Here is a 56,102-nt window from a genome sequence, read left to right on the forward strand (position 1 = left end):
GTGACATGTGGAGCTGACGAATACTAATAGATCGAGGACTTAACCATATAATATGTAGCAATGTTATCTAGTTTTGAAGGAATATGCCTTCATAGTTTGGTGATGATGGCAGAGAGGTCACACCCGTTCCCATACCGAACACGGAAGTTAAGCTCTCTAGCGCCGATGGTAGTTGGGACCTTGTCCCTGTGAGAGTAGGACGTCGCCAAGCAACTAAAACACGAGTCAAATGACTCGTGTTTTTTCGTGTTTTATTTTATAATCCATAGTAATAAAAAATGTGTTTAAAGTATTTATATTTTGATTAAATACAGGGGAATGTGGCTAGGATAGTGAATAAGCAAAAGAGTTGCAAATTTTATTAATACGTATATAATTAAAGTCAAAGATAGTCAAAGTCAATAAAGGTGGCGGATAAATGAGAAATATATCTGATATCATTGAGCAATATCTAAAGCAAGTTATTGACTTAAGTAATAATAATGTGATTGAAATCAAGAGAAATGAGATTGCGGATCGATTCGAGTGCGTACCATCTCAAATCAATTATGTAATCAATACCCGTTTTACGTTAGAAAGAGGATTTGTAGTAGAAAGTAAACGTGGTGGAGGAGGTTACATTCGCATTATAAAAGTCAAGCTGCATGATGATATAGACATTATTGATCAAATGCTTCATATGATTGATCATAGCGTTGCGCAAGGGAATGCAGAAAGTATGATTATACGTTTAATAGAAGAGGGAATCATAACAAATCGTGAAGCGAAACTGATGTTAAGTGTAATAGACCGTTCTGTATTATCAATGGATGTTCCTTCTCGAGATGAACTTAGGGCTCGAATATTATGCGCAATGTTAAGAACACTGAAATATAAATAAATATAACTTTTGTAAAAGATTGATAACTAAGATAAAGCAGTTAAATATTGTAGAAGTTTTGAAAAAGAACATGCACTTTTATTTAAACGGATTCAGGAAAGCGAACAATCTAGTAATGTATGAAAAGTACCATGAGATAGAGCGTTTCTGTTGTAAAGGTGGGGATAGTGATGACTTGTCAAAACTGTAACATAAGACCAGCAACTTTACATTATACAAAAGTAATTAACGAGAAGAAGGCGGAAGTTCATCTTTGCGAGCAATGTGCAGAGCAAAGTGGCTATACGTCTTTCTTTCAATCATCGCAGTCTAACTTTTCATTTCATGATTTATTTGCTGGTTTATTACACGGTGAATCAACAATGTTTGAAGAAGGAAAAAATGGATTTTCAAATGCAGATATAGTAAGGTGTCCAGATTGTAAGATGACATATGAACAATTTACAAAAGTTGGACGTTTTGGCTGTTCTTCTTGTTACGATACATTTAAGGAGCATTTAAAGCCATTATTAAAACGCCTTCACGGTGGGCATACAGATCATTGTGGAAAAATTCCGGAGCGTATAGAAGGAAATATCCACTTAAAGAAAGAATTAGATGAACTAAAACTCATTCTGAAACAATACGTACAGAAAGAGGAATTTGAGAAAGCTGCAGAGGTAAGAGATAAGATTCGAGGTCTTGAAATACAGCTTAGTGAGCATAGAGAGGGGGAATAGTTCTATGTCACTGGACAAAATTATGAACGAAGCAATTAGTCCATGGATGAAGGGGGATGGCCCTGATTCTGATATTGTTTTAAGTAGTCGAATTCGTTTGGCTCGTAATTTTAAACAATATCAATTTTCCACTATGCAAAACGAAGAAGAAGCTAAACAGATTCATGAATTATTTAAAAAGAAATTTATAAATAAAGCGGTAGGATCCTTTGGGGAGTTTGGACTATTAAAGATGAATGAATTAACCCCTCTTCAAAGGAGAGTTTTAGTCGAAAAGCATTTAATTAGTCCAAATCTTGCAGGGACAGAATATGGAGCATGTCTACTATCAGAAAGTGAGCATATTAGTGTTATGCTTAATGAAGAAGACCATATTCGGATTCAGTGCCTATTTTCAGGATTACAGTTATCGGAGGCGCTTCAAAGTGCCAATCAAATAGATAATTGGATTGAGAAAGAAGTTGAATACGCCTTTGATGAATCACTTGGATATATTACGAGTTGTCCTACTAATGTTGGCACAGGGTTGAGAGCTTCTGTGATGATTCATTTACCGGGACTGGTTTTAACAAAAAGAATTAGCCGTATTATACAAGTAATTCAAAAATTAGGGTTAGTAGTAAGAGGAATATACGGTGAAGGTAGCGAAGCGTTAGGTAATATATTTCAAGTTTCAAATCAAATGACGCTAGGAAAGTCTGAAGAAGATATTATTGCAGATTTAAAGAGTGTCATTCAACAGATTATACAGCAAGAAAAAATGGCTAGAGAATTAATTGTACAAAATTCAAGTATTGAACTTGAAGATAAGGTTTATCGTTCTTACGGCATACTAGCAAACAGTCGTTTAATTCAATCTGCAGAAGCAGCTAATTGCTTATCGGATGTACGACTTGGTATTGATCTAGGATATATAAAAGGTATATCGAGAAATATTTTGACGGAGCTAATGGTTCTTACGCAACCAGGTATTTTACAACAATACGCAGGTGGACCTTTAGGGCCAGAAGAAAGAGATTATCGAAGAGCAACCTTAATCCGTGAGCGATTACGTATTGAAAAAAACTAAGCGCAAGTAGGAGGCGATTTCTATGATGTTTGGAAGATTTACAGAAAGAGCACAGAAAGTATTAGCTTTATCTCAAGAGGAAGCAATTCGTATTGGGCATAATAATATTGGAACAGAACATATTTTACTTGGGCTTGTACGCGAAGGTGAAGGAATTGCAGCAAAAGCATTAATTGCTCTTGGATTAAGTCCAGAGAAAGTTCAAAAAGAAGTAGAAGCGTTAATTGGGCGTGGAACAGAAGCTTCTCAAACTGTACATTATACACCTCGTGCTAAAAAGGTTATTGAATTATCTATGGATGAAGCGCGTAAGCTAGGCCATTCTTACGTTGGAACAGAACACATTTTACTCGGTTTAATCCGTGAAGGTGAAGGTGTAGCCGCACGTGTTTTAAATAATTTAGGTGTAAGTCTAAATAAAGCAAGACAGCAAGTTTTACAACTTCTTGGAAGTAATGAAGCTAGTTCAGGTCATCAAGGTGGTTCAGCAGCAAATGCAAATACACCGACACTTGACAGTTTAGCAAGGGACTTAACAGTTGTTGCGCGTGAAAATCGCTTAGACCCTGTTATTGGACGTGGTAAAGAAATTCAACGTGTAATTGAGGTATTAAGCCGTAGAACGAAAAACAACCCAGTATTAATTGGTGAGCCTGGTGTAGGTAAAACGGCAATTGCAGAAGGATTAGCACAGCAAATTGTAAATAATGAAGTTCCTGAAACTTTAAGAGATAAGCGTGTTATGACACTAGATATGGGTACAGTGGTAGCTGGAACGAAATATCGCGGTGAATTTGAAGATCGTTTAAAGAAAGTGATGGATGAAATTCGCCAAGCAGGTAATATTATTCTATTTATTGATGAGCTTCATACATTAATTGGTGCAGGTGGAGCAGAAGGTGCAATCGATGCATCGAATATTTTGAAACCATCTTTAGCACGAGGAGAGTTACAATGTATTGGGGCAACAACTTTAGATGAGTATCGTAAATATATTGAAAAAGACGCGGCTTTAGAAAGACGTTTTCAACCAATTCATGTTGATGAGCCAAGTTTAGAAGAATCGATTCAAATCTTGAAAGGTTTACGTGATCGTTATGAGGCGCATCACCGTGTATCTATTACAGATGACGCTATTGATGCAGCTGTAAAACTTTCAGATCGTTATATTACAGATCGCTTTTTACCGGATAAAGCAATTGATTTAATTGATGAAGCTGCTTCAAAAGTTCGCTTACGTTCTTATACAACACCACCAAACTTAAAAGAGCTTGAAGTGAAGCTTGAGGAGATTCGAAAAGAAAAAGATGCAGCTGTACAAAGTCAAGAATTTGAAAAGGCTGCATCCTTACGTGATATGGAGCAACGCTTACGTGAGAAGTTAGAAGATACAAAACGTCAATGGAAAGAGCAACAAGGAAAAGAAAATTCAGAGGTTACGGTAGAAGATATTGCAAATGTCGTTTCTACATGGACGCGTATCCCAGTTTCTAAACTTGCACAAACAGAGACTGATAAATTATTAAATTTAGAATCCATTCTTCATGATCGTTTGATTGGTCAAGATGAAGCAGTAGTAGCTGTAGCAAAAGCTGTTCGTCGTGCAAGAGCAGGATTAAAAGATCCGAAGCGCCCAATTGGTTCATTTATATTCTTAGGGCCAACAGGTGTAGGTAAAACAGAACTTGCAAGAGCACTGGCAGAATCTATGTTCGGTGATGAAGATGCAATGATTCGCATCGATATGTCAGAGTACATGGAGAAGCATTCTACTTCCCGTTTAGTTGGTTCTCCTCCAGGATACGTTGGATATGAAGAAGGTGGACAATTAACAGAGAAAGTTCGTCGCAAGCCATATTCAGTTGTCTTATTAGATGAGGTAGAGAAAGCTCATCCGGATGTGTTTAATATTTTACTACAAGTATTAGAAGATGGTCGTTTAACAGATTCTAAAGGACGTACAGTTGATTTCCGTAATACGATTGTTATTATGACGTCTAACGTTGGTGCTGAGGCGTTAAAACGTAACAAACATCTTGGATTTAATGTACAAGATGAAAGCCGTGATTATTCGGATATGAAAGGTAAAGTAATGGATGAGCTGAAAAAGGCATTTCGTCCAGAATTCTTAAACCGTATTGATGAAATTATCGTATTCCATATGCTTGAGAAAAAACATATTCAAGAGATTGTAACTCTTATGGTAAATCAGTTAGTGAATCGCTTAAAAGAACAAGAAATCGAGTTGCACTTAACAGAAGGGGCAATTTCAGCTATTGCTGATAAAGGATTTGATCGTGAGTACGGTGCTCGTCCGCTTCGTAGAGCAATTCAGAAACATGTAGAAGATAGACTATCAGAAGAACTTTTAAAAGGTGCTATTGAGAAAGGACAAAAAGTTATCTTTGATGTAGAAGGAGAATCATTTGTCATTCATAGTGCAGAAAAGGTAAAATAAGTATAGACAAACAAAGAGGGCTACGCGATAGCCCTCTTTCTTGTACGAGAAGGATAAACGTTTATAGACGAAAGTGAAGTGAACTATAAAAAGGTATGGCTAAAAAGAAAACGAAATTTATATGTCAAGAATGTGGTTATCAGTCACCAAAATATATGGGTAAATGTCCTGGATGTGGTCAATGGAATACACTTGTTGAAGAAATGGAGCCAGTTGTATCATCCAGGCGCCTTAATTACGCGAATGCAATTCAAACGGAAGTAACAAAACCAAGACGTCTTACCGAAGTAGAAACAAAGTCTGAGGCACGTATTGAAACGGAATTTCAAGAGTTTAACCGTGTGCTTGGTGGCGGAATTGTAGATGGGTCCTTAGTACTTATTGGTGGAGACCCTGGGATTGGAAAATCAACATTACTATTACAGATTTCATCGCAATTAGCAGATTCTTCATATGATGTATTATACATATCAGGTGAGGAGTCGGCAAAGCAGATTAAACTTCGTGCAGATCGTTTGCATGTAAAGGGTAGCAATCTATTTGTTGTAGCAGAGACAGACCTGCAGCGTATTGCAGCACATATTGAAGAGATGAATCCAGCTTTTGTTGTTATTGATTCTATTCAAACGATACATTTACCTGAAGTGACGTCGGCCCCAGGAAGTGTGGCACAAGTACGTGAATGCACAGCAGAATTAATGAAACTTGCAAAAACAAAAGGAATCCCTATTTTCATTGTTGGGCATGTGACAAAAGAAGGAGCAATTGCAGGACCTCGTATGTTAGAACATATGGTCGATGCAGTTCTTTATTTTGAAGGAGACCGACACCATACGTATCGTATTTTACGAGCTGTGAAGAACCGTTTTGGTTCCACGAATGAAATGGGTATCTTTGAAATGAAAGAGCTTGGTCTTGCGGAAGTTTTAAATCCTTCTGAAATCTTCCTTGAGGAAAGGCCGGTTGGTGTTGCAGGATCAACAGTAGTTGCTTCAATGGAAGGAACAAGACCGGTTTTAGTAGAAATACAAGCATTAATCTCCCCTACTAGTTTTGGAAATCCTCGAAGAATGGCGACAGGAATTGATCATAACCGTGTTTCGCTTATTATGGCAGTATTAGAAAAAAGAACAGGTTTACTATTGCAAAATCAAGATGCATATTTAAAAGTAGCTGGTGGTTTGAAATTAGACGAACCGGCAATTGATTTAGCGGTGGCTTTAAGTATAGCCTCAAGTTTTAGGGATAAATCTACGGCACCAGCTGATGCAGTAATAGGAGAAGTAGGATTAACTGGAGAAATAAGAAGAGTATCAAGAATTGAACAACGTGTACAAGAAGCAGCTAAATTAGGATTTCAACGTGTAATTATTCCTAGAAAAAACTTAGGAGGATGGACAATTCCGGATGGGATTGAGGTTGTAGGTGTTTCTAATTTAGGGGAAGCGCTTCGTTTGACATTAGGAGGCTAGGCTATGGAAGAAAATAAGCAACGTGTCAAAAGTATGATTAATATTTTACAGCTCGTGGCCCCAGGAACACCATTGCGCGAAGGGATAGATAATGTACTTCGCGCGCAAACAGGGGGACTAATTGTTCTTGGATATAATGAGCAGATTAAAAGTATTGTTGATGGTGGTTTTCACATTAATTGTGCATTCTCTCCTGCTAGTTTATATGAATTAGCAAAAATGGACGGGGCACTTATTTTAAATGAAACGGGAAGTAAAATTTTAATAGCGAATGCACAGTTAGTTCCAGAGGCATCTATTGATTCTATTGAAACAGGTATGCGTCACCGAACAGCAGAACGTGTAGCGAAGCAGACTGGAAGCCTTGTTGTGGCCATTTCACAAAGACGTAACGTAATTACGCTATATCAAGGGAACTTACGTTATACACTAAAAGATATAGGTGTTATTTTAACAAAGGCAAATCAAGCTATTCAAACGTTAGAAAAATATAAGGCTGTATGGAATGATGGTATTACGAATTTGGGCATTCTAGAATTTGAAGAGGTCGTTACAATGTCCGAGGTAGTTCACGTTTTACATAGTGTTGAAATGGTACTGCGTATTAAAAATGAAATATTGAGCTATATTCATGAGCTAGGAACAGAAGGTAGGTTAATCCGTTTACAACTTACAGAATTACTAGCTGATTTAGAGGCAGAGGCAGCATTGTTAATTAAAGATTACCATCAGGAGAAAACACAAGACCATCATCAAATTTTGAAAAGGTTACAGGACCTTGCAAATACACAACTTTTAGAGGATAGTGATTTAGTTAAATTACTTGGCTACCCAGGGCAAACCAGTTTAGAAGAAAGTGTGACGCCAAGGGGATATCGAATTACAAGCAAAATCTCTCGTGTTCCGCCACTTATCATTGAAAATTTAATTAATCGATTCAAAACGTTGCAAGGAGTTTGTCGTGCGACTATTCATGAATTGGATGATGTGGAAGGAATTGGAGAAGTAAGGGCGAAGAAAATACGAGAAGGCCTAAAAAGAATTCAAGAGCATCTCTATATGAGTAGACACAATTAAGAATATTACATTGATTCTATAATATAACGACACTAGAACATTTTTGGTATATGATATGATATATTGGTAAATAAAACTATTTATAAAAAAACACGTCCGCTTTTGCATTCGGCGTTTTGATTAGCGAAACAATGGTTAATAATGAGTAGGAGGTGGTTGGATGTTAAAACGGATCGTACAGCTCTTCTTTCTAGTAATCGGGGGAGCGTTAGGGATTTACTTAATCCCAAAAGTTATTAATGTATTAGACATCGGTGCGGTTCCTTTATTGGAAGGATCGTATGTTCGTGCAATTATTGGTGCAATTATTTTATTTTTAACAACATTTTGGCTTGTAGATTATATTGTTCAACTTATTAAGCATATTGAAGAGGCTCTTGTAAAGGCGCCTGTAGCAGATGTTTTATTTGGTACATTAGGGTTGATCTCTGGTCTTATTGTTGCATATTTAATTTTAATACCAATTCGTGAATTTACAATTCCAGTTATTAGCACGGTGTTGCAAGTGTTCTTTACTCTTTTACTTGGATATTTAGGATTCCAAGTAGGATTTAAAAAGAGGAATGAATTGCTAGGATTATTTACATTACCCCAACGTGGAGGTAAGAAGAAAAACAATAGTGAGAACGAAGAGATAGAGGTAGAAAAATCTACGGCTCATTGGAAAATTCTCGATACGAGTGTAATTATTGATGGACGTATTGCTGATATTTGCCAAACGAAGTTTTTAGAAGGAACAATTGTGATTCCACAATTCGTATTAGAAGAGCTTCAGCATATTGCCGATTCTTCCGATGCTTTAAAGCGTAATCGTGGTCGCAGAGGGCTAGATATTTTAAATCGTATTCAAAAAGAGATGCCGATTCCGGTAGAAATTTATGAAGGCGATTTCGAGGATATCCAAGAGGTGGATAGCAAACTTGTAAAGTTAGCAAAAATCACCGGTGGAACTGTAGTAACGAATGATTTCAACTTAAATAAAGTTTCTGAATTACAAGGAGTAACGGTGTTAAACATTAATGATTTAGCTAATGCAATTAAACCAGTTGTACTCCCTGGCGAAGAATTAAATGTTTATGTTGTGAAAGATGGTAAAGAGCAAAACCAAGGTGTTGCGTACTTAGATGATGGTACGATGATTGTAGTAGAAGATGGTAGAGAGTATGTAGGTTCGCAACTTAATGTGCTGGTTACTAGCGTATTACAAACATCGGCTGGTCGTATGATTTTCGCGAAACGTAAATTATTAGAAAAAGCATTATAGGTAGAGGATTATTAATATGTATACATTAATTATTCCGGCAGCCGGTCAAGGAAAGCGGATGGGTGCTGGCAAAAATAAGTTGTTCTTACTTATAAATGAAGTACCGATTATCGTGCATACATTACGTGCTTTTGAAGGAGATAAAGCGTGCAAAAGTATTGTTATGGCAATTAACGAAGAGGAACGCCCGTATTTTGAAGAATTAATGCAGAAGTATCCAATTGAAAAACAGGTACAATTTATTCAGGGTGGAGCCGAAAGACAAGATAGTGTATATAATGCGATTCAGCATGCGAGTGATGTTGAATATGTTCTTGTGCATGACGGAGCGCGCCCATTCGTAACGGATAAAGTGATTCAAAATGTATTAACAGCAGCAGAAAAATATGGAGCTTCCATTTGTGCAGTGCCAGTAAAGGATACAGTTAAGAAAGTAGAGCAAGGTGTTGTTGTCGAAACGGTAGAACGATCTCAGCTTAAGGCTGTACAAACACCGCAAGGGTTCTCTGTTTCTCTTTTGCTAGAAGCTCATAGAAGTGCAAAACAGAGCTGTTTTCTTGGTACAGATGATGCAAGTCTCGTGGAACGCATTGGTAAGCAAGTAGGTGTGGTAGAGGGGAGTTACTATAATATTAAAGTGACGACTCCAGAGGATTTACTAATTGCTGAAAGTTTCCTTCATGTTCAGAAAAAATAGCCGTGATGGTGTATAACAAAGGAAAGCTCGGCAATGGCCGGGCTTTTCTTTGTAAGGATATCAATATAATATAGAGTCATAAAGCTCAGTGGTTTAGCTCAAGGAGGATGTAAAGAATGTTTCGAATTGGACAAGGTTTTGATGTGCATGAATTTGCGGAAGGTAGACCGTTAATTATTGGCGGAATTACAATTCCACACGAGAAAGGATTAATCGGTCATTCAGATGCAGATGTATTGTTACATACGATTGCTGATGCATGTTTAGGTGCTATTGCAGCAGGAGATATCGGAAAGCATTTTCCAGATACAGACCCAGCTTTTAAAGATGCAGATTCAGCTGTATTGTTACAAAAAGTTTGGGCATTTGTGCGGGAACAAGGTTACGAGTTAGGGAATTTAGATTGTACAATTATTGCTCAAAAGCCGAAAATGGCACCGCATATTGAAAGTATGCGTAAACGTATTAGTGAACTGTTAGAAACGTCTATAGATAACATTAATGTAAAGGCAACAACAACAGAAAAATTAGGATTTACAGGTAGGGAAGAAGGAATTGCTTCTCAAGCAGTGGTATTATTACAGAAAAAATAATGGTTTTTAATTCGTAAGATGGATAATCACATTTTTTTGTTGTACAATTATAGAATGTGTAGACATTAAGAATGGAAGGTGTACCAATTATGGAAAAGCAAGTGAGAGTGCGCTATGCGCCAAGTCCAACAGGACACTTACATATCGGAAATGCGCGTACGGCATTATTTAATTATTTATTTGCTCGTCATTTAGATGGCAAGTTTATTATTCGTATTGAAGATACTGATGTGAAACGTAACGTGGCTGGTGGAGAAGAAAGCCAATTAAAATACTTAAAATGGCTCGGTATGGACTGGGATGAAGGTGTTGATGTTGGTGGTGAATTTGGACCATATCGTCAAACAGAGCGTTTAGATATTTATAAAAAATTATATCTAGATTTATTAGAGCGTGGTTTAGCTTACAAATGTTATATGACAGAAGAAGAGCTAGAAGCAGAGCGTGAAGGTCAAATTTCGCGTGGTGAAACACCTCGTTATGCAGGTAACCACCGTGATTTAACTGAAGAACAAATGAAAGAATTTGAAGCTGAGGGACGTATTCCGAGTATTCGTTTCCGTGTACCAGCTGATCGTGATTACACATTCAAAGACATCGTAAAAGACGAAGTTGCATTCCATTCAAATGATTTTGGTGATTTTGTTATCGTGAAAAAAGATGGAATCCCAACTTATAACTTTGCGGTAGCAGTAGATGATCACTTAATGGAGATTACACATGTACTTCGTGGTGATGATCATATTTCAAACACGCCAAAACAAATGATGATTTATGAAGCTTTCGGTTGGGATATCCCACAATTCGGTCATATGACTTTAATTGTAAATGAAAGTCGCAAAAAATTAAGCAAGCGTGATGAATCTATTATTCAATTTATTGAGCAATATAAAGAGCTTGGATATCTTCCAGAAGCAATCTTTAACTTTATTGCGCTATTAGGTTGGTCACCAGTAGGTGAAGAAGAAATCTTCTCTCAAGATGAGTTTATCAAAATGTTTGATGCAGCTCGTTTATCAAAATCACCTGCATTATTTGATTCCCAAAAACTAAAATGGATGAACAACCAGTATATGAAAAAGCAAGATTTAGATACGGTTGTAGAGTTAAGTTTACCGCATTTAGTGAAAGCTGGACGTGTGGGAGAAACTTTAAGTGAACAAGACCAAGCTTGGATCCGTGGCGTGATTGCTTTATACCATGAACAAATGAGTTTTGGGGCTGAAATTGTAGAGCTTTCTGAAATGTTCTTTAAAGATCATGTTGATTATGAAGAAGAAGGACAAGAAGTATTAAATGGTGAACAAGTACCTGAAGTACTTCGTGCATTTGCTGGTCAAATAGAAGCTTTAGAAGAAATGGAGCCAGCGGCAATTAAGGCGGCAATTAAAGCAGTTCAAAAGGAAACAGGACATAAAGGTAAAAATTTATTTATGCCAATCCGTGTTGCAACTACAGGACAAACGCATGGTCCAGAGCTTCCGAATGCTATTGCACTTCTTGGAAAAGAAAAAGTTTTAAATCGTCTTCAAAAAGTAATTGGTTAACATTTTCTAGGTTTAGAAATATAATAAGTATACCTAAAACCTAATAAGGAAAAGCGACGAGAAGGAGAAGTAGAAAATCAGGCTTTTTACAGAGAGAACCACCTTTAGGCTGGGAGTGGTTTATAAGCAGATTTTTGAAATGCCCCTTCGAGTCTTCTGCTGAACAGCGAATTGTTTCGTGGGACGTCTTAGGATGCAAAGTAAGCAGAAGCGGTGTACACCGTTATCATGGATGAGTTTGAGGCTTTTTTAAGCCTAAACAGAGTGGAACCGCGCTTAAAAGGCGTCTCTGTCAATATGACAGAGACGCCTTTTTTTTATACCGTGTAAATAGGTATGAATATAGAATTTATCTCCCTATATAAGGAATTAGGGGATAAGTGATGAGTTAGGGGAGTTAGTTCGCTCGACAAAAAGCAGCCCATAAAGGGGAGGGAACACCGATGTTTAAGAGGCTTCGGGAAGATATTGAAGTCGTTTTTGAACAGGATCCAGCGGCAAGAGGTTATTTCGAAGTCATTTTAACTTACTCTGGATTACATGCAGTTTGGGCTCATCGAATTGCACATGCTTTTTATAAAAGAGATTTTTTCTTTCTTGCACGTTTTGTTTCACAAGTTAGTCGCTTTTTTACTGGCATTGAGATTCATCCAGGCGCAACTATTGGTCGACGCTTTTTCATAGACCATGGAATGGGAGTTGTAATTGGAGAAACTTGTGAAATTGGTGATAATGTAACAATTTATCAAGGGGTTACATTAGGTGGTACAGGAAAAGAAAAAGGAAAGAGGCATCCGACAATTCAGGATAATGTATTAATTGCGACGGGTGCTAAAGTCCTTGGTTCTATTACTGTGGGAGAGAATTCTAAAATCGGGGCAGGGTCTGTCGTATTAAAAGAAGTTCCTGCACATTCTACAGTTGTAGGTATACCTGGCAGAGTCGTTATTCAAAATGGAGTAAAGATTGGTCAAGAATTAAATCACTCTGACCTTCCGGATCCAATTTTTGATAAATTAAAGGCTATGGAAGTAGAACTTGATAAATTGAAGAAACAACTGGAAGTAAAGGTAGAAAGGAAGGATAAAAATGACTATTCACATTTATAATACGTTAACACGCCAAAAAGAAGAGTTTGTTCCATTAGAAGAAAATAAGGTAAAGATGTATGTATGCGGACCTACAGTTTATAACTACATTCATATTGGGAATGCAAGACCTCCTATGGTATTCGATACAGTACGTCGTTATTTAGAATATAAAGGATACGATGTGCAATACGTATCTAACTTTACGGACGTAGATGATAAATTAATTAAAGCGGCAAATGAATTAGGTGAAGATGTACCGACAATTGCTGATCGTTTTGTTGAAGCGTACTTTGAAGATGTAACAGCGCTAGGTTGCAAACACGCAACAGTTCATCCTCGTGTAACAGAAAATATGGACATCATTATTGAATTTATTCAAGAGCTTGTGAATAAAGGGTATGCATATGAATCAGAGGGTGATGTGTACTTTAAAACGAAGGAATTCGAAGGTTACGGTAAATTATCACATCAACCAATCGCGGATTTACGTCACGGTGCTCGTATTGAGGTAGGAGAAAAGAAACAAGATCCTCTTGATTTTGCTTTATGGAAAGCTGCGAAAGAAGGAGAAATCTTCTGGGAAAGCCCTTGGGGGAAAGGACGTCCAGGGTGGCATATTGAATGCTCAGCTATGGCACGTAAGTACTTAGGGGATACAATCGATATTCATGCTGGTGGTCAAGACTTGGCGTTCCCACATCATGAAAATGAAATTGCGCAGTCGGAGGCATTGACTGGGAAAACGTTTGCACGTTACTGGATGCATAATGGATATATTAATATTAACAATGAGAAGATGTCTAAATCGCTTGGTAACTTTATTTTAGTTCACGATATTATTAAGCAATACGACCCGCAGTTAATTAGATTCTTTATGTTATCAGTACACTATCGTCATCCGATTAACTTTAGTGAAGAGTTATTACAAAGTACGAATAATGGACTGGAAAGAATTAAAACAGCTTATGGAAACTTAAAGCATCGTATGGAAAGCAGTACGGATTTAACAGACCATAATGAGAAATGGTTAGCTGAAATAGAGAAATTCCAGACTGCATTTGAAGAGGCGATGAATGATGACTTTAACACCGCGAATGCAATTACCGAATTATACAATGTAGCCAATCATGCAAATCAATATTTACTTGAAGAGCATACATCTAAAGTTGTGATCGAAGCATACGTAAAACAACTGGAAACGTTATTTGATATTTTAGGATTAGAATTAACACAAGAAGGATTGCTGGATGAAGAAATTGAAGAACTTATCCAAAAGCGCATTGAGGCGCGTAAAAATCGCGATTTCGCATTGTCTGATCAAATTCGCGACGATTTAAAAGAACGTAATATTATTTTAGAAGATACCGCTCAAGGTACAAGATGGAAAAGAGGATAAGAATGATTGATGCAAAGCAATTAAACAGCTTGGCGTTAGCGTATATGGGTGATGCGGTATATGAACAATATATCCGCTATCACCTCCTTCAAAAAGGAAAGGTTCGCCCTAATCAATTACATCGCTTAGGGACGAGCTTTGTTTCAGCAAAAGCACAGGCAAAAGTTGTTTATCATTTATTAGAGACGGCATTTTTGACAGAGGAAGAAGAGGCGGTATTAAGAAGAGGGCGTAATGCAAATTCGGGTACAGTGCCGAAAAATACGGATGTACAAACATATCGACATAGTACAGCCTTTGAAGCGCTAATTGGTTATCATCATTTATTAAATAACCGTGAAAGATTAGACGAAATTGTATATAAGGCAATTGCAGTTTTAGAAGAAAAGGAAGGGGGCACATCATCATGAGCAGTGAATATATTATCGGACGTAACCCTGTAATTGAAGCGTTACGATCAGGGAGAGATATTAATAAAATTTGGATCGCAGAAGGTGCTGCCAAAGGACAGGTACAGATTGTACTAGCGTTAGCGAAAGAAAATAAGGTTATTTTACAACACGCACCAAAGAAAAAGTTAGATCAATTAGTTGAGGGGAATCATCAAGGTGTAATTGCTCAAGTAGCTGCATATCAGTATGCGGAGTTAGAAGATTTATTCAAAGTGGCAGAAAAACGTAATGAAGATCCATTCTTCTTAATTTTAGATGAGATTGAAGATCCGCATAACCTAGGTTCTATTATGCGTACCGCTGATGCGACAGGAGCTCATGGAATTATTATTCCAAAGAGAAGGGCTGTGGGGCTTACAGCGTCAGTTGCGAAAGCATCAACAGGAGCAATTGAATACATTCCTGTTGCGCGCGTAACGAATTTATCCCGTACAATTGATGAATTAAAAGAACGTGGACTTTGGATTGCTGGTACAGATGCCAAAGGGAAAACGGATTACCGTAATTTAGATGGTAAAATGCCAATTGGGTTAGTAATTGGTAGTGAAGGAAAAGGTATGAGTCGTATTATTGGTGAAAAGTGTGATTTCCTAATCACTCTACCGATGGTTGGTAAAGTTACATCCTTAAATGCTTCCGTAGCCGCAAGTTTGTTAATGTATGAGGTATATCGTAAACGTCACGAAATTGGTAAATAAAAGATGAACGATATTTTAATCGTTGACGGTTACAACATTATCGGAGCTTGGGGAGATTTGAAGAAACTGCGGGATGTAGATTTACAATCATCAAGAGATGCGCTTATTGATAAGATGGCGGATTATCAAGGTTATACAGGCACAAAAGTGATGATAGTCTTTGATGCCTATACAGTACATGGTATTGAAAAAAAGATGAAACAATCTCGTGTGGAAGTAATATTCACACGAAAGAATCAAACTGCAGACGAAAAGATAGAGCAACTTGCGATAGAGCTTAGAAATATAAATACACGAATATATGTTGCGACTTCTGATTACACGGAACAATGGGTTATATTTGCGCAAGGTGCCCTTCGGAAATCTGCGCGTGAATTAGAGTTGGAAGTACAGGCAATGGAGCAACAAGTAAGAAGGCGTACAAAAGACACGAAAGAACAGCAACCCGCCATGCGAAAGATATTTAGTAAAGATATTACAGAAAAATTAGAAAAATTAAGAAGAGGAGAGCGTTGAAGCATTGACGCTCTTTGTCTTTTTACTGTATAATATTGCTAAATAAATAGCGGTCGGAGGGATCAAGGTGGAAGCAGGCTTCGTAAGTGTAGGCGACGTTACATTTCGTGATTTAGAAGATGAGGCAATCGTTGAGTTAGTTCGAAAAGGTAATACTGACGCTCTAGAATATTTAATTCACAAATATAAGAACTTTGTTCGCGCGAAATCAAGATCTTACTTTTTAGTGGGTGCCGATCGAGAAGACATTGTTCAAGAAGGTATGATAGGGTTGTTTAAAGCAATTCGTGATTATAAAGAGGACAAGCTGTCTTCATTCAAAGCATTTGCTGAACTGTGTATCACTCGACAAATTATTACCGCTATTAAAACGGCGACAAGACAAAAACATATTCCCTTAAATTCGTATGTGTCTTTAGATAAGCCGATTTACGATGAGGAATCTGATCGAACATTATTGGATGTTATTTCTGAAGCGAAGGTAACTGATCCTGAAGAAATGATTATTAGCCAAGAAGAATATACAGACATAGAATCAAAAATATCTGAATTATTAAGCGATTTAGAAAGAAAAGTACTTTCTTTATATCTAGATGGGCGTTCTTATCAAGAGATTTCAGAACAGTTAAACAGACATGTGAAATCTATTGATAACGCTTTACAGCGGGTGAAGAGGAAATTGGAGCGATATATGGAAATGCGAGAAAGTACAAGTTTAAATTCATAACAAATAACAAGTGCAACAGGTGTAAAATAAATCACCTGTTTTCTTTTGTAGAGAGTACAAAATGCATGTCATTGACATTGTCTTTTATTGTATGATACATTTTTAGGGACATAATGTTACAAGGTTGGTGTAACTAATGAGGAAAAAAGTTGTACTCTCATGTGAAGAGTGTAAAAATCGAAACTACTCTACTATGAAAGATACGAGCTCAATAGAGCGACTTGAAATAAAAAAGTTTTGTAAAACATGCAATCAGCATACAGTTCACAAGGAAACAAAATAAATAATTGAAATAATACACTGGAGGTCCCGCAGATGCGTTTAACGAACTTTTTCGGCGATGTAGGTCGCGAAATGAAAAAAGTAAGTTGGCCTAAAAAAGATGAATTACTCCGCTCAACAGCGACTGTTGTTGCTACAGTTGTGTTCTTTGCGATTTTCTTCGCAGTAGTTGATATGGGCATTTCTTCTTTAATTCGGTTAATTCTTGGTTAATTCTTGAATAAGAAGCACTTATCCATGATATAATGTTATTTATAAGAACTGTGTAAAAGCCCGGTGAACGGGTTTTTTCATTTGCGCAAAAAAATGTACGTCAGGGAGGGAAGGACGCTCGTCCTAAATGAATGGAAAAAAGTTGGTATGTTGTCCATACTTATTCTGGATATGAAAATAAAGTAAAAGCAAACCTAGAGAAGCGTGTAGAATCAATGGGTATGCAAGATAAAATTTTCCGTGTTGTTGTCCCGGAAGAAGTAGAAGTAGAAATGAAAAACGGAAAAGAAAAATTAATGAAAAGAAAAGTGTTCCCAGGTTATGTATTAGTAGAATTAATCATGACTGATGATTCTTGGTATGTTGTACGTAACACGCCGGGTGTAACTGGGTTCGTTGGTTCTTCTGGTTCTGGATCTAAACCATCACCTCTATTAGAAGAGGAAGTTGTTACCATTATGAAACATATGGGAATGGACAACGAAGTGGTTGATTTCGACTTTGAACTTCATGAGACAGTACGTGTAAATGAGGGGCCATTCGCAGATTATACAGGTGCTATTGAAGAAATTGATGTGGAGAAGAAAAAGGTTAGCGTACTTGTGGACATGTTTGGTCGCGAGACTCCAGTTGAACTTGACTTCCATCAAATTGAAAAATTATAAAATGAAACTTGAAATGAATTGTAAAAAGTGATAATATCTTTTAAGTCAGTACGTCTTCGTTATCGGAGACGTTTTTTGAAAGATTTTATCCTTACAGATAAAATATGACGTGGGAGGGCAAATCACTGTCCAATTGACCACATCACGGACTTAAGGAGGTGTGTCTCGTGGCTAAAAAGGTAATTAAAATGGTAAAGCTTCAAATTCCTGCAGGTAAAGCTAACCCAGCTCCACCAGTTGGTCCAGCATTAGGACAAGCAGGTGTTAACATCATGGGCTTCTGTAAAGAGTTTAACGCTCGTACAGCAGATCAAGCTGGTCTTATCATCCCTGTTGAAATTACGGTATTTGAGGACCGTTCATTCACTTTCATTACTAAAACTCCTCCTGCTGCTGTTCTTCTTAAGAAAGTAGCTGGTATTGAGTCTGGTTCTGGTGAACCAAACCGTAATAAAGTGGCAACTGTTAAGCGTGATAAAGTACGCGAAATCGCTGAAACTAAAATGCCTGACCTAAACGCTGCTAGCGTAGAAGCTGCAATGCGTATGGTTGAAGGTACTGCACGCAGTATGGGCATCGTTATCGAAGACTAATTCGATTTGTTTTTAAAAAAGGTTGCGGGTCTGGAATTCCAATTCGCAACCTTTATTATCGTAAATGATTATTGTTTTTAAATAAATGGATGGCGCTCATCCTCAGGTTATACCTGAAAACAGGCGTAAACGTGGGAGGTTATTCCGCTAAAACCACATTCGAGGAGGAAATAAAAATGGCTAAAAGAGGTAAAAAGTACGTAGAAGCTGCAAAGCTTGTTGATCGTGCATCTGCTTACTCTGCAACAGAAGCAGTAGAATTAGTAAAGAAAACAAACACAGCTAAATTTGATGCAACTGTAGAAGCTGCATTCCGTTTAGGTGTTGACCCTAAGAAAGCTGACCAACAAATCCGTGGTGCAGTTGTTCTTCCACACGGTACTGGTAAAGTACAACGTGTATTAGTGTTCGCTAAAGGTGAAAAAGCTAAAGAAGCTGAAGCTGCTGGAGCTGACTTCGTAGGCGATACTGATTACATCGGTAAAATCCAACAAGGTTGGTTCGATTTCGATGTAGTGGTAGCAACTCCTGACATGATGGGTGAAGTTGGTAAACTTGGTCGCGTATTAGGACCTAAAGGTTTAATGCCAAACCCTAAAACTGGAACAGTTACTTTCGATGTAACTAAAGCTGTTAACGAAATCAAAGCTGGTAAAGTTGAATACCGCGTTGATAAAGCTGGTAACATCCACGTTCCAATCGGTAAAGTATCTTTCGAAGATGCTAAATTAGTAGAAAACTTCAAAACAATCGCTGACACTTTATTAAAAGTTAAGCCATCTGCTGCAAAAGGTACTTACATGAAGAACGTAACAGTTGCTTCTACAATGGGACCTGGCGTACGTGTAGACGTTTCTACATTAGCGTAAAAATTGGAAGTTGACTTCATAAAGAAGATTTAATATAATCATTTATGTTGTGAATTTAAATAGTGTACCGTAGACAGTAGGTGTCAATAGACTTAATTTCCTACCTAGGTGTTAATATACGAAACGGAATTTTTTTCTGTGACTATATGCCTCCATGTCTACAAGTTGGGCATGGAGGTTTTTAGTGCACTTTCGGTACATCTTCTATATAATCTACAGGAGGTGTAATAACATGAGCAAAGTAATCGAAACTAAACAACAAGTTGTAACTGAAATCGCGGACAAACTTCGTGCTAGTAAATCTACAATCGTTGTTGACTACCGTGGTTTAACAGTTTCTGAAGCAACAGAATTACGTAAGCAATTACGTGAAGCTGGCGTTGAGTTCAAAGTTTACAAAAACTCTCTAACTCGTCGTGCTGCAGAATCTGCTGAAATGGCTGAGTTAAACGAATTCTTAACAGGACCAAACGCAATCGCGTTCAGTAACGAGGATGTAGTTGCTCCTGCGAAAGTATTAAACGACTTCGCTACAAAACATGAAGCTTTAGAAATTAAAGCGGGCGTAATCGAAGGTAAACTTGTAACACTTGATGAGGTTAAAGCAATCGCTACTCTTCCATCACGTGAAGGCTTACTTTCTATGCTTCTTAGCGTTCTTCAAGCTCCAATCCGTAACCTTGCACTTGCTACTAAAGCAGTTGCAGAACAAAAGGAAGAGCAAGGCGCTTAATTTTTTAAAAGATAATTACTTGTTATCTATAAAACAATACAAACCTATTTAAGGGAGGATATTTACAATGACTAAAGAACAAATCATTGAAGCAGTTAAATCTATGACTGTATTAGAACTTAACGGCTTAGTAAAAGCTATCGAGGAAGAATTCGGCGTAACTGCTGCTGCTCCTGTAGCTGTAGCTGGTGGCGCTGGTGAAGCTGCTGCTGAAAAAACTGAGTTTGACGTAGTACTTGCAAGTGCTGGCGCTCAAAAAATCAAAGTTATCAAAGCTGTACGTGAAATCACTGGTCTTGGCTTAAAAGAAGCTAAAGAATTAGTTGACAACACTCCAAAAGCAATCAAAGAAGGCGTTTCTAAAGAGGAAGCTGAAGAAATGAAAGCTAAACTTGAAGAAGTTGGCGCTGCTGTAGAAGTTAAGTAATTAACTTTTGATGCTTTAAAAAAAGCTCGCTCTCATGCGAGCTTTTTTTTAACTGTAAAGAAAAGAGGTGGCCATATGGCAGACCATTATTTTTCTAACGACCCTTCTAGTAAAAGTGATCGTAAACGATGGGAATTTCCACTTCGTGGATCTCAATTTACTTTTTTATCTGACCATGGGGTGTTTTCGAAAAACGAGGTGGACTTTGGTTCCCGTCTTTTAATTGAAGCGTTTCAAATGCCGGATATTAAAGGTGATATATTAGACGTAGGTTGTGGATACGGTCCTATTGGTTTGTCGTTAGCGAAAGAGTTTCAAGGTTGTGAAGTTCACATGGTGGATGTGAATGAAAGGGCGCTTGGGCTTGCGAAAGAAAATGCCGCTAATAACAGAATCGAGAATATACGTATTTTTCAAAGTAGCGTCTATGAAAATGTAGATGGCAAGTATGCTGCTATTCTATCTAACCCTCCAATTCGTGCGGGTAAAGATATCGTACATGAGATTTTAGAAAAAGCTGTGGAGTATTTAGTTCCAGGTGGAGAACTTTGGATTGTTATTCAAAAGAAGCAAGGTGCACCATCTGCGCTGAAAAAACTAGAAGAAGTATTTTCTGAAGTTGAGGTTGTAGAAAAGAAAAAAGGATATTATATCATAAAATCAAAAAAACGTTGACGGTTATTTTTGGCTATGTTAACATTATACAATGCCAATATATGATTTTCTGCGTTGAGAAAGATGTATATTTTTGTTTCTCTTGGAAAAGATAGTAAAATCAGCAGATTATGAAACAGAATGATGGTTTTCTTATAGAAGCCATTTTTCTTTTTTGAGCAGGTAGAAAGACTCAACGTATTTATCTTTAAGAGAAAAAGACTACGCTAATAGCAGTAGTTGTATTTATTTGTGATTTTGCACAAATTTTTTTGTGCATTTATAATACTCATGATTTGAGGGGTGAAGCAGTTGACAGGTCAACTAGTTCAATACGGACGCCACCGCCAACGAAGAAGTTATGCCCGTATTAGTGAAGTATTAGAGTTACCAAATCTTATCGAAATTCAAACCTCTTCTTATCAGTGGTTTCTTGATGAGGGTTTGCGAGAAATGTTCCAAGACATTTCTCCGATTGAAGACTTTACGGGAAATCTATCGCTTGAATTTATCGACTACAGCTTAGGTGAACCTAAATACTCTGTAGACGAATGCAAAGAGCGTGATGTGACGTATGCAGCACCACTTCGTGTAAAAGTGCGTCTAATCAACAAGGAAACTGGTGAAGTAAAAGAACAAGATGTGTTCATGGGAGATTTCCCACTCATGACAGAGACTGGAACATTCGTAATTAACGGTGCAGAACGTGTTATCGTTTCCCAGTTAGTTCGCTCTCCAAGCGTATACTATAGTGGCAAAGTGGATAAAAACGGAAAACGTGGTTTTACTGCTACTGTAATTCCAAACCGCGGAGCTTGGTTAGAGTATGAGACAGATGCTAAGGATGTTGTATATGTGCGTATTGACCGTACGCGTAAACTTCCTGTAACTGTTTTGTTACGCGCATTAGGGTTTGGCTCTGATCAAGAAATCACCGAGCTTTTAGGTGATAACGAATACTTAAGCAACACATTAGAAAAAGACAACACAGATAGCACAGAAAAAGCATTGCTTGAAATTTATGAGCGTCTACGTCCTGGTGAACCACCAACAGTAGAAAATGCTAAGAGCTTACTTGTGTCTCGTTTCTTCGATCCAAAGCGCTACGATTTAGCAAATGTAGGTCGCTATAAGATCAACAAGAAGTTACACATTAAAAACAGATTGTTTAATCAACGTTTAGCTGAAACGTTAGTGGATCCAGAAACTGGTGAAATTTTAGCGACAGAAGGAACAATCTTAGATCGTCGTACACTTGATCGCATTTTACCTTACTTAGAGAAAAACATTGGATTCAAAACAGCGAAACCAATGGGTGGAGTGGTAGAAGGCGATGTTGAGCTGCAATCTATTAAGATTTATGCTCCTGAGTCGGAAGGCGAACGCGTAATTAATGTAATTGGTAATGCAAATATTACTCGTGATGTGAAACACATCACACCAGGTGATATCCTTGCTTCTATCAGTTACTTCTTCAACCTACTATACAAAGTAGGGGATACAGATGATATTGACCATTTAGGAAACCGTCGTCTGCGTTCTGTTGGAGAACTATTACAAAATCAATTCCGTATCGGTCTTTCTCGTATGGAACGTGTTGTTCGTGAGAGAATGTCGATCCAAGATACGAATGCAATTACACCACAGGCACTAATTAATATTCGTCCTGTTATTGCATCTATTAAAGAGTTCTTCGGAAGTTCTCAGTTATCTCAGTTCATGGACCAAACAAATCCATTAGCAGAGTTAACTCACAAACGAAGACTATCTGCATTAGGACCTGGTGGTTTAACGCGTGAGCGCGCAGGCTTTGAAGTACGTGACGTTCATTACTCCCACTACGGTCGTATGTGTCCGATTGAAACACCAGAGGGACCAAACATCGGTTTAATTAACTCATTATCTTCGTTCGCGAAAGTAAATGAGTTTGGTTTCATTGAAACACCATACCGTCGTGTTGACCCAGAAACTGGTCTTGTAACAGGGCATGTTGATTATTTAACAGCAGATGAAGAAGATAACTATGTTGTAGCCCAAGCGAATATGAAATTATCTGATGAAGGTGAATTCCTAAGTGAAGATATCGTAGCTCGTTTCCGTGGTGAAAATATTGTAACAAATAGAGAACGCATCGACTACATGGATGTATCTCCAAAACAAGTAGTGTCGGCAGCGACAGCTTGTATTCCGTTCTTAGAAAACGATGACTCTAACCGCGCACTTATGGGAGCGAACATGCAACGTCAGGCGGTTCCGTTAATGAATCCGGAATCTCCGATTGTAGGTACAGGTATGGAGTACGTATCAGCAAAAGACTCAGGTGCTGCAGTAATCTGTAAACATCCTGGTGTTGTTGAGCGCGTAGAAGCACGTGAAGTTTGGGTACGCCGCTATGTAGAGGTTGACGGTCAAACAGTAAAGGGCGACTTAGATCGCTACAAAATGCAAAAATTCATTCGTTCTAACCAAGGAACTTGTTACAACCAACGTCCAATCGTAAGTGTTGGAAATGAAGTTGTAAAAGGTGAAATCCTTGCGGATGGTCCTTCTATGGAATTAGGTGAACTAGCACTTGGACGTAACGTGCTTGTTGGCTTCATGACTTGGGACGGTTATAACTACGAGGATGCGATCATCATGAGTGAGCGCCTTGTAAAAGATGATGTGTACACTTCTATTCATATTGAAGAATATGAATCAGAAGCTCGTGATACGAAGCTTGGACCAGAAGAAATTACACGTGACATTCCAAACGTTGGGGAAGACGCATTACGTAACCTTGACGAGCGCGGTATCATTCGCGTTGGTGCTGAAGTAAAAGATGGAGATTTACTTGTTGGTAAAGTAACACCTAAAGGTGTAACAGAATTAACAGCTGAAGAACGTCTATTACATGCTATCTTTGGAGAAAAAGCGCGTGAAGTACGTGATACATCACTACGTGTACCACACGGTGGTGGCGGTATTATCTTGGACGTAAAAGTATTCAATCGTGAAGATGGCGATGAATTGCCACCAGGCGTGAATCAACTTGTACGTGCATATATCGTTCAAAAACGTAAAATTTCTGAAGGTGACAAGATGGCCGGACGTCACGGTAACAAAGGTGTTATCTCTCGTATTTTACCAGAAGAAGATATGCCTTACTTACCAGACGGTACGCCAATCGATATCATGTTAAACCCATTAGGGGTACCATCTCGTATGAATATCGGTCAGGTATTAGAGCTTCATCTTGGTATGGCAGCAAGATACCTTGGCATTCACATTGCAACACCAGTATTCGATGGTGCTCGTGAGGAAGATGTTTGGGGCACAATTGAAGAAGCTGGTATGGCAAATGATGCGAAAACAATCCTGTATGACGGACGTACTGGTGAACCATTCGATAACCGCGTATCTGTTGGTGTCATGTATATGATTAAACTTGCGCACATGGTTGACGATAAACTTCATGCTCGTTCTACTGGACCATACTCACTTGTAACGCAGCAACCTCTGGGAGGTAAAGCTCAGTTCGGTGGACAGCGTTTCGGTGAGATGGAGGTTTGGGCACTTGAAGCTTACGGTGCTGCTTATACTCTTCAAGAAATCTTAACAGTGAAGTCTGATGATGTTGTTGGACGTGTTAAGACGTATGAAGCAATTGTTAAAGGTGAAAATGTTCCAGAACCAGGCGTTCCTGAATCATTCAAAGTATTGATTAAAGAACTGCAAAGTTTAGGTATGGACGTTAAAATGATGTCAATCAACGACACAGAAATTGAAATGCGTGATACAGAAGATGACGATGATCATCAATCAGCAGATAAATTGAATGTTGAAGTTGAGACAACTAAGGAATAATTGGGATAACCTGTAGACTAAAAGGGAGGTAGGCCCCTTGATAGATGTAAATAACTTTGAATATATGAAGATTGGACTTGCTTCACCTGACAAGATTCGTTCTTGGTCATACGGTGAAGTTAAGAAACCAGAAACAATTAACTATCGTACGTTAAAGCCTGAAAAAGATGGCTTGTTCTGTGAGCGTATTTTCGGACCACAAAAGGACTGGGAATGTCATTGCGGAAAATACAAACGTGTACGTTATAAAGGTGTAGTTTGTGATCGATGTGGCGTTGAAGTAACGCGTGCAAAAGTACGTCGTGAACGTATGGGTCATATCGAATTAGCTGCTCCTGTATCTCATATTTGGTATTTCAAAGGTATCCCGAGCCGCATGGGACTTGTCTTAGACATGTCCCCTCGCGCGCTTGAAGAAGTAATTTATTTCGCTTCTTATGTTGTAACAGAAAGTGGAGATACACCACTTGATAAGAAGCAATTACTTTCTGAAAAAGAATACCGTGCATATCGTGATCGATATGGTAGCACATTCCAAGCTGCTATGGGTGCAGAAGCGATTAAAAAGCTACTACAAGACATTGATTTAGATAAAGAAGTAGACTTCTTAAAAGAAGAATTAAAAACAGCACAAGGACAACGCCGTACTCGTGCTATTAAACGTCTAGAAGTATTAGAAGCATTCCGTAACTCTGGAAATGAACCATCTTGGATGATCTTAGATGTTCTACCAGTTATCCCACCAGAACTACGCCCAATGGTACAGTTAGATGGTGGACGTTTTGCTACTTCTGACTTAAACGACTTATATCGTCGTGTAATTAACCGTAACAACCGTTTAAAACGTCTATTGGACCTAGGTGCTCCAAGCATCATCGTTCAAAACGAAAAACGTATGTTACAAGAAGCTGTAGACGCATTAATTGATAATGGTCGTCGTGGCCGTCCGGTTACTGGACCAGGTAACCGTCCATTAAAATCACTATCTCACATGCTTAAAGGTAAACAAGGACGTTTCCGTCAAAACTTATTAGGTAAACGTGTTGACTACTCTGGCCGTTCTGTAATCGTTGTAGGACCGAACTTAAAGATGTACCAATGTGGATTACCGAAAGAAATGGCGCTTGAACTGTTCAAACCTTTCGTTATGAAAGAGTTAGTTGGAAAAGGTTTAGCACACAACATTAAGAGTGCTAAACGTAAAATTGAGCGTGTACACCCTGAAGTTTGGGACGTTTTAGAATCTGTGATTAAAGAGCATCCAGTACTTCTAAACCGCGCACCAACACTTCACCGTCTTGGTATCCAGGCGTTTGAACCTACATTAGTAGAAGGTCGCGCAATTCGTCTTCACCCACTTGTATGTACTGCATACAATGCGGACTTTGACGGTGACCAAATGGCGGTTCACGTTCCGTTATCATCAGAGGCACAAGCAGAAGCTCGTATTCTTATGTTAGCGGCACAAAACATCTTGAATCCAAAAGACGGAAAACCAGTTGTTACTCCATCTCAGGATATGGTATTAGGTAACTACTACTTAACACTTGAGCGTGAAGGCGCAATCGGTGAAGGTATGGTCTTCAAAGATGCAAACGAAGCAATACTTGCATACCAAAATGGATATGTACATCTGCACACACGTGTTGCAGTTGCTGCAAGTTCAGTAAATAACGTAACATTTACTGAAGAGCAAAAAGGTAAGCTTCTATTAACAACAGTTGGTAAATTAATATTTAACGAAATCTTACCAGAGTCGTTCCCTTATATTAATGAACCGACAAACTCAAACCTTGAAAAAGAAACACCAGCGGAATATTTCGTTGAAAAAGGTGCGAACATTAAAGAAATTATTGCTAGTCGCGAAGAAGTGGCGCCATTTAGCAAGAAGATCCTTGGTAACATCATTGCGGAAGTATTCAAGCGTTTCCAAATTACGGAAACATCTCGCATGCTTGACCGTATGAAAAACTTAGGATTTAAGTACTCTACAAAAGCTGGTATTACAGTTGGGGTATCTGACATTCTTGTATTAGGTGAAAAAGATGAAATTCTCCATGAAGCACAAGCAAAAGTAGATAATGTAATTAAACAATTCCGTCGTGGTTTAATCACGGAAGAAGAACGTTACGATCGTGTTATCTCTATTTGGAGTAATGCAAAAGATGTTATCCAAGGAAAACTGATGAAATCCTTGAATAAACGCAACCCAATCTTCATGATGAGTGATTCCGGTGCCCGTGGTAACGCATCGAACTTTACTCAGCTTGCTGGTATGCGTGGTCTGATGGCCAATCCATCTGGTCGTATTATCGAACTTCCAATTAAATCAAGTTTCCGTGAAGGTTTAACAGTACTTGAGTACTTCATCTCTACGCATGGTGCGCGTAAAGGTCTTGCTGATACAGCACTTAAAACTGCCGATTCTGGTTACTTAACACGTCGTCTTGTAGACGTTGCACAAGATGTAATTGTCCGTGAAGATGATTGTGGAACAGATCGTGGTCTATTAATTGGTGCGATTAAAGAGGGTAATGAAGTAATTGAGTCATTATATGATCGTCTTGTTGGACGTTTTGCAAGAAAAACTGTAAAACATCCTGAAACAGGTGAAGTATTAGTTAGTGAAAACCAATTAATTACTGAAGATATCGCTCATATCGTTGAGAATTCGGGTGTTGAAACTGTAAACATTCGTTCAGCGTTCACGTGTAACACTCGCCATGGTGTATGTAAGAAGTGTTACGGCCGTAACTTAGCAACTGGTACAGACGTAGAAGTAGGAGAAGCGGTAGGTATTATCGCAGCTCAGTCTATCGGTGAGCCAGGTACACAGTTAACGATGCGTACGTTCCATACAGGTGGGGTTGCCGGAGATGATATTACTCAAGGTTTACCTCGTATCCAAGAGATCTTCGAAGCTCGTAATCCGAAAGGTCAGGCAGTTATCAGTGAAATCGACGGTGTTATCGCAGCGATCAACGATGTTAAAGATCGCCAAGAAGTAGTTGTACAGGGTGAAGTTGAAGCTCGTACGTATGCTATTCCTTACGGTGCTCGTCTGAAAGTAACGTTAGGACAGCCAATTAGCCACGGTAAAGAGTTAACAGAAGGTTCTATTGATCCGAAAGAATTACTAAAAGTAACGGACATTACAGCAGTGCAAGAATACTTATTACGTGAAGTTCAAAAAGTATACCGTATGCAAGGGGTAGAAATTGGTGACAAACACGTAGAGGTAATGGTACGTCAAATGCTACGTAAAGTTCGTGTAAGTGATGCAGGTGAAACAGACGTATTACCAGGAACATTACTAGATATCCATCAGTTTACTGATGCGAATGCGAAGGTGTTACTGAAAGGTAAACAACCAGCGACAGCTAGACCTGTTCTACTTGGTATTACAAAAGCTTCACTTGAAACTGATTCATTCTTATCTGCAGCATCATTCCAAGAAACAACTCGTGTCTTAACTGATGCAGCAATTAAAGGTAAACGTGATGAGCTTCTAGGATTGAAAGAGAACGTTATTATCGGTAAACTTGTTCCTGCTGGAACAGGTATGAATCGTTATCGCAAAGTGGATCTTGTAAAAACAACACAAGATAACATGAATGTAGAAAACGATGAAGTTTATGTGGAACAGTAAAATTTTCCGTCGTAAATTTTGTATAAAAACAGCTAATCCTAGTTGACATTGTATGAGTCAAAATGTTACTATAATCAAGGTTGCTCCTGAACGATGCTTTGGAGGATATTTATATGTCTTATCAAAAAGTGTCAAATGCTGAAAATGTAGTCGTTGGTCATAAACGCACATTGGAAGCAATCAAAAATGGTATAGTTAAAGAAGTTGTTATTGCAGAAGATGCTGATGTGCGGTTAACCCATGTTATCATTCGCACTGCTTTGCAACATAACATACCCATAACAAAAGTTGAATCAGTTCGTAAGCTTGGAAAAGTTTCGGGGATTCAAGTGGGAGCTTCAGCAATAGGAATAATAAGTTAAAACTGTTTTTGTGAGGAGAGAGCATTTGCTCTTCCTTGCAAAAACTTTGTTTTCAACTAATAATGAACCACCTGGATATGTGGTCATACAAACATGCGAAGGGAGGATAATCAAATGCCTACTATTAACCAATTAGTGAGAAATGGTCGTACTGATAAAGTATGGAAATCTAAATCACCTGCGTTAAACAAAGGTTTTAACTCTTTAAAGAAAAAATCAACTGATATCTCTGCACCTCAAAAACGTGGTGTATGTACTCGTGTTGGTACAATGACTCCAAAGAAACCTAACTCAGCGTTACGTAAATACGCTCGTGTACGTTTAACAAACGGTATTGAAGTTACAGCTTACATCCCAGGTATCGGTCATAACCTACAAGAGCATAGCGTAGTATTAATTCGCGGTGGTCGAGTAAAGGATTTACCAGGGGTACGTTACCACATCGTTCGTGGAGCGCTTGATACAGCTGGTGTTGACAAACGTATGCAAGGACGTTCTAAATATGGTACTAAGCGACCAAAACCTGCTAAAAAATAATAAACTTATAATGAAAGGAGGAACTCAATATGCCTCGTAAAGGACCTGTTGCGAAACGTGACGTGTTACCAGATCCAATGTACAATTCTAAGCTAGTAACACGCCTTATCAACAAAATGATGGTTGACGGTAAAAAAGGTAAATCTCAAACAATTCTTTATAACGCTTTCGATATCGTTCGTGAACGTTCAGATAAAGAACCAATGGAAGTATTCGAGCAAGCTCTTAAGAACATCATGCCTGTTCTTGAAGTACGCGCTCGTCGTGTTGGTGGTGCTAACTACCAAGTTCCAGTTGAGGTTCGTCCAGAACGCCGTACAACTTTAGGTCTTCGCTGGTTAGTAAACTATGCTCGTCTTCGTGGTGAAAAAACTATGGAAGAGCGTCTAGCTTACGAAATCTTAGATGCAGCTAACAACGCTGGTGCATCTGTTAAGAAACGTGAAGACACTCATAAAATGGCAGAAGCTAACAAAGCATTTGCTCATTACCGTTGGTAGGATTCAACGCAAAATAAATGTAAGCATAAACCGCTTTATTTGTCGCTTATGGAAGTGTGGAGAGGGAGAATGCCTCTCCCTTTCGTTGGGCGCTCGTTTTACATAATGAGGGTACTGGACACTGGCATATGTAACAATATAAAGTGGCTTTTTTGCTACTTAAAATAAAAATCCAATCCATATATGGAAGGAGCAAGACACCAAATGACAAGAGAGTTCTCTTTAGAAAACACTCGTAATATTGGTATCATGGCTCACATCGATGCTGGTAAAACAACAGCAACTGAGCGTATTCTGTATTACACAGGACGTATTCATAAAATCGGTGAAACTCATGAAGGTGCATCTCAGATGGACTGGATGGAGCAAGAGCAAGAGCGTGGTATCACAATTACTTCTGCTGCAACTACAGCTCAATGGAAAGGTCACCGTGTAAACATCATTGATACTCCAGGACACGTAGACTTCACAGTAGAAGTAGAACGTTCTTTACGCGTACTTGATGGTGCGGTAGCAGTACTTGATGCACAATCTGGTGTAGAACCACAAACAGAAACTGTTTGGCGTCAGGCTACTACTTACGGTGTACCTCGTATCGTATTCGTTAACAAAATGGATAAGATCGGTGCAGATTTCTTATACTCTGTAGGAACAATCCACGATCGTTTACAAGCAAACGCACATCCAATTCAGTTACCAATCGGTGCTGAAGACGAGTTCAATGGTATCATTGACCTTGTTGAAGAGTGTGCTTATATGTACGGTAACGATTTAGGAACAGACATCGAGCGTGTCGAAATTCCTGAAGAGCACAAAGAACTAGCTGAAGAATACCGTGGAAAGCTTATTGAAGCGGTAGCTGAGCTTGATGAAGAAATGATGATGAAGTACCTAGAAGGTGAAGAAATCACTGTAGAAGAGCTTAAAGCTGGTATCCGTAAGGCTACAACTTCTGTAGAATTCTTCCCAGTAATCTGTGGTTCTGCATTCAAAAACAAAGGTGTTCAAATTCTGTTAGACGCAGTTATCGACTACCTACCATCTCCATTAGATGTACCTGCTATTAAAGGTACTCTTCCGGATACAGATGAAGAAATCGAACGTAAGTCTAGCGATGAAGAACCATTCGCAGCTTTAGCATTCAAAATCATGACTGACCCTTATGTTGGTAAGTTAACGTTCTTCCGTGTGTACTCTGGTGTGTTAAACTCTGGATCATACGTGAAAAACTCAACTAAAGGTAAGCGTGAGCGTGTAGGACGTATCCTACAAATGCACGCTAACAGCCGTGAAGAGATTTCAACAGTTTACGCTGGTGATATCGCTGCTGCTGTAGGTTTAAAAGATACTACTACTGGTGATACTCTTTGTGACGAGAAGAGCCTTGTTATCCTCGAGTCTATGGAATTCCCAGAGCCAGTTATCTCTGTAGCTATCGAACCAAAATCTAAAGCTGACCAAGATAAAATGGGTACAGCATTATCTAAGCTTTCTGAAGAAGATCCAACATTCCGTGCTCACACTGACCAAGAAACTGGCCAAACTATCATCGCTGGTATGGGTGAACTTCACCTTGATATCATCGTTGACCGTATGCGCCGTGAATTCAAAGTTGAGGCAAACGTTGGTGCTCCTCAGGTAGCATACCGTGAAACTTTCCGCGCTGCTGCGAAAGTTGAAGGTAAGTTTGCTCGTCAATCTGGTGGACGTGGACAATTCGGTCACGTTTGGATTGAGTTTGCACCTAACGAAGAAGGTAAAGGATTTGAATTCGAAAACAAAATCGTCGGCGGTGTAGTTCCACGTGAATACATCCCAGCTGTTGGAGCGGGTCTTGAAGACTCACTTAAAAATGGTGTACTAGCTGGTTACCCACTAGTTGACATTAAAGCAGCATTAGTTGACGGTTCTTACCATGATGTCGATTCATCTGAGATGGCGTTCAAAATCGCTGCATCTATGGCACTTAAAGCTGCGGTTTCTAAATGTAATCCAGTAATTCTTGAGCCAATGATGAAAGTTGAAGTTGTAATTCCTGAAGAGTACATGGGAGACATCATGGGTGACGTAACATCTCGTCGTGGACGTGTAGAAGGTATGGAAGCTCGCGGTAACGCACAAGTTGTTCGCGCTATGGTTCCACTTTCTGAAATGTTCGGTTATGCGACAGCATTACGTTCTAACACTCAAGGCCGCGGAACATTCTCAATGACATTTGATCATTATGAAGAAGTACCGAAGTCTGTTTCAGAAGAAATTATTAAAAAAAATAAAGGCGAATAATTGATTTTTATCAATTGTTCGAGTATAACTACTTATGTAAGCTTAGAAAGTGGGACGTAAGTTTCGCTTTCTAGTCTAAATATAAAATAACCTATATAAACTAAGGAGGAATTTAGAATGGCTAAAGCTAAATTCGAACGTTCTAAACCCCATGTTAACATCGGTACAATCGGCCACGTTGACCATGGTAAAACTACATTAACTGCTGCGATCACTACAGTTCTTGCAAAAGCTGGTGGTGCTGAAGCACGCGGATACGATCAAATCGACGCTGCTCCAGAAGAAAGAGAGCGCGGAATCACAATCTCAACTGCACACGTTGAGTACGAAACTGAAACTCGTCACTATGCACACGTTGACTGCCCAGGTCACGCTGACTATGTTAAAAACATGATCACTGGTGCTGCTCAAATGGACGGCGGTATCTTAGTAGTATCTGCTGCTGATGGTCCAATGCCTCAAACACGTGAGCACATCCTTCTTTCTCGTCAAGTAGGTGTTCCTTACATCGTTGTATTCTTAAACAAATGCGACATGGTAGACGACGAAGAATTATTAGAATTAGTAGAAATGGAAGTTCGTGACCTATTATCTGAATACGGATTCCCAGGCGACGACATTCCTGTAATCAAAGGTTCTGCTCTTAAAGCTCTTCAAGGAGAAGCTGATTGGGAAGCAAAAATCATTGAATTAATGACTGAAGTTGATGCTTACATCCCAACTCCAGAACGTGAAACTGACAAACCATTCTTAATGCCTATCGAGGATGTATTCTCTATCACAGGTCGTGGTACAGTTGCAACTGGTCGTGTAGAGCGCGGAATCGTTAAAGTTGGTGACGTAGTAGAAATCATCGGTCTTGCTGAAGAGAATGCTTCTACAACTGTAACTGGTGTAGAAATGTTCCGTAAACTTCTTGACCAAGCTCAAGCTGGAGACAACATCGGTGCTCTTCTTCGTGGGGTTGCTCGTGAAGACATCCAACGTGGACAAGTTCTTGCTAAAACTGGCTCTGTAAAAGCACACGCTAAATTCAAAGCTGAAGTTTTCGTATTATCTAAAGAAGAAGGTGGACGTCACACTCCATTCTTCGCTAACTACCGTCCTCAGTTCTACTTCCGTACAACTGACGTAACTGGTATCATCCAATTACCAGAAGGTACTGAAATGGTAATGCCTGGTGACAACATCGAAATGACTATCGAACTTATCGCTCCAATCGCTATCGAAGAGGGAACTAAATTCTCTATTCGTGAAGGTGGACGTACAGTAGGTTACGGTGTAGTTGCTACTATCGTTGAGTAATCTTAACTGATATAAAAACCCCCCAAGGGATTTTCCCTTGGGGGGTTTTCTGTGTGTTCGTATAATGAATAAGAGGATATCTTTATGTTTTGACGAGTTTCTTCTATAGTATATAAAAACATTAAAACAAAACCCAAAAACTGTAAAACGAATTCTAGTAGATGAAAACTTGAAATTCTTTAAAGTGCCATGTATAATAGCAAAAGTAGAGAAAAGCAGATGCAAACAAAAAGATGCTTGCATCTAGACGAATAACATTGTATAATAGACAATGTTGGTCTTTGACTGCGATGAAGTGGAAGGTTGCTGACACACCCGGCCGCTTTGCCATGGCATGGTGTGGGGAAATTTCCATGGAGAAGGTCTATTTTAGAAATAGGCGAACGAAGGAGGGAAAATAATGGCAAAAGAAAAAATTCGTATCCGTTTAAAAGCTTATGATCACCGTATTCTTGATCAATCAGCTGAGAAAATTGTAGAAACAGCTAAGCGTTCTGGGGCAACAGTTTCTGGTCCGATCCCATTACCAACTGAGAAGACTATTTACACAATTCTTCGTGCTGTTCATAAGTACAAAGATTCTCGTGAGCAATTCGAAATGCGCACACACAAACGTTTAATCGATATCGTGAGTCCTACTCCACAAACAGTAGATTCATTAATGCGTTTAGACTTACCGTCTGGTGTAGATATCGAAATCAAACTATAAATTATATAACTTAAAAATGTAGGAGGTGTAACTCATGACCAAAGGAATCTTAGGAAGAAAGATCGGTATGACTCAAGTATTTGCTGAGAACGGTGAGTTAATCCCAGTAACAGTTATCGCTGCTAATCCAAACGTTGTTCTTCAAAAGAAAACAACTGAAACTGATGGCTACAATGCAATCCAGTTAGGATTTGAAGACAAACGTGAAAAGTTAACTAACAAACCTGAACAAGGCCACACTGCTAAAGCATCTACAACTCCTAAGCGCTTCATTCGCGAAATCCGCGATGCAGACGTGGACGGATTAGAGGTTGGTCAAGAGGTAAAAGTTGAAGTTTTCGCTGCAGGTGAAATCGTTGACGTAACAGGAATTTCTAAAGGTAAAGGTTTCCAAGGTGTTATCAAACGCCACGGACAATCTCGCGGACCTATGTCTCATGGTTCTCGCTATCACCGTCGTCCAGGTTCAATGGGCCCAGTTGCTCCGAACCGTGTATTCAAAGGCAAAAAACTTGCTGGACGTATGGGTGGAGACCAAGTTACTATCCAAAACTTAGAAATCGTTCAAGTTGACACTGAGCGCAACTTATTACTAGTAAAAGGTAACGTTCCAGGTGCTAAGAAATCTCTTGTAGTTGTTCAAGGCGCTGTGAAGGTTAGCAAATAATTCACAATAGGAAGGAGGAATTCCAATGCCAAAAGTTACTGTATATAACCAAACTGGTTCACAGGTTGGTGAAATCGAATTAGCTGAAGCTATTTTCGGTATCGAACCAAATGAAGCTGTACTTTTCGAAGCTGTAATGATGCAACGTGCATCTTTACGTCAAGGTACACACAAAGTAAAAACTCGTTCTGAAGTTCGTGGTGGTGGTCGTAAACCATGGCGTCAAAAAGGAACTGGACGTGCTCGTCAAGGGTCTATCCGCTCTCCTCAATGGCGTGGTGGTGGTACGGTATTCGGACCTACACCAAGAAGCTATGCGTACAAACTTCCTAAGAAGGTTCGTCGTTTAGCAATTAAATCTGCATTAGCTACTAAAGTAGTTGAGAACAACATTGTAGTTCTTGAAGACCTAGTGTTAAATGCACCAAAAACAAAAGACATGCTAGCAGTACTTAAAGGATTAACTGTTGAGAAGAAAGCTCTTATCGTAACTGCTGATGCAAACGAATCTGTAGAGTTATCTGCTCGCAATATCCCTGGAGTAACAGTAATCACTGCTGAAGGCGTAAACGTTTTAGACGTACTTCATCATGATAAGCTAATCATGACAAAAGCGGCAGTGGAAAAAGTAGAGGAGGTGCTTGCATAATGAGAGATCCTCGTGATATCATTAAGCGCCCAGTTATCACTGAACGTTCTATGGAAATGATGGCTGAAAAAAAATATACGTTCGACGTGGACGTTAAATCTAATAAAACAGAGGTTAAAGACGCTATCGAAGCGATCTTTGGTGTTAATGTAGACAAAGTAAACATCATGAACTACAAGCCGAAAGCAAAACGTGTTGGTCGTCACGCTGGTTTTACTAGCCGTCGTCGTAAAGCAATCGTTAAGCTAACTGCTGACAGCAAAGAAATCGAAATCTTCCAAGGCGTTTAATTCTTACTAAAGAAGGAGGGAAATTGAGATGGGAATTAAAAAGTATAATCCAACTACTAACGGTCGTCGTAACATGACTACGAATGATTTCGCTGAAATCACGACTGACAGACCGGAAAAGTCTTTACTTGCTCCTTTAAGCAAAAAGGCTGGTCGTAATAACCAAGGTAAAATTACTGTACGTCATCAAGGTGGCGGACATAAGCGTCAATACCGTATCATCGACTTTAAGCGTAACAAAGATGGAATTCCAGGACGCGTTGCTACGATCGAATATGATCCAAACCGCTCTGCGAATATCGCATTAATTAACTACGTTGACGGTGAAAAACGTTACATTCTTGCTCCTAAATCTTTAGAAGTAGGTATGGAAGTTATGTCTGGCCCAGAAGCTGACATCAAAATCGGTAACGCATTACCATTAATCAACATTCCAGTAGGTACTGTTGTTCATAACATCGAGCTTAAGCCTGGTCGTGGCGGACAATTAGTTCGTTCTGCTGGTACATCTGCTCAAGTACTTGGTAAAGAAGGTAAATACGTACTTGTACGTTTAACTTCTGGTGAAGTACGTCTTGTATTATCTGCTTGTCGCGCTTCAATCGGTCAAGTAGGTAACGAACAACATGAACTTATCAAAATCGGTAAAGCAGGTCGCTCTCGCTGGTTAGGTAAACGCCCAACAGTTCGTGGTTCTGTAATGAACCCAGTTGATCACCCACACGGTGGTGGTGAAGGTCGTTCTCCAATCGGACGTAAGTCTCCAATGTCTCCATGGGGTAAACCAACTCTTGGATTCAAGACTCGTAAGAAAAACAAAGCGTCTGACAAATTTATCGTTCGTCGTCGTAAAAAATAATGGGATTGTAGTACGGTTCATTTCTAGAACCGTACGCCAATCACGAAGGGAGGCACCAAAATGGCTCGTAGCTTAAAAAAAGGACCATTTGTCGATGATCACTTAATGAGCAAAATGGAAAAATTAGTTGCATCTGAGCAAAAACAAGTTGTTAAAACTTGGTCTCGCCGTTCAACAATCTTCCCTCAGTTCATCGGACACACAATCGCTGTATATGATGGTCGTAAACACGTACCTGTGTACATCACTGAGGATATGGTTGGCCATAAGTTAGGTGAATTCGCACCAACTCGTACGTATAAAGGTCACCTTGCTGACGATAAGAAAACTAGAAGATAATGAGAGGAGGCACTTCAATGCAAGCTAAAGCAGTAGCGAGAACAGTTCGTATTGCTCCTCGTAAAGTTCGTTTAGTAGTAGACTTAATCCGAGGTAAGCAAGTGGGTGAAGCGATTGCTATCCTTAACCACACACCAAAAACTGCTTCTCCAGTTGTAGAAAAAGTTTTAAAATCTGCAATCGCAAATGCAGAGCACAATTATGAGATGGACATTAACAACCTAGTTGTTGAAAAAGTTTTCGTTGACGAAGGTCCAACGTTGAAACGTTTCCGTCCACGTGCAATGGGTCGTGCAAGCCAAATTAACAAACGCACAAGCCACATCACAGTTGTGGTATCAGAAAAGAAGGAGGGATAATCGATGGGTCAAAAGGTTAATCCAATTGGTCTTCGTGTCGGTGTTATCCGTGACTGGGAATCTCGTTGGTTCGCTGAGAAAGATTACGCTACATTATTACATGAAGACATCAAAATCCGTGAGTACATTAATGTACGCTTAAAAGATTCTGCTGTTGCTAAAGTAGAAATCGAACGTGCAGCAAATCGTGTAAATGTTACAATTCACACAGCAAAACCTGGTATGGTAATTGGTAAAGGTGGTACTGAAGTTGAAGCACTTCGTAAAGCTCTTAACCAATTAACAGGCAAGCGTGTACACATCAACATTTTAGAAGTTAAGAGAGCTGATCTTAACGCTAAATTAGTAGGCGAAAACATCGCTCGTCAATTAGAAAACCGTGTATCATTCCGTCGTGCACAAAAGCAAGTTATTCAACGTGCTATGCGTGCAGGTGCTAAAGGTATTAAAACACAGGTTTCTGGTCGTCTTGGCGGAGCTGATATCGCTCGTGCAGAATCTTACAGTGAAGGAACTGTTCCACTTCATACACTTCGCGCTGATATTGACTATGCAGCAGTTGAAGCTGATACAACATACGGTAAATTAGGCGTAAAAGTATGGATCTACCGTGGAGAAGTCCTTCCTACAAAAAAGAAAGCTTCTGAGGAAGGAGGAAAATAATATGTTAATGCCAAAACGCGTAAAATATCGTAGAGAGCATCGTGGTAAAATGCGTGGTCGTGCTAAAGGTGGAACTGAAATTGCTTTCGGTGAATTCGGTTTACAAGCACAAGCTGCTTCATGGATTACAAACCGTCAAATCGAAGCTGCTCGTCGTGCAATGACTCGTTACATGAAACGTGGCGGTAAAGTATGGATTAAAATTTTCCCTTCTAAACCTTACACTGCAAAACCTCTAGAAGTACGTATGGGTTCCGGTAAAGGGGCACCAGAAGGCTGGGTAGCAGTAGTAAAACCTGGGAAAATTATGTTCGAAATCGCGGGTGTATCTGAAGAGGTAGCACGCGAAGCATTACGTCTTGCAGCTCACAAGTTACCTGTGAAATGTAAATTCGTAAAACGTGAAGAAAATGGTGGTGAATCTAATGAAAACTAATGATATTCGTGAATTAACCACTGCCGAAATCGAAACAAAAGTTAAAGCTTTAAAGGAAGAGTTGTTTAATCTTCGCTTCCAACTTGCTACAGGACAATTAGAGAATCCAACTCGCATTCGTGAAGTGCGTAAAGCAATTGCTCGTATGAAAACTGTAGTTCGTGAAAGAGAGATCGGAATTAATCGATAAATTGAGGGGAGGTTTGCATAGTGAGCGAACGTAACCAACGCAAAGTTTATACTGGTCGTGTAGTGTCTGACAAAATGGACAAAACGATTACAGTTTTAGTTGAAACTTACAAAACTCATTCCTTGTACGGAAAACGTGTTAAGTATTCTAAGAAGTACAAAGCCCATGATGAGCAAAACCAAGCGAAACTTGGCGATATCGTTAAAATCATGGAAACTCGCCCGCTTTCTGCTACTAAGCGTTTCCGTTTAGTTGAAATCGTTGAAGAAGCGGTTATTATCTAAATAGACGAATCGGAATTTTTAGTCCGAAGGGAGGTTTCATAACATGATCCAACAAGAATCTCGTTTGAAAGTTGCTGACAACTCTGGTGCACGTGAACTTTTAACAATTAAAGTATTAGGCGGCTCTGGTCGTAAATATGCTAACATTGGTGACATTATCGTTGCTACGGTAAAACAAGCAACACCAGGTGGCGTTGTTAAAAAAGGTGACGTTGTTAAAGCAGTAGTAGTACGTACGAAGAGCGGAGCTCGTCGTCCGGACGGTTCTTACATCAAATTTGATGAAAACGCAGCGGTTATCATTAAAGACGATAAGAGCCCACGTGGTACTCGTATCTTCGGACCAGTAGCTCGTGAATTACGTGATAGCAACTTCATGAAGATCGTTTCTTTAGCTCCAGAAGTTCTATAATTTAAGGTATTGCCTTGCTAAGGAGGTGCAGAATTAAGATGCATGTAAAAAAAGGTGATAAAGTACAGGTAATCACTGGTAAAGACAAAGGAAAACAAGGCGTTATCCTTGTGGCTTTCCCAAAGCAAAACCGTGTTATCGTTGAGGGTGTCAATATCGTTAAGAAGCACTCTAAGCCATCTCAATTAAATCCACAAGGTGGAATTATTACTAAAGAAGCACCTATTCACGTTTCTAACGTTATGATTTTAGATCCGAAAACAGGTGAACCTACTCGTGTAGGCTTCAAAGTAGAAGATGGTAAAAAAGTTCGTATTGCAAAAAAATCTGGTGAATTATTAGATAAATAATTTTCTTAAGAAAGGAGGTCACTTCATTGAATCGCCTTAAAGAGAAGTTCCAAAAGGAAATTACTCCTGCTCTAGTGAGCAAGTTTAACTATAAATCTGTGATGGAAGTACCGAAAATCGAAAAGATCGTAATCAACACTGGTGTTGGTGACGCGGTATCTAACTCAAAAGCTTTAGACAATGCAGTAGAAGAATTAACACAAATCGCAGGTCAAAAACCTGTTGTAACTCGTGCTAAAAAATCAATCGCTGGTTTCCGTCTTCGTGAAGGTATGCCAATCGGTGCGAAAGTAACTTTACGCGGCGAGCAAATGTATGAGTTCTTCGACAAATTAGTATCGGTTTCTTTACCACGTGTACGTGATTTCCGTGGTGTTTCTAAGAAATCATTCGATGGTCGTGGGAACTACACATTAGGTGTTAAAGAGCAACTTATCTTCCCTGAGATTGATTATGATAAAGTAAGCAAAGTCCGCGGTATGGACATCGTAATCGTTACTACAGCGAAAACTGATGAAGAAGCTCGTGAACTTTTAACACAATTCGGTATGCCATTCCAAAAATAATGGAAGCCAACGCTAAGTAGAGGAGGCGAAAACGTGGCTAAAAAATCTATGATAGCGAAACAAAAGCGTACTCCTAAGTTTAAAGTACAAGAGTATACACGTTGCGAACGCTGCGGTCGTCCGCATTCTGTATACCGCAAATTTAAACTTTGCCGTATTTGTTTCCGTGAACTTGCATATAAAGGTCAAATTCCTGGTGTTAAAAAAGCTAGTTGGTAAAACCCACAAATGGGAAGGAGGTAAAACACATGGTGATGACAGATCCAATTGCAGACATGCTTACTCGCATCCGTAATGCGAACATGGTACGTCATGAGAAATTAGAGGTTCCTGCTTCTAAAATCAAAAAAGAGATCGCTGAACTTTTAAAACGTGAAGGTTTCATTCGTGATGTAGAATACATCGAGGATAACAAACAAGGTATCCTTCGTATTTTCCTGAAATATGGTGCAAACAATGAACGTGTAATCACTGGATTAAAACGTATCAGTAAACCTGGCTTACGCGTTTACGCTAAAGCTGACGAAGTACCACGTGTACTTAACGGATTAGGTATCGCTCTTGTTTCTACATCTAAGGGAGTAATGACAGACAAAGACGCTCGTCAATTACAAACTGGTGGAGAAGTAGTAGCATACGTTTGGTAATATATATTTAAAACGAACGGAGGTGTGACCACATGTCTCGTATTGGTAAAAAGATTCTTGAAATCCCTGCAGGTGTTACTATTACAATTGCAGAAGACAATACTGTAACAGTAAAAGGCCCTAAAGGTGAATTAACTCGTAAATTCAATGCTGATATGTCTATCAAAATTGAAGAAAATACACTAACAGTTGAGCGTCCATCTGAACAGAAGGAACACCGTGCATTACACGGTACAACTCGTGCTTTAATCGGAAACATGGTTGAAGGTGTAACTGCAGGTTTCGCACGCGGACTTGAATTAGTCGGTGTTGGTTACCGTGCTCAAAAACAAGGAGATAAACTTGTTTTAAGCGTAGGTTATTCTCATCCAGTAGAAATGACTCCGGAAGCAGGTCTTGAAGTTGAAGTACCTGCACCAACTAAAATCGTAATTAAAGGTATCGACAAGCAACGTGTTGGCGAATTTGCTGCTAACATCCGTGCTGTACGTGCTCCTGAGCCTTATAAAGGTAAAGGTATTCGTTACGAAGGCGAAGTTGTTCGTCGTAAAGAAGGTAAAACTGCTAAGTAAACCCGTTAGGTGAGAGAAAGGAGTGACAAGAATGATCACTAAAGCTGATAAAAATGCGACTCGTAAGAAAAGACATGCACGTGTACGTGCTAAACTTACTGGTACTGCAGAGCGTCCACGTTTAAACGTGTTCCGTTCTAACCAACATATTTACGCTCAAGTTATTGATGATGTGAATGGTGTAACGTTAGTAAGTGCATCTACTCTTGATAAAGACCTTGCTCTTAACGGTACTAGCAATACTGAAGCTGCTACGAAAGTTGGAGAATCAGTTGCTAAGCGTGCTGTAGAGAAAGGCGTTAAAGAAGTAGTATTTGATCGCGGTGGTTACTTATACCATGGCCGTGTTAAAGCTCTAGCTGAAGCTGCTCGTGAGGCTGGATTACAATTTTAATGGTCAAAGGAGGGAAAATTGATGCATCGCATTGACCCAAGTAAATTAGAACTTGAAGAACGTGTAGTTACGATAAATCGTGTCGCGAAAGTTGTTAAGGGTGGTCGTCGTTTCCGCTTTGCTGCACTAGTTGTAGTTGGCGATAAAAACGGTCATGTTGGATTCGGTACTGGTAAAGCACAAGAGGTACCAGACGCAATCCGCAAAGCTATCGAAGACGCTAAGAAAAACTTAATCGCTGTACCATTAGTTGGTACAACAATTCCACACACAATCAACGGTCACTTTGGAGCTGGTGAAGTATTCTTAAAACCTGCTGCTGAAGGTACTGGTGTTATTGCTGGTGGACCTGTTCGTGCGGTACTTGAATTAGCTGGTGTACAAGATATTCTTTCGAAATCTCTTGGTTCTAACACACCAATCAACATGATTCGCGCTACTGTGAACGGATTAAGCGAACTTAAGCGCGCTGAAGATGTTGCAAAATTACGCGGTAAATCTGTAGAAGAGCTACTAGGTTAAGGAGGGAAAACAAATGGCGAAAAAGTTAGAAATTACCCTCACTCGTAGTGTAATTGGTCGTCCACAAGATCAACGTGCGACGGTAGAAGCTTTAGGTCTTAAAAAGTTGAATTCAACTGTAGTTAAGGAAGAAACTCCTGCTATTCTTGGTATGATCAACAAAGTTTCTCACCTTTTAACTGTAAAAGAAGCTTAAGGATAACTCATTAATATAAGGAGGTGCCTGGGAATGAAACTTCATGAATTAAAACCTGCAGAAGGTTCTCGTAAAGTACGTAACCGTGTCGGTCGTGGTATCGGTTCTGGTAACGGTAAAACTGCTGGTAAAGGTCATAAAGGACAAAACGCACGTTCTGGTGGCGGTGTTCGTCTTGGCTTCGAAGGTGGTCAAACTCCATTATTCCGTCGTTTACCAAAACGCGGCTTCACAAACATTAACCGTAAAGAGTTTACTATTGTAAACTTATCAACGTTAAATCGTTTTGAAGATGGTACAGAAGTAACACCTGAATTATTGCTGGAAACTGGCGTTATCAGCAAGTTAAACGACGGTGTTAAAATTCTTGCAAGCGGAGCAGTAGAGAAAAAACTAACTGTTAAAGCGCACAAGTTCTCTTCAAGTGCTAAAGAAGCAATTGAAGCAGCTGGCGGATCAGTTGAGGTGATCTAATGTTTCGTACAATCTCCAACTTTATGCGCGTTGCTGAGATAAGACGTAAAATATTATTCACTTTAGCGATGTTAATCGTATTCAGGATTGGCACGTTTATCCCAGTGCCATTTACAAATGGAGACGTACTGAAAGCACAAGACCAATTAAATGCTTTAGGTATTCTAAATACATTTGGCGGTGGCGCCTTGAAAAACTTCTCCATCTTTGCGATGGGAATCATGCCGTATATTACAGCATCCATCATCGTGCAATTATTGCAGATGGATGTTGTTCCTAAATTTTCGGAATGGTCGAAGCAAGGTGAAATGGGCCGTCGTAAAGTAACGCAATTCACGCGTTACTTTACAATTGTTCTTGCGTTTATTCAGGGGTTTGGTATGTCAATCGGTTTTAACGGTATGGTAGGTGGGCAATTAATTTTGAATCCTGGTTGGAGCACTTATTTATACATTGCTACGGTACTGACTGCTGGTACTGCATTTTTAATGTGGTTAGGTGAACAGATTACAGCTAAAGGTGTAGGTAATGGTATTTCCATCCTTATCTTTGGCGGTATTGCCGCAGCGATCCCAAGTGTTATATCTCAAGTGTATCAACAACAGTTTCAAAATATCGGAGATCAATTGTTCATGAGTATCGTTAAAGTTGCATTGATTTTACTAGCTGTGCTAGCAGTTATTGTTGGTGTTATTTTCATTCAACAAGCTGTTAGAAAGATCCCAATTCAATACGCGAAGCGTGTAACAGGAGGGAATGGGAATCATGCTGGAGCACAAAACACACATTTACCGCTTAAGGTAAATAGTGCGGGTGTTATTCCAGTCATTTTTGCTGTTTCATTCTTAATTACGCCTCCAACTATTGCACAGTTCTTCCCGAAACATGATGTATCGCAGTGGATTATTGCAAACTTTAACTATTCTCACCCAGTGGGAATGATCATATATGTTGCGCTCATTGTAGCCTTCACATATTTCTATGCATTTGTTCAGGTTAATCCAGAGCAAATGTCAGAGAATTTAAACAAGCAAGGTGGATATGTTCCAGGTATTCGTCCGGGTAAGAATACGGAACAATATCTAACAAAAATCTTGTATCGTTTGACCTTTGTAGGATCAATTTTCCTAGCAGCGATTGCAATCTTACCAGTTATCTTTACGAAATTGGGAAATCTTCCTCCATCTGCACAGATTGGTGGAACGAGTATGTTAATCGTTGTCGGCGTTGCTTTAGAAACAATGAAGCAGCTAGAAAGCCAACTGGTAAAACGCCATTACAAAGGGTTTATCAAGCAGTGAGTAAGTGGGAAGAACTATCTTCCCTACATGCTCATGTACTGAGGGGGAACAAGGATGAACTTAATTTTAATGGGGCTTCCTGGTGCTGGTAAAGGTACACAAGCCGAACAGATTGTAGCCAAGTATAACATCCCTCACATTTCAACAGGAGATATGTTCCGTGCAGCTATGAAGGCTGAAACTGAAATGGGTCTACAAGCAAAATCTTTTATTGATAAAGGTGCACTTGTTCCAGATGAAGTTACAATCGGAATTGTTCGTGAACGTTTAAGTCAAGAAGACTGCGTAAGAGGTTTCTTGCTAGACGGTTTCCCACGAACTGTTGCACAAGCATCAGCTCTTGAAGAGATTATGAAAGATCTTGGCAAAAAAATCGACTATGTTTTAAACATTAATGTGGATTCAGGGTTGTTATTAAAACGCCTTACAGGCCGTCGCATTTGTAAAGAGTGCGGTGCGACTTACCACTTAGAATTCAATCCACCAGCAAAAGCTGATGTGTGCGATAAATGTGGTGGCGAATTATACCAACGCTCTGATGACAATGAAGAAACTGTAGCAAATCGTTTAGATGTAAATATTAAGCAAACAAAACCTTTGCTTGATTTCTACGATGAGCTTGGTTACTTGCAAAGCATTAATGGTGAGCAAGATATCAATAAAGTATTTGCTGATATCGATGTTCTCATCGGAGACTTAGCGTAATGATCATCTGCAAAACTCCTCGCGAGATAGAAATCATGCGAGAAGCTGGCAGAATCGTTGCTTTAACTCATCAAGAGTTGAAACAGCACATTACTCCAGGAATTACAACGAAAGAGCTCGATCAAATAGCGGAAAAGACGATTCAAAAATATGGTGCTACGCCATCTTTTAAAGGATACAACGGATTTCCGGGGAGCATATGTGCTTCTGTAAATGAAGAGCTTGTACACGGAATTCCAGGGAAGCGTAAGCTCAAAGAGGGCGATATCATCAGTATCGATATTGGTGCGAAATACAATGGGTACCATGGAGATTCTGCATGGACGTATCCAGTTGGAAACATTTCTGAATCTGTTCAAAAGCTACTTGATGTCACAGAAAAATCGTTGTATCTTGGTCTAGAACAAGTAAAACCAGGCGAAAGATTATCAAATATCTCACATGCGGTTCAAACCCATGCTGAAGAGAATGGGTTATCGATCGTTAGGGAGTATGTTGGTCACGGAATCGGGCAAGACTTACATGAGGACCCTCAAATCCCGCACTATGGTCCACCAAATAGAGGCCCTAGATTAAAGCCGGGAATGGTCATCTGTGTTGAGCCGATGGTGAATCAAGGAAGACGATATGTAAAAACACTATCTGATGACTGGACAGTGGTAACGGTAGATGGTAAATGGTGTGCCCATTTTGAGCACACGATTGCTCTTACAGAAGCAGGATACGAAATCCTTACCACTTTATAAGTAGCTGGCTCTCCGGGATTTCAGAGCAGTGTAAAATGTTACTGATTTGAAGAAGGGAGAACTATTGAATGGCTAAAGATGATGTAATTGAAGTCGAAGGTACCGTTCTTGAAACGTTGCCAAATGCTATGTTCAAAGTAGAATTAGAGAATGGGCATGTCGTATTGGCTCACGTTTCTGGTAAAATCCGTATGAACTTCATTCGTATTTTACCAGGAGACAAAGTTACGGTAGAATTATCTCCGTACGATTTAAATCGTGGTCGTATTACGTACCGTTTTAAATAATATAGCACTCCGTAATCTTTAAGGAGGTTCGAGACATGAAAGTAAGACCGTCAGTTAAACCAATCTGCGAAAAATGTAAAGTTATTCGTAGACGTGGAAAAGTAATGGTTATTTGTGAAAACCCTAAACATAAACAAAAACAAGGTTAATCAGAAGGAGGTGCATTCAGAATGGCACGTATCGCAGGTGTAGATATTCCTCGAGACAAACGCGTTGTTATTTCTTTAACTTACGTATTCGGCATTGGTCGCACAACTGCTGAAAAAATTCTTACTGAAGCTGGTATTTCTTCAGAAACACGAGTTCGTGATTTAACGGAAGACGAATTAGGACGTATCCGTGATGTTATCGATCGTATTAAAGTTGAGGGAGACCTTCGTCGTGAAGTATCTCTTAACATTAAACGTCTAATGGAGATCGGTTCTTACCGTGGTCTTCGTCACCGTCGTGGTTTACCAGTTCGTGGTCAAAATTCTAAAAACAATGCTCGTACACGTAAAGGTCCACGTCGTACAGTAGCAAATAAAAAGAAATAATAAGTAAAGGAGGTTGAACTAACAATGGCACGTAAAACAAACACTCGTAAAAAACGTGTGAAAAAGAATATCGAAGCTGGTATAGCTCATATTCGTTCTACTTTCAACAACACAATCGTAACACTTACAGATACTCACGGTAACGCACTTTCTTGGTCTAGTGCTGGTGCACTTGGTTTCCGTGGATCTCGTAAATCTACTCCATTCGCTGCGCAAATGGCTGCTGAAGCTGCTGCTAAAGTTGCAATGGAGCACGGTTTAAAAACTTTAGAGGTTACTGTTAAAGGTCCTGGTGCTGGTCGTGAAGCTGCAATTCGTGCTCTTCAAGCTGCAGGTCTAGAAGTAACAGCAATTAGAGATGTTACTCCAGTTCCTCATAATGGATGTCGTCCGCCAAAACGTCGTCGTGTGTAATTTTTCTGTATAGAATTTTCCCTTTTGTCTATAATGGATATGATGCATTATCGAGAAATTTCGTACAGAAACATCGCTTGTTGTGCACAATCGGGAACTGCCTAAGGGGGACTTTCGGTTAGACAGGGGTTATACCTTTGTTTAACCGGGGTTTCGACGTTTTGAAGGAGGGTTTAGTTAATGATTGAAATCGAAAAGCCGAAAATCGAAACGGTTGAACTTAACGAAGATGCTAAATATGGTAAATTCGTAATTGAACCGCTTGAGCGTGGATATGGTACTACTTTGGGTAACTCCTTACGTCGTATTCTTTTATCCTCACTCCCTGGTGCCGCTGTTACTGCTATCCAAATCGATGGCGTATTGCATGAATTTTCAACAGTTGAGGGCGTAGTAGAAGACGTTACGACGATCATCTTAAACTTGAAAAAGTTAGCTCTTAAAATCTACTCTGAAGAAGAGAAGACGTTGGAAATTGATGTACAGGGCGAAGGTATTGTCACAGCTGCTGATATTACTCACGATAGTGATGTAGAAATCTTAAATCCAGATTTACACATTGCAACGTTAGCAAAAAATGCGCATTTCCGCATGCGTTTAACTGCAAAGCGTGGCCGTGGGTATACGCCAGCTGATGCAAATAAAAGCGAAGATCAACCAATAGGAGTAATTCCTATTGATTCTATTTATACTCCAGTATCACGTGTAACTTACCAAGTGGAAAAGACACGTGTCGGACAAGTGGCTAATTATGATAAGCTTACGCTTGATGTATGGACGGATGGAAGCATCGGGCCAAAAGAAGCTATCTCTTTAGGTGCCAAAATCTTAACTGAGCATTTAAATATCTTTGTTGGTTTAACTGATGAAGCACAAAATGCTGAGATTATGGTCGAGAAGGAAGAAGATCAAAAAGAGAAAGTTCTTGAGATGACTATCGAAGAACTAGATCTTTCTGTTCGTTCTTATAATTGCCTAAAACGTGCAGGAATTAATACTGTACAAGAGCTTGCGAACAAAACAGAAGAAGATATGATGAAAGTTCGTAACTTAGGACGTAAATCCTTAGAAGAAGTTAAACATAAACTTGAGGAATTAGGTTTAGGTTTACGTAAAGACGACTGAGGATTTAAACCCATCAACAAAGGAGGGAACTACGAATGGCATACAGAAAATTAGGCCGTACAAGTGCGCAACGTAAAGCTATGTTACGTGATTTAGCTACTGATTTAATTATCAACGAGCGCATCCAAACGACAGAAACTCGTGCAAAAGAACTTCGTTCTGTAGTGGAAAAAATGATCACTTTAGGTAAACGCGGAGATCTTCATGCTCGTCGTCAAGCAGCAGCTTTCATTCGCAATGAAGTTGCTAACGCTGAGACTGGTCAAGATGCACTTCAAAAATTATTCGCTGATGTAGCTCCACGCTATGCTGAGCGCCAAGGCGGATACACTCGTATTGCAAAAATTGGTCCACGTCGCGGAGACGCAGCACCAATGGTAATTATCGAGTTAGTATAATGCTGATTAAAAGGGCAGGACAGTTCTTTTCAAGTAACTGGTCATGGCCCTTTTTTTTAAATATAAAAAAATAGGCTAACTTGGCGAAGGAAAGGGTGCCTTCTATTGAAAAAAGAGAAACTTCGGATAGAAAATATATCATTTCAATATCCTGGGGCAGCCACGTATGCATTAAAAGATGTTTCATTTTCCTTATATGAGGGAGAATGGGTATCTATTATTGGACAAAACGGTTCAGGAAAGTCTACACTTGCAAAATTATTGAATGGTTTGTTTTTGCCGGAAGCAGGGACTATTACAGTAAATGATACAATGGTTTTATCAGAGGAAACGGTATGGGATGTTCGAAAACAAATTGGAATGGTATTTCAAAATCCGGATAATCAATTTGTTGGAACAACAGTGCAAGATGATGTTGTATTTGGCTTAGAGAATATCGGAATGCCAAGAGAACAAATGATTGAAAGATTAGAACAGGCCTTACGACTTGTCCGTATGGAAGATTTTCTTAATGATGAGCCTCATTCCTTATCTGGTGGGCAAAAGCAGCGAGTGGCAATAGCAGGCGTTTTAGCACTTCAGCCATCTATTTTAATATTAGATGAAGCAACGTCAATGTTAGATCCTCAAGGAAGACGTGAAGTAGTAGAAACGGTTAGACAACTTGTTAATCAAAAAGGTATTACCGTGTTATCAATTACGCACGATTTAGAAGAAGCGGCACAGTCAGATCGTGTCATTATTTTAAATAAGGGAGAAATATTAGAGGAAGGGACTCCAGAGAAAATTTTCAAGTCCTCTCATATGCTCCAAGAAATTGGCTTAGATGTACCGTTTTCGGTGAAAATAGCAGAATTATTAAAAAGAAATGAAATTCTCTTGCAAAATACGCATCTTACAATGGAAAGCTTGGTGAACGAACTTTGGAGATTACATTCCAAAAAGTAGAACATCGTTATCAATATAAAACTCCATTTGAAAGACGCGCACTTTATGATGTAGACGTGTCGTTTCCAAGTGGGGGCTATTATGCCATTATCGGTCATACTGGTTCAGGTAAGTCGACGATGATTCAACATTTAAATGGTTTATTGCAGCCGACAAATGGTACAGTTCAAATTGGTGAACATTTGATTTCGGCAGGAAAGAAAGAAAAAAAGCTAAAGCCACTACGTAAAAAAGTAGGGGTTGTCTTTCAATTCCCAGAACATCAGTTATTTGAAGAGACTGTGGAGAAAGATATTTGTTTCGGACCTACTAATTTTGGGGTATCTGGAGACGAAGCGAAGCAAAAGGCTAGAGAGGCAATAGAACTTGTAGGGCTAGAACCGGAACTGTTAACACGTTCTCCTTTTGAATTAAGTGGTGGACAAATGAGACGTGTTGCTATAGCGGGTGTACTGGCGATGGAACCTGAAGTACTTGTATTAGATGAACCTACAGCAGGACTAGATCCAAAAGGGCAGAACGAACTTATGCAGATGTTTTATAAGTTGCATAAGGAGAAGGGGCTTACAGTTATCCTTGTAACGCATAATATGGAGGATGCTGCTCAGTATGCGGAGCAGATTGTAGTTATGCATAAAGGAACGGTCTTTTTGCAAGGAAGTGCAGAGGAAGTATTTTCACATGCTGATGAACTAGAGAAAATTGGTGTGGATCTTCCTATGTCATTAAAGTATAAACGTGCAATTGAAGAGAAGTTTGGTATTTCAATTCCGAAGGCTACCTTATCTTTAGAGGATCTTACTCATGAAGTTGTGCAGGTGTTACGAAAAGGTGGTCATGAATCATGCAGCAGTTGATTATTGGGAGATATATCCCGGGGAATTCACTTATTCATCAACTTGATCCACGTACGAAGCTGCTGATTGTCTTTTTATATGTATTTGTTGTTTTCTTAGCAAATAATGCGATTTCATATGGATTTTTATTTTTATATGCACTCATTGCTTTATTTTTTGCAAAAGTGCCGATTCGTTATGTACTTTCGGGCTTAAAACCAATTTTATGGATTTTTCTTTTTACATTTTTCCTGCATATTTTTACAAATAAAGAGGGGGATGTACTACTCCAGCTTGGTTGGTTTTCGATACATGAAAAAGGATTAGAGCAAGGGATATACATTTCTGTACGATTCTTCGTTATTATTTTAATGACGACATTATTAACGTTAACGACGACACCTATTGAAATTACAGATGGTTTGGAGACGTTATTAAAGCCGTTGAAGCGTATAAAGGTTCCTGTTCATGAAATCGCATTAATGATGTCAATTTCTCTTCGTTTTATTCCGACATTAATGGATGAAACGAGTAAAATAATGAAAGCACAAGCATCACGTGGTATTGATTTCGCCGGGGGACCGATAAAAGATAGAATGAAAGCTATTATCTCACTGCTCGTTCCTCTGTTTATCAGTGCTTTTAAGCGTGCAGAGGACTTAGCAATTGCGATGGAAGCTCGTGGATATCAAAGTGGTGAAGGACGTACTAAATTTAGGCAACTACGCTGGAAAACAAGCGATACTGTAACGATTGTAAGCTTATTTTGTTTAGCTTGTATTTTGGCATGGGTGCGATCGTAATGGAGAATAGAGAAATGGATAGAATAAAATGTACGGTTGCATATGATGGCATGCATTTTTGTGGTTATCAAATTCAGCCGAAGCATCGTACTGTTCAACAAGAGATAGAAAAAGCATTACAGAAATTGCATAAGGGAGAACTTGTTCGTGTTCAGGCATCTGGTAGAACAGATTCTACGGTTCATGCAAAAGGACAAGTCATACACTTTGATACTCCTTTGTCTCTTGAAGAGTGGCAATGGAGTAACGCTTTAAATACAATGTTGCCAGATGATATTGTTATTAGGCAAGTAGAGAAAAAAACAGAAGAATTTCATGCACGTTACGGTGTTGAGAAAAAAGAATATCGTTACCGTGTATTATTATCAAAGACTGCGGATGTATTCCGTAGAAATTACGTATATCAATATCCATATCCGCTCGAAATCAAAAAAATAAGAAAAGCAATTCCTTATTTTATTGGAACGCATGATTTCACTTCTTTTTGTTCGGCAAAAACTGACAAAAAAGATAAAGTGCGAACAATTTATGAAATCGAGTTAATTGAGCAAGACGATGAATTAATTTTTCGTTTTGTAGGTAATGGATTTTTATATAATATGGTCAGAATTATTGTTGGTACGTTACTTAACGTAGGGCAAGGAAAGCTTGATCCTGATAGCATTCCAGAGATTTTAGCGAAACAAAATCGTCAGTTTGCTGGAAAGATGGCTCCAGGTCATGGGCTTTACCTATGGGAGGTAAACTATAACAACTAATCCTGGTGTAACATTTGCTTGACATTAGAAACTCAAAAGTATATCATAACATATGGTATTGTTTCTAAAACCACGATTAGCCCCGGAAGGAAATCGTGTTTAAGATAAACAATAGATTTTTTCTATGGAAAAGATAACGAGGAGGGAAACACATGCGTACGACTTTTATGGCAAAAGCTAACGAAGTTGAGCGTAAATGGTATGTGGTTGATGCTGAAGGTCAAACTTTAGGTCGCCTATCTACGGAAGTAGCATCTATTTTACGCGGTAAAAACAAACCTACATTTACACCACACGTTGACACGGGTGATCATGTAATTATTATTAACGCTGAGAAAATTCATTTAACAGGTAATAAATTAAACGATAAAATTTACTACCGTCACACTAACCACCCAGGTGGACTTAAACAAAGAACAGCTCTAGAAATGCGTACAAACTACCCTGTACAAATGTTAGAGCTTGCAATTAAAGGCATGCTTCCAAAAGGACGCTTAGGCCGCCAAGTTTCTAAGAAACTTAACGTGTATGCTGGAGCAGAGCATCCACACCAAGCACAAAAACCAGAAGTTTACGAACTTCGCGGATAATTAATTAAAGGAGGGCTTACTTTGGCACAGGTTCAATACTATGGCACTGGACGTCGTAAGAGTTCAGTAGCGCGCGTACGCCTAGTTCCAGGCGAAGGACGCGTTATCATTAACGGTCGTGATTTTGAAAACTATATCCCATTTGCTGCATTACGTGAAGTAGTGAAACAACCTCTAGTTGCAACAGAAACTTTAGGTAACTACGATGTACTTGTAAACGTAAATGGTGGTGGATACACTGGTCAAGCTGGTGCTATTCGTCACGGTATTTCTCGCGCTTTATTAAAAGCTGATCCAGAATACCGTCTAACACTAAAACGTGCAGGTCTATTAACTCGTGACGCACGTATGAAAGAGCGTAAAAAATACGGTCTTAAAGGCGCACGTCGTGCACCTCAGTTCTCAAAACGTTAATTTTTGCGAACTACAAACCCCAACCATTTTGGTTGGGGTTTTTTTATGTTTCATTCCTTTTTTGTGATTTTTATAGCTTGGAATATTTTAGTGCTACCGCCGTGCGTATGCTTCTTCTTTAGAAGTTTAGACTAATACGTATTAGGGAGGTTTATAAGTACTATGAATGTCATTGTCAGCTTACGAGAAAAACAAAAAGAAAAGCAGTTAAACTACGAGCGGAAGATGTTGCGGGAATTATCATTAAAAACATTGCGTTCAAATATTCGTGATGCCTTTCAAATGCAAGAGCTTCATCGTCAGTATGAAGATTACTGTATTGAATTAGGGATAGAATCTTATTTATTAGGAGCGAGATATAGTAAATTTGGCTATTATGGTGAATCGTTCTTTGATGTGAAATATAGAGCCTTAGAAGAAGAACAACAATTAACTGAAACGCTATTTCAATTTTTAACGAGTATGACTATGCGAGAAATAAAGTTGAAAGATGAGGAATTACTTTTTGAATCTTGTCAGCAGTTTATAGGATTGTGGTGGCAAGAAGGATATGAAAAAGGTGAAAGAAGATATCGATTAAAGCTTCATTAAGACAAGCATAAACTTTCCTCTTGTCCCATATAAGTAATTAGAGGGACTAGCTGGAGGAGGAAAGGTATGAAGAGAATTCGAATTATCTCTTTTGCACTCGCTGCGGTTGTATTGTTTTTTTTAGTCAAACAAGAATTTCAAATTACAAAATCGTGGCGAGCTTGGAATTTACCCTTATCAGGGAAAGTAATCGTATTAGATGCTGGGCATGGTGGACCAGATGGAGGGGCTGTTGGTGGAAAGGATATTATAGAAAAGGATATTACACTTGAAATTACAAAAAAGGTACAAGACTATTTACAAGAACAAGGTGCACTAGTTATTTTAACGCGTGAGGGAGATTATGATTTAGCTAACAAAGATACAAAGTCATATAGTAGACGTAAAGCAGAGGATTTAAAAAAACGTGTAGAAATCATCAATAAACCGGATATAGACTTTTTTGCAAGCATTCATTTAAATGCTTTAACTAGTAGTGGATCGAAAGGCGCACAAACATTCTACTATCGCTCTTCAATTGAAAATGAACGTGCTGCGAAATTTATACAGGCTGAATTGAGAACGAGTTTAGAAAATACGAATCGTTCTGCTAAAACGATCTCTCACGTATACTTATTGAAGTATGCGAAAACACCAGGTGCTTTAATTGAAGCCGGCTTTTTATCGAATGTGAACGAAAGGTATATGTTAAATTCGGAGAAATATCAACAGAAGGTAGCAGCTGCAATATACCGTGGTATATTGCGTTATTTCACGGAAAAAGGAACTCCTCCAGAATAAGGAGGATTTTTTTGAGTTTCTCTCGTTAACGAAGTTTTCGGAAAATATGTTATACTGGAAATGTAAACGCATTTATTTCAAGAATAAGCAAAGATAAATTCAATTAACATTACGTTATTTTTCATACAGGGGGCTGGGCTAATTATGGTAACGAAAGAACAAGTGGTTGAAGCGTTAGAAGGAGTTGTAGATCCGTTTTTACATAAAACATTAAAAGAAACAAGTGCAATTAAAGAGGTAACAGTCAAGCCTGAGAAGGAACATGTGAGTGTCAAAATTGCGATTGTAAAAACTGGTACAGCGGAACAAATGCAGTTGCAGTCTGGAATTGTAAAGTTAGTAAAAGAACTTGGGGCAGCAACAGTTGGACTTCGTTTTGCAGAATTTACAGAAGAGGAATTAGCTCAGTTTGTACCAGAACAAGAAGAAGAGCAAAGTGAATCTTTATTGTCACCAAATTCAAAAACGACATTCTTAGCAGTGGCAAGTGGAAAAGGTGGCGTGGGAAAATCAACCGTTTCCGTTAACCTTGCGGTTGCTTTAGCTCGTTTAGGAAAAAAAGTTGGTATTATTGATGCGGACATTTACGGTTTTAGTGTGCCAGACATGATGGGGATAGAAAAACGTCCTATCGTAAGGGGTGACAAGATAATTCCGGTGGAACGTTTAGGTGTAAAGGTAATTTCAATGGGCTTCTTTGTAGAGGATAATGCACCAGTTATTTGGAGAGGACCTATGCTTGGGAAAATGTTAAACCACTTCTTCACAGAAGTAGAATGGGGCGATTTAGATTATTTAGTATTAGATTTGCCACCAGGCACAGGTGATATTGCGTTAGATGTGCACTCAATGTTGCCATCTTGCAAAGAGATTATTGTAACGACGCCGCATCCAACAGCTGCGTTTGTAGCAGCGCGTGCTGGAGCGATGGCATTACGCACTGAACATAGTATTCTCGGTGTTGTTGAGAATATGGCATATTTTGAAAGTAAGGTAACTGGTGAGAAAGAATATGTATTTGGAAGAGGCGGGGGAGATAAGTTAGCTGCCGAATTGCAAACGAATGTTCTTGGCCGTATTCCGCTACAACAACCTGATTGGAATAAAGAAGACTTTGCTCCTTCAGTATATGAAGATACACATACAACCGGCATTATTTATAGTAAGATAGCTGAAACAGTAATTGATAAAACAGCTGTTACACAAAAATAAAGTGAAACTTAATCAGTGGGGTTCATCTGTTGCTAGTACACCTTTCGCTTAACTAGAGGGGCCCATTTTGTCTGTTAATAGCAAGATAAAGTAATAACGAGTGGACAATGTATAAATTGTCCACTCGTTATTATAGTTATTATTTTTACTGTTCTTCCTTCTTCTCGCCTTGAGAACCACCGTCACCGCCTGCTTCTTTCTTATCAGATCCGCCTTTTTCAGCTTTTTGTACACCTTTACTAATGATATCGATCATCTTGGCTTGGAAGAGTGGACTTTCAGCAGTTTCTGTTAGTACTTGTTGTAGATATTGACGGTATTCTTTACTCTTCATTGTTTGTAACATCATTTTTTCTACTTCAGGATTTTTCATAATTTCTATAACGCCTGCTTGGTATTCAGGGTCTTTTAATAAGGTTTTCATTAATTGGGTTTGTTCTTTCCCCATACTTTTAGCAAACTTTGATGAGAACTCAGGGTCTTTAAAGAGCTTTTCCCAGAATTGT

General features: G+C 39.1%; 72 protein-coding genes, 1 rRNA gene and 2 other annotated features (1 of these 75 running past the window's edge). Of the genes, 71 read left to right on the forward strand and 2 right to left on the reverse strand.

What is annotated here, in order from left to right; genetic code table 11:
- Positions 1-95: 95 nt before the first annotated feature.
- The 32 genes from rrf to tuf all read left to right on the forward strand — a co-directional run bounded on the left by rrf (position 96) and on the right by tuf (position 33,574).
- Positions 96-211, forward strand: a 5S ribosomal RNA gene (rrf, locus tag ACODS7_RS12845).
- Between the two features lie 207 nt (positions 212-418).
- Positions 419-880 carry a transcriptional regulator CtsR gene (ctsR, locus tag ACODS7_RS12850; protein ID WP_001244560.1) on the forward strand — a complete coding sequence of 154 codons (462 nt, stop codon included), beginning with the start codon at positions 419-421 and terminating at the stop codon, positions 878-880.
- Positions 881-1,050: 170 nt separating this feature from the next.
- A complete protein-coding gene (gene mcsA, locus ACODS7_RS12855) occupies positions 1,051-1,599 on the forward strand; it encodes a protein-arginine kinase activator protein McsA (RefSeq protein WP_016084037.1) in 549 nt (182 codons plus the stop codon).
- Positions 1,600-1,603: 4 nt separating this feature from the next.
- Complete coding sequence (mcsB, locus tag ACODS7_RS12860) at positions 1,604-2,668, forward strand: protein-arginine kinase McsB (RefSeq protein ID WP_000050837.1); 1,065 nt, start codon at positions 1,604-1,606, stop codon at positions 2,666-2,668.
- Between the two features lie 22 nt (positions 2,669-2,690).
- Positions 2,691-5,126, forward strand: coding sequence for an ATP-dependent protease ATP-binding subunit ClpC (gene clpC / locus ACODS7_RS12865; protein WP_016084035.1), 2,436 nt, complete (start codon positions 2,691-2,693; stop codon positions 5,124-5,126).
- Between the two features lie 95 nt (positions 5,127-5,221).
- Entirely contained in the window at positions 5,222-6,598 is a 1,377-nt protein-coding gene (gene radA, locus ACODS7_RS12870; RefSeq protein ID WP_016084034.1) for a DNA repair protein RadA, read from the forward strand.
- Positions 6,599-6,601: 3 nt separating this feature from the next.
- On the forward strand, positions 6,602-7,675 hold the full coding sequence (gene disA / locus ACODS7_RS12875; RefSeq protein WP_016084033.1) for a DNA integrity scanning diadenylate cyclase DisA: 1,074 nt from the start codon (positions 6,602-6,604) through the stop codon (positions 7,673-7,675).
- Positions 7,676-7,835: 160 nt separating this feature from the next.
- Complete coding sequence (locus tag ACODS7_RS12880) at positions 7,836-8,939, forward strand: PIN/TRAM domain-containing protein (RefSeq protein WP_016084032.1); 1,104 nt, start codon at positions 7,836-7,838, stop codon at positions 8,937-8,939.
- A 16-nt stretch (positions 8,940-8,955) separates the two neighbouring features.
- Complete coding sequence (gene ispD / locus ACODS7_RS12885; protein ID WP_016084031.1) at positions 8,956-9,636, forward strand: 2-C-methyl-D-erythritol 4-phosphate cytidylyltransferase; 681 nt, start codon at positions 8,956-8,958, stop codon at positions 9,634-9,636.
- A 116-nt stretch (positions 9,637-9,752) separates the two neighbouring features.
- On the forward strand, positions 9,753-10,229 hold the full coding sequence (ispF, locus tag ACODS7_RS12890) for a 2-C-methyl-D-erythritol 2,4-cyclodiphosphate synthase (protein WP_016084030.1): 477 nt from the start codon (positions 9,753-9,755) through the stop codon (positions 10,227-10,229).
- Positions 10,230-10,318: 89 nt separating this feature from the next.
- A complete protein-coding gene (gene gltX / locus ACODS7_RS12895; RefSeq protein WP_029441422.1) occupies positions 10,319-11,776 on the forward strand; it encodes a glutamate--tRNA ligase in 1,458 nt (485 codons plus the stop codon).
- A 47-nt stretch (positions 11,777-11,823) separates the two neighbouring features.
- Positions 11,824-12,070, forward strand: a binding site (T-box leader).
- Positions 12,071-12,219: 149 nt separating this feature from the next.
- Positions 12,220-12,885 (forward strand): serine O-acetyltransferase, encoded by a 666-nt coding sequence (cysE, locus tag ACODS7_RS12900; protein WP_000476495.1) that lies wholly within the window; start codon positions 12,220-12,222, stop codon positions 12,883-12,885.
- Entirely contained in the window at positions 12,866-14,263 is a 1,398-nt protein-coding gene (cysS, locus tag ACODS7_RS12905) for a cysteine--tRNA ligase (RefSeq protein ID WP_016084028.1), read from the forward strand. The genes cysE and cysS overlap by 20 nt, the downstream gene beginning before the upstream one ends.
- Before the next feature lie 2 nt (positions 14,264-14,265).
- Complete coding sequence (locus tag ACODS7_RS12910) at positions 14,266-14,673, forward strand: Mini-ribonuclease 3 (RefSeq protein ID WP_000564261.1); 408 nt, start codon at positions 14,266-14,268, stop codon at positions 14,671-14,673.
- A complete protein-coding gene (rlmB, locus tag ACODS7_RS12915) occupies positions 14,670-15,413 on the forward strand; it encodes a 23S rRNA (guanosine(2251)-2'-O)-methyltransferase RlmB (protein WP_000093762.1) in 744 nt (247 codons plus the stop codon). The genes ACODS7_RS12910 and rlmB overlap by 4 nt, the downstream gene beginning before the upstream one ends.
- A gap of 3 nt (positions 15,414-15,416) precedes the next feature.
- The gene (locus tag ACODS7_RS12920; RefSeq protein ID WP_000997887.1) at positions 15,417-15,929 is read left to right on the forward strand and encodes an NYN domain-containing protein; all 513 of its coding nucleotides are present in this window, start codon (positions 15,417-15,419) and stop codon (positions 15,927-15,929) included.
- A gap of 67 nt (positions 15,930-15,996) precedes the next feature.
- Entirely contained in the window at positions 15,997-16,656 is a 660-nt protein-coding gene (locus ACODS7_RS12925) for an RNA polymerase factor sigma-70 (protein WP_016084027.1), read from the forward strand.
- A 136-nt stretch (positions 16,657-16,792) separates the two neighbouring features.
- Positions 16,793-16,939, forward strand: coding sequence for a 50S ribosomal protein L33 (gene rpmG / locus ACODS7_RS12930; RefSeq protein WP_014481927.1), 147 nt, complete (start codon positions 16,793-16,795; stop codon positions 16,937-16,939).
- Positions 16,940-16,971: 32 nt separating this feature from the next.
- Positions 16,972-17,151: a preprotein translocase subunit SecE gene (secE, locus tag ACODS7_RS12935; RefSeq protein ID WP_001241323.1), complete on the forward strand. Its 180-nt coding sequence runs from the start codon at positions 16,972-16,974 to the stop codon at positions 17,149-17,151.
- A gap of 131 nt (positions 17,152-17,282) precedes the next feature.
- Positions 17,283-17,816: a transcription termination/antitermination protein NusG gene (gene nusG / locus ACODS7_RS12940; protein ID WP_000415794.1), complete on the forward strand. Its 534-nt coding sequence runs from the start codon at positions 17,283-17,285 to the stop codon at positions 17,814-17,816.
- Positions 17,817-17,983: 167 nt separating this feature from the next.
- Positions 17,984-18,409, forward strand: a complete 426-nt coding sequence (rplK, locus tag ACODS7_RS12945) for a 50S ribosomal protein L11 (RefSeq protein WP_001085872.1) — start codon at positions 17,984-17,986, stop codon at positions 18,407-18,409.
- Between the two features lie 176 nt (positions 18,410-18,585).
- The gene (gene rplA / locus ACODS7_RS12950) at positions 18,586-19,278 is read left to right on the forward strand and encodes a 50S ribosomal protein L1 (RefSeq protein ID WP_002094239.1); all 693 of its coding nucleotides are present in this window, start codon (positions 18,586-18,588) and stop codon (positions 19,276-19,278) included.
- A gap of 49 nt (positions 19,279-19,327) precedes the next feature.
- Positions 19,328-19,471: a sequence feature (ribosomal protein L10 leader region), on the forward strand.
- Positions 19,472-19,510: 39 nt separating this feature from the next.
- Entirely contained in the window at positions 19,511-20,011 is a 501-nt protein-coding gene (rplJ, locus tag ACODS7_RS12955; RefSeq protein WP_000048718.1) for a 50S ribosomal protein L10, read from the forward strand.
- 67 nt (positions 20,012-20,078) lie between these two features.
- On the forward strand, positions 20,079-20,438 hold the full coding sequence (rplL, locus tag ACODS7_RS12960; RefSeq protein WP_243168402.1) for a 50S ribosomal protein L7/L12: 360 nt from the start codon (positions 20,079-20,081) through the stop codon (positions 20,436-20,438).
- Between the two features lie 75 nt (positions 20,439-20,513).
- A complete protein-coding gene (locus ACODS7_RS12965; protein WP_016084026.1) occupies positions 20,514-21,113 on the forward strand; it encodes a class I SAM-dependent methyltransferase in 600 nt (199 codons plus the stop codon).
- Positions 21,114-21,404: 291 nt separating this feature from the next.
- Positions 21,405-24,938, forward strand: a complete 3,534-nt coding sequence (rpoB, locus tag ACODS7_RS12970) for a DNA-directed RNA polymerase subunit beta (protein ID WP_016084025.1) — start codon at positions 21,405-21,407, stop codon at positions 24,936-24,938.
- Positions 24,939-24,975: 37 nt separating this feature from the next.
- Positions 24,976-28,587 carry a DNA-directed RNA polymerase subunit beta' gene (rpoC, locus tag ACODS7_RS12975; RefSeq protein ID WP_016084024.1) on the forward strand — a complete coding sequence of 1,204 codons (3,612 nt, stop codon included), beginning with the start codon at positions 24,976-24,978 and terminating at the stop codon, positions 28,585-28,587.
- A gap of 113 nt (positions 28,588-28,700) precedes the next feature.
- Positions 28,701-28,949: a 50S ribosomal protein L7ae-like protein gene (locus ACODS7_RS12980; RefSeq protein ID WP_000121833.1), complete on the forward strand. Its 249-nt coding sequence runs from the start codon at positions 28,701-28,703 to the stop codon at positions 28,947-28,949.
- A 114-nt stretch (positions 28,950-29,063) separates the two neighbouring features.
- Positions 29,064-29,486 (forward strand): 30S ribosomal protein S12, encoded by a 423-nt coding sequence (rpsL, locus tag ACODS7_RS12985; RefSeq protein ID WP_001142341.1) that lies wholly within the window; start codon positions 29,064-29,066, stop codon positions 29,484-29,486.
- A 29-nt stretch (positions 29,487-29,515) separates the two neighbouring features.
- A complete protein-coding gene (gene rpsG, locus ACODS7_RS12990; RefSeq protein ID WP_001137492.1) occupies positions 29,516-29,986 on the forward strand; it encodes a 30S ribosomal protein S7 in 471 nt (156 codons plus the stop codon).
- A 204-nt stretch (positions 29,987-30,190) separates the two neighbouring features.
- Positions 30,191-32,269, forward strand: a complete 2,079-nt coding sequence (gene fusA / locus ACODS7_RS12995; RefSeq protein ID WP_000196383.1) for an elongation factor G — start codon at positions 30,191-30,193, stop codon at positions 32,267-32,269.
- Positions 32,270-32,386: 117 nt separating this feature from the next.
- A complete protein-coding gene (tuf, locus tag ACODS7_RS13000) occupies positions 32,387-33,574 on the forward strand; it encodes an elongation factor Tu (protein ID WP_001029617.1) in 1,188 nt (395 codons plus the stop codon).
- Positions 33,575-33,728: 154 nt separating this feature from the next.
- Here tuf and ACODS7_RS13005 read toward each other — a convergent pair whose 3' ends face one another.
- Positions 33,729-33,905 (reverse strand): hypothetical protein, encoded by a 177-nt coding sequence (locus tag ACODS7_RS13005; protein WP_172795165.1) that lies wholly within the window; start codon positions 33,903-33,905, stop codon positions 33,729-33,731.
- Positions 33,906-33,974: 69 nt separating this feature from the next.
- On the opposite strand from ACODS7_RS13005, the gene rpsJ reads away from it, so the two are divergent.
- From rpsJ to ACODS7_RS13200, 39 genes are all read left to right on the forward strand, one after another.
- The gene (rpsJ, locus tag ACODS7_RS13010) at positions 33,975-34,283 is read left to right on the forward strand and encodes a 30S ribosomal protein S10 (protein WP_001040595.1); all 309 of its coding nucleotides are present in this window, start codon (positions 33,975-33,977) and stop codon (positions 34,281-34,283) included.
- 34 nt (positions 34,284-34,317) lie between these two features.
- The gene (gene rplC / locus ACODS7_RS13015) at positions 34,318-34,950 is read left to right on the forward strand and encodes a 50S ribosomal protein L3 (RefSeq protein ID WP_000160209.1); all 633 of its coding nucleotides are present in this window, start codon (positions 34,318-34,320) and stop codon (positions 34,948-34,950) included.
- 25 nt (positions 34,951-34,975) lie between these two features.
- The gene (gene rplD / locus ACODS7_RS13020; RefSeq protein WP_016084023.1) at positions 34,976-35,599 is read left to right on the forward strand and encodes a 50S ribosomal protein L4; all 624 of its coding nucleotides are present in this window, start codon (positions 34,976-34,978) and stop codon (positions 35,597-35,599) included.
- Entirely contained in the window at positions 35,599-35,889 is a 291-nt protein-coding gene (rplW, locus tag ACODS7_RS13025) for a 50S ribosomal protein L23 (protein WP_001205557.1), read from the forward strand. The genes rplD and rplW overlap by 1 nt, the downstream gene beginning before the upstream one ends.
- A gap of 28 nt (positions 35,890-35,917) precedes the next feature.
- Positions 35,918-36,748, forward strand: a complete 831-nt coding sequence (gene rplB / locus ACODS7_RS13030) for a 50S ribosomal protein L2 (protein ID WP_000511583.1) — start codon at positions 35,918-35,920, stop codon at positions 36,746-36,748.
- A 60-nt stretch (positions 36,749-36,808) separates the two neighbouring features.
- A complete protein-coding gene (gene rpsS / locus ACODS7_RS13035; RefSeq protein WP_000124454.1) occupies positions 36,809-37,087 on the forward strand; it encodes a 30S ribosomal protein S19 in 279 nt (92 codons plus the stop codon).
- A 17-nt stretch (positions 37,088-37,104) separates the two neighbouring features.
- Positions 37,105-37,446: a 50S ribosomal protein L22 gene (gene rplV / locus ACODS7_RS13040; protein WP_001148024.1), complete on the forward strand. Its 342-nt coding sequence runs from the start codon at positions 37,105-37,107 to the stop codon at positions 37,444-37,446.
- Positions 37,447-37,449: 3 nt separating this feature from the next.
- Positions 37,450-38,109, forward strand: a complete 660-nt coding sequence (gene rpsC, locus ACODS7_RS13045) for a 30S ribosomal protein S3 (RefSeq protein WP_000529956.1) — start codon at positions 37,450-37,452, stop codon at positions 38,107-38,109.
- Position 38,110: 1 nt separating this feature from the next.
- Complete coding sequence (rplP, locus tag ACODS7_RS13050) at positions 38,111-38,545, forward strand: 50S ribosomal protein L16 (protein ID WP_000928969.1); 435 nt, start codon at positions 38,111-38,113, stop codon at positions 38,543-38,545.
- Positions 38,535-38,735 carry a 50S ribosomal protein L29 gene (gene rpmC / locus ACODS7_RS13055; RefSeq protein ID WP_000855718.1) on the forward strand — a complete coding sequence of 67 codons (201 nt, stop codon included), beginning with the start codon at positions 38,535-38,537 and terminating at the stop codon, positions 38,733-38,735. Before rplP ends, rpmC begins: the two co-directional genes overlap by 11 nt.
- 20 nt (positions 38,736-38,755) lie before the next feature.
- Positions 38,756-39,019, forward strand: coding sequence for a 30S ribosomal protein S17 (gene rpsQ / locus ACODS7_RS13060; RefSeq protein ID WP_000004106.1), 264 nt, complete (start codon positions 38,756-38,758; stop codon positions 39,017-39,019).
- Between the two features lie 43 nt (positions 39,020-39,062).
- Entirely contained in the window at positions 39,063-39,431 is a 369-nt protein-coding gene (gene rplN, locus ACODS7_RS13065) for a 50S ribosomal protein L14 (protein WP_000615912.1), read from the forward strand.
- Positions 39,432-39,469: 38 nt separating this feature from the next.
- Positions 39,470-39,781 (forward strand): 50S ribosomal protein L24, encoded by a 312-nt coding sequence (rplX, locus tag ACODS7_RS13070; RefSeq protein WP_000558200.1) that lies wholly within the window; start codon positions 39,470-39,472, stop codon positions 39,779-39,781.
- A gap of 26 nt (positions 39,782-39,807) precedes the next feature.
- Complete coding sequence (gene rplE / locus ACODS7_RS13075; RefSeq protein ID WP_001080829.1) at positions 39,808-40,347, forward strand: 50S ribosomal protein L5; 540 nt, start codon at positions 39,808-39,810, stop codon at positions 40,345-40,347.
- A 33-nt stretch (positions 40,348-40,380) separates the two neighbouring features.
- The gene (gene rpsN / locus ACODS7_RS13080) at positions 40,381-40,566 is read left to right on the forward strand and encodes a 30S ribosomal protein S14 (protein ID WP_001085700.1); all 186 of its coding nucleotides are present in this window, start codon (positions 40,381-40,383) and stop codon (positions 40,564-40,566) included.
- Between the two features lie 29 nt (positions 40,567-40,595).
- Complete coding sequence (rpsH, locus tag ACODS7_RS13085; RefSeq protein WP_000245511.1) at positions 40,596-40,994, forward strand: 30S ribosomal protein S8; 399 nt, start codon at positions 40,596-40,598, stop codon at positions 40,992-40,994.
- Positions 40,995-41,026: 32 nt separating this feature from the next.
- The gene (gene rplF / locus ACODS7_RS13090; RefSeq protein ID WP_000086551.1) at positions 41,027-41,566 is read left to right on the forward strand and encodes a 50S ribosomal protein L6; all 540 of its coding nucleotides are present in this window, start codon (positions 41,027-41,029) and stop codon (positions 41,564-41,566) included.
- A gap of 31 nt (positions 41,567-41,597) precedes the next feature.
- Positions 41,598-41,960, forward strand: coding sequence for a 50S ribosomal protein L18 (rplR, locus tag ACODS7_RS13095; RefSeq protein WP_000628818.1), 363 nt, complete (start codon positions 41,598-41,600; stop codon positions 41,958-41,960).
- A 21-nt stretch (positions 41,961-41,981) separates the two neighbouring features.
- On the forward strand, positions 41,982-42,482 hold the full coding sequence (rpsE, locus tag ACODS7_RS13100) for a 30S ribosomal protein S5 (protein ID WP_000554646.1): 501 nt from the start codon (positions 41,982-41,984) through the stop codon (positions 42,480-42,482).
- Positions 42,483-42,495: 13 nt separating this feature from the next.
- Positions 42,496-42,678 carry a 50S ribosomal protein L30 gene (gene rpmD / locus ACODS7_RS13105; RefSeq protein WP_001085233.1) on the forward strand — a complete coding sequence of 61 codons (183 nt, stop codon included), beginning with the start codon at positions 42,496-42,498 and terminating at the stop codon, positions 42,676-42,678.
- A 33-nt stretch (positions 42,679-42,711) separates the two neighbouring features.
- On the forward strand, positions 42,712-43,152 hold the full coding sequence (rplO, locus tag ACODS7_RS13110; RefSeq protein ID WP_000766083.1) for a 50S ribosomal protein L15: 441 nt from the start codon (positions 42,712-42,714) through the stop codon (positions 43,150-43,152).
- Positions 43,152-44,453 carry a preprotein translocase subunit SecY gene (gene secY / locus ACODS7_RS13115; RefSeq protein ID WP_098976774.1) on the forward strand — a complete coding sequence of 434 codons (1,302 nt, stop codon included), beginning with the start codon at positions 43,152-43,154 and terminating at the stop codon, positions 44,451-44,453. The genes rplO and secY overlap by 1 nt, the downstream gene beginning before the upstream one ends.
- A gap of 54 nt (positions 44,454-44,507) precedes the next feature.
- Positions 44,508-45,158 (forward strand): adenylate kinase, encoded by a 651-nt coding sequence (locus ACODS7_RS13120; protein ID WP_016084022.1) that lies wholly within the window; start codon positions 44,508-44,510, stop codon positions 45,156-45,158.
- A complete protein-coding gene (gene map / locus ACODS7_RS13125) occupies positions 45,158-45,904 on the forward strand; it encodes a type I methionyl aminopeptidase (RefSeq protein ID WP_016084021.1) in 747 nt (248 codons plus the stop codon). Before ACODS7_RS13120 ends, map begins: the two co-directional genes overlap by 1 nt.
- Positions 45,905-45,972: 68 nt before the next feature.
- Complete coding sequence (infA, locus tag ACODS7_RS13130; RefSeq protein ID WP_001029884.1) at positions 45,973-46,191, forward strand: translation initiation factor IF-1; 219 nt, start codon at positions 45,973-45,975, stop codon at positions 46,189-46,191.
- Between the two features lie 35 nt (positions 46,192-46,226).
- A complete protein-coding gene (gene rpmJ / locus ACODS7_RS13135) occupies positions 46,227-46,340 on the forward strand; it encodes a 50S ribosomal protein L36 (protein WP_000868344.1) in 114 nt (37 codons plus the stop codon).
- A 21-nt stretch (positions 46,341-46,361) separates the two neighbouring features.
- On the forward strand, positions 46,362-46,727 hold the full coding sequence (rpsM, locus tag ACODS7_RS13140; protein WP_000090792.1) for a 30S ribosomal protein S13: 366 nt from the start codon (positions 46,362-46,364) through the stop codon (positions 46,725-46,727).
- A 24-nt stretch (positions 46,728-46,751) separates the two neighbouring features.
- Complete coding sequence (gene rpsK, locus ACODS7_RS13145) at positions 46,752-47,141, forward strand: 30S ribosomal protein S11 (RefSeq protein WP_000101797.1); 390 nt, start codon at positions 46,752-46,754, stop codon at positions 47,139-47,141.
- Between the two features lie 180 nt (positions 47,142-47,321).
- Positions 47,322-48,266, forward strand: coding sequence for a DNA-directed RNA polymerase subunit alpha (locus tag ACODS7_RS13150; protein WP_000569644.1), 945 nt, complete (start codon positions 47,322-47,324; stop codon positions 48,264-48,266).
- Between the two features lie 35 nt (positions 48,267-48,301).
- On the forward strand, positions 48,302-48,664 hold the full coding sequence (gene rplQ, locus ACODS7_RS13155) for a 50S ribosomal protein L17 (protein WP_000331490.1): 363 nt from the start codon (positions 48,302-48,304) through the stop codon (positions 48,662-48,664).
- Between the two features lie 105 nt (positions 48,665-48,769).
- On the forward strand, positions 48,770-49,612 hold the full coding sequence (locus ACODS7_RS13160; protein WP_016084019.1) for an energy-coupling factor ABC transporter ATP-binding protein: 843 nt from the start codon (positions 48,770-48,772) through the stop codon (positions 49,610-49,612).
- Positions 49,588-50,469, forward strand: coding sequence for an energy-coupling factor ABC transporter ATP-binding protein (locus tag ACODS7_RS13165; protein ID WP_000406529.1), 882 nt, complete (start codon positions 49,588-49,590; stop codon positions 50,467-50,469). Before ACODS7_RS13160 ends, ACODS7_RS13165 begins: the two co-directional genes overlap by 25 nt.
- On the forward strand, positions 50,457-51,251 hold the full coding sequence (locus ACODS7_RS13170; protein ID WP_001186530.1) for an energy-coupling factor transporter transmembrane component T family protein: 795 nt from the start codon (positions 50,457-50,459) through the stop codon (positions 51,249-51,251). Before ACODS7_RS13165 ends, ACODS7_RS13170 begins: the two co-directional genes overlap by 13 nt.
- A gap of 14 nt (positions 51,252-51,265) precedes the next feature.
- Positions 51,266-52,009, forward strand: coding sequence for a tRNA pseudouridine(38-40) synthase TruA (gene truA / locus ACODS7_RS13175; protein WP_002094238.1), 744 nt, complete (start codon positions 51,266-51,268; stop codon positions 52,007-52,009).
- Between the two features lie 152 nt (positions 52,010-52,161).
- Positions 52,162-52,599 carry a 50S ribosomal protein L13 gene (gene rplM, locus ACODS7_RS13180; RefSeq protein WP_001260795.1) on the forward strand — a complete coding sequence of 146 codons (438 nt, stop codon included), beginning with the start codon at positions 52,162-52,164 and terminating at the stop codon, positions 52,597-52,599.
- A gap of 21 nt (positions 52,600-52,620) precedes the next feature.
- Entirely contained in the window at positions 52,621-53,013 is a 393-nt protein-coding gene (gene rpsI / locus ACODS7_RS13185) for a 30S ribosomal protein S9 (protein ID WP_000079986.1), read from the forward strand.
- A 162-nt stretch (positions 53,014-53,175) separates the two neighbouring features.
- The gene (locus tag ACODS7_RS13190; RefSeq protein ID WP_243168403.1) at positions 53,176-53,604 is read left to right on the forward strand and encodes a DUF2521 family protein; all 429 of its coding nucleotides are present in this window, start codon (positions 53,176-53,178) and stop codon (positions 53,602-53,604) included.
- Positions 53,605-53,670: 66 nt separating this feature from the next.
- The gene (cwlD, locus tag ACODS7_RS13195) at positions 53,671-54,384 is read left to right on the forward strand and encodes an N-acetylmuramoyl-L-alanine amidase CwlD (protein WP_243168404.1); all 714 of its coding nucleotides are present in this window, start codon (positions 53,671-53,673) and stop codon (positions 54,382-54,384) included.
- A gap of 144 nt (positions 54,385-54,528) precedes the next feature.
- On the forward strand, positions 54,529-55,596 hold the full coding sequence (locus tag ACODS7_RS13200) for an Mrp/NBP35 family ATP-binding protein (RefSeq protein WP_016084017.1): 1,068 nt from the start codon (positions 54,529-54,531) through the stop codon (positions 55,594-55,596).
- 145 nt (positions 55,597-55,741) lie between these two features.
- Here ACODS7_RS13200 and gerD read toward each other — a convergent pair whose 3' ends face one another.
- Positions 55,742-56,102, reverse strand: partial view of a spore germination lipoprotein GerD gene (gene gerD, locus ACODS7_RS13205; RefSeq protein WP_050842394.1) — the 3' portion only. 257 nt of this gene lie beyond the right edge of the window; only the last 361 of its 618 coding nucleotides appear in the window; its start codon lies beyond the right edge, outside the window — the gene reads right to left on this strand; the stop codon is at positions 55,742-55,744.

The organism is Bacillus sp. FG16, assembly GCF_057809515.1.

Coding starts and splice junctions, on each gene's coding strand:
- ctsR (WP_001244560.1), top strand. CDS start 419: ATGAGAAATATATCTGATATCATTGAGCAATATCTAAAGCAAGTTATT.
- mcsA (WP_016084037.1), top strand. CDS start 1,051: ATGACTTGTCAAAACTGTAACATAAGACCAGCAACTTTACATTATACA.
- mcsB (WP_000050837.1), top strand. CDS start 1,604: ATGTCACTGGACAAAATTATGAACGAAGCAATTAGTCCATGGATGAAG.
- clpC (WP_016084035.1), top strand. CDS start 2,691: ATGATGTTTGGAAGATTTACAGAAAGAGCACAGAAAGTATTAGCTTTA.
- radA (WP_016084034.1), top strand. CDS start 5,222: ATGGCTAAAAAGAAAACGAAATTTATATGTCAAGAATGTGGTTATCAG.
- disA (WP_016084033.1), top strand. CDS start 6,602: ATGGAAGAAAATAAGCAACGTGTCAAAAGTATGATTAATATTTTACAG.
- ACODS7_RS12880 (WP_016084032.1), top strand. CDS start 7,836: ATGTTAAAACGGATCGTACAGCTCTTCTTTCTAGTAATCGGGGGAGCG.
- ispD (WP_016084031.1), top strand. CDS start 8,956: ATGTATACATTAATTATTCCGGCAGCCGGTCAAGGAAAGCGGATGGGT.
- ispF (WP_016084030.1), top strand. CDS start 9,753: ATGTTTCGAATTGGACAAGGTTTTGATGTGCATGAATTTGCGGAAGGT.
- gltX (WP_029441422.1), top strand. CDS start 10,319: ATGGAAAAGCAAGTGAGAGTGCGCTATGCGCCAAGTCCAACAGGACAC.
- cysE (WP_000476495.1), top strand. CDS start 12,220: ATGTTTAAGAGGCTTCGGGAAGATATTGAAGTCGTTTTTGAACAGGAT.
- cysS (WP_016084028.1), top strand. CDS start 12,866: ATGACTATTCACATTTATAATACGTTAACACGCCAAAAAGAAGAGTTT.
- ACODS7_RS12910 (WP_000564261.1), top strand. CDS start 14,266: ATGATTGATGCAAAGCAATTAAACAGCTTGGCGTTAGCGTATATGGGT.
- rlmB (WP_000093762.1), top strand. CDS start 14,670: ATGAGCAGTGAATATATTATCGGACGTAACCCTGTAATTGAAGCGTTA.
- ACODS7_RS12920 (WP_000997887.1), top strand. CDS start 15,417: ATGAACGATATTTTAATCGTTGACGGTTACAACATTATCGGAGCTTGG.
- rpmG (WP_014481927.1), top strand. CDS start 16,793: ATGAGGAAAAAAGTTGTACTCTCATGTGAAGAGTGTAAAAATCGAAAC.
- secE (WP_001241323.1), top strand. CDS start 16,972: ATGCGTTTAACGAACTTTTTCGGCGATGTAGGTCGCGAAATGAAAAAA.
- nusG (WP_000415794.1), top strand. CDS start 17,283: ATGGAAAAAAGTTGGTATGTTGTCCATACTTATTCTGGATATGAAAAT.
- rplA (WP_002094239.1), top strand. CDS start 18,586: ATGGCTAAAAGAGGTAAAAAGTACGTAGAAGCTGCAAAGCTTGTTGAT.
- rplJ (WP_000048718.1), top strand. CDS start 19,511: ATGAGCAAAGTAATCGAAACTAAACAACAAGTTGTAACTGAAATCGCG.
- rplL (WP_243168402.1), top strand. CDS start 20,079: ATGACTAAAGAACAAATCATTGAAGCAGTTAAATCTATGACTGTATTA.
- ACODS7_RS12965 (WP_016084026.1), top strand. CDS start 20,514: ATGGCAGACCATTATTTTTCTAACGACCCTTCTAGTAAAAGTGATCGT.
- ACODS7_RS12980 (WP_000121833.1), top strand. CDS start 28,701: ATGTCTTATCAAAAAGTGTCAAATGCTGAAAATGTAGTCGTTGGTCAT.
- rpsL (WP_001142341.1), top strand. CDS start 29,064: ATGCCTACTATTAACCAATTAGTGAGAAATGGTCGTACTGATAAAGTA.
- rpsG (WP_001137492.1), top strand. CDS start 29,516: ATGCCTCGTAAAGGACCTGTTGCGAAACGTGACGTGTTACCAGATCCA.
- fusA (WP_000196383.1), top strand. CDS start 30,191: ATGACAAGAGAGTTCTCTTTAGAAAACACTCGTAATATTGGTATCATG.
- tuf (WP_001029617.1), top strand. CDS start 32,387: ATGGCTAAAGCTAAATTCGAACGTTCTAAACCCCATGTTAACATCGGT.
- ACODS7_RS13005 (WP_172795165.1), bottom strand. CDS start 33,905: ATGGCAAAGCGGCCGGGTGTGTCAGCAACCTTCCACTTCATCGCAGTC.
- rpsJ (WP_001040595.1), top strand. CDS start 33,975: ATGGCAAAAGAAAAAATTCGTATCCGTTTAAAAGCTTATGATCACCGT.
- rplC (WP_000160209.1), top strand. CDS start 34,318: ATGACCAAAGGAATCTTAGGAAGAAAGATCGGTATGACTCAAGTATTT.
- rplD (WP_016084023.1), top strand. CDS start 34,976: ATGCCAAAAGTTACTGTATATAACCAAACTGGTTCACAGGTTGGTGAA.
- rplW (WP_001205557.1), top strand. CDS start 35,599: ATGAGAGATCCTCGTGATATCATTAAGCGCCCAGTTATCACTGAACGT.
- rplB (WP_000511583.1), top strand. CDS start 35,918: ATGGGAATTAAAAAGTATAATCCAACTACTAACGGTCGTCGTAACATG.
- rpsS (WP_000124454.1), top strand. CDS start 36,809: ATGGCTCGTAGCTTAAAAAAAGGACCATTTGTCGATGATCACTTAATG.
- rplV (WP_001148024.1), top strand. CDS start 37,105: ATGCAAGCTAAAGCAGTAGCGAGAACAGTTCGTATTGCTCCTCGTAAA.
- rpsC (WP_000529956.1), top strand. CDS start 37,450: ATGGGTCAAAAGGTTAATCCAATTGGTCTTCGTGTCGGTGTTATCCGT.
- rplP (WP_000928969.1), top strand. CDS start 38,111: ATGTTAATGCCAAAACGCGTAAAATATCGTAGAGAGCATCGTGGTAAA.
- rpmC (WP_000855718.1), top strand. CDS start 38,535: ATGAAAACTAATGATATTCGTGAATTAACCACTGCCGAAATCGAAACA.
- rplN (WP_000615912.1), top strand. CDS start 39,063: ATGATCCAACAAGAATCTCGTTTGAAAGTTGCTGACAACTCTGGTGCA.
- rplX (WP_000558200.1), top strand. CDS start 39,470: ATGCATGTAAAAAAAGGTGATAAAGTACAGGTAATCACTGGTAAAGAC.
- rpsH (WP_000245511.1), top strand. CDS start 40,596: ATGGTGATGACAGATCCAATTGCAGACATGCTTACTCGCATCCGTAAT.
- rplF (WP_000086551.1), top strand. CDS start 41,027: ATGTCTCGTATTGGTAAAAAGATTCTTGAAATCCCTGCAGGTGTTACT.
- rplR (WP_000628818.1), top strand. CDS start 41,598: ATGATCACTAAAGCTGATAAAAATGCGACTCGTAAGAAAAGACATGCA.
- rpsE (WP_000554646.1), top strand. CDS start 41,982: ATGCATCGCATTGACCCAAGTAAATTAGAACTTGAAGAACGTGTAGTT.
- rpmD (WP_001085233.1), top strand. CDS start 42,496: ATGGCGAAAAAGTTAGAAATTACCCTCACTCGTAGTGTAATTGGTCGT.
- rplO (WP_000766083.1), top strand. CDS start 42,712: ATGAAACTTCATGAATTAAAACCTGCAGAAGGTTCTCGTAAAGTACGT.
- secY (WP_098976774.1), top strand. CDS start 43,152: ATGTTTCGTACAATCTCCAACTTTATGCGCGTTGCTGAGATAAGACGT.
- ACODS7_RS13120 (WP_016084022.1), top strand. CDS start 44,508: ATGAACTTAATTTTAATGGGGCTTCCTGGTGCTGGTAAAGGTACACAA.
- map (WP_016084021.1), top strand. CDS start 45,158: ATGATCATCTGCAAAACTCCTCGCGAGATAGAAATCATGCGAGAAGCT.
- infA (WP_001029884.1), top strand. CDS start 45,973: ATGGCTAAAGATGATGTAATTGAAGTCGAAGGTACCGTTCTTGAAACG.
- rpmJ (WP_000868344.1), top strand. CDS start 46,227: ATGAAAGTAAGACCGTCAGTTAAACCAATCTGCGAAAAATGTAAAGTT.
- rpsM (WP_000090792.1), top strand. CDS start 46,362: ATGGCACGTATCGCAGGTGTAGATATTCCTCGAGACAAACGCGTTGTT.
- rpsK (WP_000101797.1), top strand. CDS start 46,752: ATGGCACGTAAAACAAACACTCGTAAAAAACGTGTGAAAAAGAATATC.
- ACODS7_RS13150 (WP_000569644.1), top strand. CDS start 47,322: ATGATTGAAATCGAAAAGCCGAAAATCGAAACGGTTGAACTTAACGAA.
- rplQ (WP_000331490.1), top strand. CDS start 48,302: ATGGCATACAGAAAATTAGGCCGTACAAGTGCGCAACGTAAAGCTATG.
- ACODS7_RS13170 (WP_001186530.1), top strand. CDS start 50,457: ATGCAGCAGTTGATTATTGGGAGATATATCCCGGGGAATTCACTTATT.
- truA (WP_002094238.1), top strand. CDS start 51,266: ATGGATAGAATAAAATGTACGGTTGCATATGATGGCATGCATTTTTGT.
- rplM (WP_001260795.1), top strand. CDS start 52,162: ATGCGTACGACTTTTATGGCAAAAGCTAACGAAGTTGAGCGTAAATGG.
- ACODS7_RS13190 (WP_243168403.1), top strand. CDS start 53,176: ATGAATGTCATTGTCAGCTTACGAGAAAAACAAAAAGAAAAGCAGTTA.
- cwlD (WP_243168404.1), top strand. CDS start 53,671: ATGAAGAGAATTCGAATTATCTCTTTTGCACTCGCTGCGGTTGTATTG.
- ACODS7_RS13200 (WP_016084017.1), top strand. CDS start 54,529: ATGGTAACGAAAGAACAAGTGGTTGAAGCGTTAGAAGGAGTTGTAGAT.